The 57,671-nt window shown below is 40.4% G+C and carries 47 protein-coding genes (2 of these 47 cut by a window edge); 27 read left to right on the forward strand and 20 right to left on the reverse strand.

Features of this window, described 5'->3' with window-relative positions:
* Nucleotides 1–2,994 carry the 3' portion of a putative type IX secretion system sortase PorU2 gene (gene porU2, locus DUT71_RS09250; protein ID WP_162796003.1) on the forward strand. 1,881 nt of this gene lie to the left of the window's left edge, so the window shows 2,994 of its 4,875 coding nt (coding positions 1,882–4,875); its start codon lies off the left edge, out of view; the stop codon is at nt 2,992–2,994.
* A 9-nt stretch (nt 2,995–3,003) separates the two neighbouring features.
* Nucleotides 3,004–3,807 (forward strand): glycosyltransferase, encoded by an 804-nt coding sequence (locus DUT71_RS09255; protein ID WP_113662257.1) that lies wholly within the window; start codon nt 3,004–3,006, stop codon nt 3,805–3,807.
* Here DUT71_RS09255 and DUT71_RS09260 read toward each other — a convergent pair.
* The 4 genes from DUT71_RS09260 to DUT71_RS09275 form a co-directional block, all read right to left on the reverse strand.
* Nucleotides 3,797–4,972, reverse strand: coding sequence for a glycosyltransferase (locus DUT71_RS09260; protein ID WP_113662258.1), 1,176 nt, complete (start codon nt 4,970–4,972; stop codon nt 3,797–3,799). The two genes, DUT71_RS09255 and DUT71_RS09260, sit on opposite strands and share 11 nt — an antisense overlap.
* Nucleotides 4,969–5,898: a hypothetical protein gene (locus DUT71_RS09265; RefSeq protein WP_113662259.1), complete on the reverse strand. Its 930-nt coding sequence runs from the start codon at nt 5,896–5,898 to the stop codon at nt 4,969–4,971. The genes DUT71_RS09260 and DUT71_RS09265 overlap by 4 nt, the downstream gene beginning before the upstream one ends.
* Nucleotides 5,899–5,902: 4 nt before the next feature.
* Entirely contained in the window at nt 5,903–6,853 is a 951-nt protein-coding gene (locus DUT71_RS09270; RefSeq protein WP_113662260.1) for a hypothetical protein, read from the reverse strand.
* 81 nt (nt 6,854–6,934) lie between these two features.
* Nucleotides 6,935–7,786 (reverse strand): energy transducer TonB, encoded by an 852-nt coding sequence (locus tag DUT71_RS09275; RefSeq protein WP_113662261.1) that lies wholly within the window; start codon nt 7,784–7,786, stop codon nt 6,935–6,937.
* Nucleotides 7,787–8,177: 391 nt separating this feature from the next.
* Here DUT71_RS09275 and DUT71_RS09285 point away from each other — a divergent pair, with 391 nt between their 5' ends.
* Both DUT71_RS09285 and DUT71_RS09295 read left to right on the forward strand, forming a co-directional pair.
* Nucleotides 8,178–10,361, forward strand: a complete 2,184-nt coding sequence (locus DUT71_RS09285; protein ID WP_113662263.1) for a glutamine synthetase III family protein — start codon at nt 8,178–8,180, stop codon at nt 10,359–10,361.
* 605 nt (nt 10,362–10,966) lie between these two features.
* Entirely contained in the window at nt 10,967–12,148 is a 1,182-nt protein-coding gene (locus DUT71_RS09295) for an AIR synthase related protein (RefSeq protein ID WP_113662265.1), read from the forward strand.
* Nucleotides 12,149–12,517: 369 nt separating this feature from the next.
* Here DUT71_RS09295 and DUT71_RS09300 read toward each other — a convergent pair whose 3' ends face one another.
* Both DUT71_RS09300 and DUT71_RS09305 read right to left on the reverse strand, forming a co-directional pair.
* Complete coding sequence (locus DUT71_RS09300; protein WP_113662266.1) at nt 12,518–13,372, reverse strand: dienelactone hydrolase family protein; 855 nt, start codon at nt 13,370–13,372, stop codon at nt 12,518–12,520.
* 205 nt (nt 13,373–13,577) lie between these two features.
* The gene (locus DUT71_RS09305; RefSeq protein ID WP_113662267.1) at nt 13,578–16,841 is read right to left on the reverse strand and encodes a TonB-dependent receptor; all 3,264 of its coding nucleotides are present in this window, start codon (nt 16,839–16,841) and stop codon (nt 13,578–13,580) included.
* 338 nt (nt 16,842–17,179) lie between these two features.
* On the opposite strand from DUT71_RS09305, the gene lpdA reads away from it, so the two are divergent.
* The 7 genes from lpdA to DUT71_RS09340 all read left to right on the forward strand — a co-directional run bounded on the left by lpdA (nt 17,180) and on the right by DUT71_RS09340 (nt 24,739).
* Nucleotides 17,180–18,568 (forward strand): dihydrolipoyl dehydrogenase, encoded by a 1,389-nt coding sequence (gene lpdA / locus DUT71_RS09310; RefSeq protein ID WP_113662268.1) that lies wholly within the window; start codon nt 17,180–17,182, stop codon nt 18,566–18,568.
* A 255-nt stretch (nt 18,569–18,823) separates the two neighbouring features.
* Nucleotides 18,824–19,666, forward strand: a complete 843-nt coding sequence (locus DUT71_RS09315; RefSeq protein ID WP_113662269.1) for an MBL fold metallo-hydrolase — start codon at nt 18,824–18,826, stop codon at nt 19,664–19,666.
* Nucleotides 19,667–19,696: 30 nt separating this feature from the next.
* Entirely contained in the window at nt 19,697–20,500 is an 804-nt protein-coding gene (locus tag DUT71_RS09320; protein ID WP_113662270.1) for a metallophosphoesterase family protein, read from the forward strand.
* Entirely contained in the window at nt 20,466–21,062 is a 597-nt protein-coding gene (locus DUT71_RS09325; RefSeq protein ID WP_113662271.1) for a hypothetical protein, read from the forward strand. Before DUT71_RS09320 ends, DUT71_RS09325 begins: the two co-directional genes overlap by 35 nt.
* 363 nt (nt 21,063–21,425) lie before the next feature.
* A complete protein-coding gene (locus tag DUT71_RS09330) occupies nt 21,426–22,286 on the forward strand; it encodes a sigma-70 family RNA polymerase sigma factor (RefSeq protein ID WP_055130013.1) in 861 nt (286 codons plus the stop codon).
* A 129-nt stretch (nt 22,287–22,415) separates the two neighbouring features.
* Nucleotides 22,416–23,864: a glyceraldehyde-3-phosphate dehydrogenase gene (locus DUT71_RS09335; RefSeq protein ID WP_113662272.1), complete on the forward strand. Its 1,449-nt coding sequence runs from the start codon at nt 22,416–22,418 to the stop codon at nt 23,862–23,864.
* A gap of 83 nt (nt 23,865–23,947) precedes the next feature.
* Entirely contained in the window at nt 23,948–24,739 is a 792-nt protein-coding gene (locus DUT71_RS09340; protein ID WP_113662273.1) for a PhzF family phenazine biosynthesis protein, read from the forward strand.
* Nucleotides 24,740–24,796: 57 nt separating this feature from the next.
* Here the strand turns inward: DUT71_RS09340 and DUT71_RS09345 are convergent, their stop codons facing one another.
* Nucleotides 24,797–25,780, reverse strand: coding sequence for a potassium channel beta subunit family protein (locus tag DUT71_RS09345; RefSeq protein WP_113662274.1), 984 nt, complete (start codon nt 25,778–25,780; stop codon nt 24,797–24,799).
* 124 nt (nt 25,781–25,904) lie between these two features.
* Here DUT71_RS09345 and DUT71_RS09350 point away from each other — a divergent pair, with 124 nt between their 5' ends.
* The gene (locus DUT71_RS09350; protein WP_113662275.1) at nt 25,905–26,840 is read left to right on the forward strand and encodes a M20/M25/M40 family metallo-hydrolase; all 936 of its coding nucleotides are present in this window, start codon (nt 25,905–25,907) and stop codon (nt 26,838–26,840) included.
* 33 nt (nt 26,841–26,873) lie between these two features.
* On the opposite strand, the gene DUT71_RS09355 is transcribed toward DUT71_RS09350, so the two are convergent.
* The 5 genes from DUT71_RS09355 to DUT71_RS09375 all read right to left on the reverse strand — a co-directional run bounded on the left by DUT71_RS09355 (nt 26,874) and on the right by DUT71_RS09375 (nt 30,769).
* A complete protein-coding gene (locus tag DUT71_RS09355) occupies nt 26,874–27,140 on the reverse strand; it encodes a hypothetical protein (RefSeq protein ID WP_113662276.1) in 267 nt (88 codons plus the stop codon).
* A gap of 145 nt (nt 27,141–27,285) precedes the next feature.
* On the reverse strand, nt 27,286–28,899 hold the full coding sequence (locus tag DUT71_RS09360; RefSeq protein ID WP_113662277.1) for a S41 family peptidase: 1,614 nt from the start codon (nt 28,897–28,899) through the stop codon (nt 27,286–27,288).
* Nucleotides 28,900–28,940: 41 nt separating this feature from the next.
* Complete coding sequence (locus DUT71_RS09365; protein ID WP_205313898.1) at nt 28,941–29,546, reverse strand: haloacid dehalogenase; 606 nt, start codon at nt 29,544–29,546, stop codon at nt 28,941–28,943.
* A 38-nt stretch (nt 29,547–29,584) separates the two neighbouring features.
* Complete coding sequence (locus DUT71_RS09370; protein WP_113662278.1) at nt 29,585–30,055, reverse strand: ATP-grasp domain-containing protein; 471 nt, start codon at nt 30,053–30,055, stop codon at nt 29,585–29,587.
* Between the two features lie 63 nt (nt 30,056–30,118).
* A complete protein-coding gene (locus DUT71_RS09375) occupies nt 30,119–30,769 on the reverse strand; it encodes an ABC transporter ATP-binding protein (protein ID WP_113662416.1) in 651 nt (216 codons plus the stop codon).
* Between the two features lie 134 nt (nt 30,770–30,903).
* On the opposite strand from DUT71_RS09375, the gene DUT71_RS09380 reads away from it, so the two are divergent.
* The 9 genes from DUT71_RS09380 (at nt 30,904) to DUT71_RS09425 (ending at nt 38,804) form a co-directional block, all read left to right on the forward strand.
* Nucleotides 30,904–31,536 (forward strand): hypothetical protein, encoded by a 633-nt coding sequence (locus DUT71_RS09380; protein ID WP_113662279.1) that lies wholly within the window; start codon nt 30,904–30,906, stop codon nt 31,534–31,536.
* A gap of 75 nt (nt 31,537–31,611) precedes the next feature.
* Nucleotides 31,612–31,908 carry a winged helix-turn-helix domain-containing protein gene (locus DUT71_RS09385; RefSeq protein ID WP_113662417.1) on the forward strand — a complete coding sequence of 99 codons (297 nt, stop codon included), beginning with the start codon at nt 31,612–31,614 and terminating at the stop codon, nt 31,906–31,908.
* A 58-nt stretch (nt 31,909–31,966) separates the two neighbouring features.
* Nucleotides 31,967–32,278, forward strand: a complete 312-nt coding sequence (locus tag DUT71_RS09390) for a hypothetical protein (RefSeq protein WP_113662280.1) — start codon at nt 31,967–31,969, stop codon at nt 32,276–32,278.
* 65 nt (nt 32,279–32,343) lie between these two features.
* On the forward strand, nt 32,344–32,661 hold the full coding sequence (locus tag DUT71_RS09395; protein ID WP_113662281.1) for a hypothetical protein: 318 nt from the start codon (nt 32,344–32,346) through the stop codon (nt 32,659–32,661).
* The gene (locus tag DUT71_RS09400) at nt 32,658–34,325 is read left to right on the forward strand and encodes a DUF4153 domain-containing protein (protein WP_113662282.1); all 1,668 of its coding nucleotides are present in this window, start codon (nt 32,658–32,660) and stop codon (nt 34,323–34,325) included. The genes DUT71_RS09395 and DUT71_RS09400 overlap by 4 nt, the downstream gene beginning before the upstream one ends.
* 463 nt (nt 34,326–34,788) lie before the next feature.
* Complete coding sequence (sucC, locus tag DUT71_RS09410; RefSeq protein WP_113662284.1) at nt 34,789–35,979, forward strand: ADP-forming succinate--CoA ligase subunit beta; 1,191 nt, start codon at nt 34,789–34,791, stop codon at nt 35,977–35,979.
* A gap of 322 nt (nt 35,980–36,301) precedes the next feature.
* Entirely contained in the window at nt 36,302–36,580 is a 279-nt protein-coding gene (locus tag DUT71_RS09415; protein ID WP_113662285.1) for a hypothetical protein, read from the forward strand.
* On the forward strand, nt 36,580–37,209 hold the full coding sequence (locus tag DUT71_RS09420) for a class I SAM-dependent DNA methyltransferase (RefSeq protein WP_113662286.1): 630 nt from the start codon (nt 36,580–36,582) through the stop codon (nt 37,207–37,209). The genes DUT71_RS09415 and DUT71_RS09420 overlap by 1 nt, the downstream gene beginning before the upstream one ends.
* A 548-nt stretch (nt 37,210–37,757) precedes the next feature.
* On the forward strand, nt 37,758–38,804 hold the full coding sequence (locus DUT71_RS09425; protein ID WP_113662287.1) for a sensor histidine kinase: 1,047 nt from the start codon (nt 37,758–37,760) through the stop codon (nt 38,802–38,804).
* On the opposite strand, the gene DUT71_RS09430 is transcribed toward DUT71_RS09425, so the two are convergent.
* A complete protein-coding gene (locus DUT71_RS09430) occupies nt 38,774–40,126 on the reverse strand; it encodes a sensor histidine kinase (RefSeq protein WP_113662288.1) in 1,353 nt (450 codons plus the stop codon). The two genes, DUT71_RS09425 and DUT71_RS09430, sit on opposite strands and share 31 nt — an antisense overlap.
* Nucleotides 40,127–40,268: 142 nt before the next feature.
* Here DUT71_RS09430 and asnS point away from each other — a divergent pair, with 142 nt between their 5' ends.
* Nucleotides 40,269–41,705, forward strand: coding sequence for an asparagine--tRNA ligase (gene asnS / locus DUT71_RS09435; protein ID WP_113662289.1), 1,437 nt, complete (start codon nt 40,269–40,271; stop codon nt 41,703–41,705).
* A gap of 171 nt (nt 41,706–41,876) precedes the next feature.
* On the opposite strand, the gene DUT71_RS09440 is transcribed toward asnS, so the two are convergent.
* Both DUT71_RS09440 and DUT71_RS09445 read right to left on the reverse strand, forming a co-directional pair.
* Nucleotides 41,877–42,983 (reverse strand): TlpA disulfide reductase family protein, encoded by a 1,107-nt coding sequence (locus DUT71_RS09440; RefSeq protein WP_205313899.1) that lies wholly within the window; start codon nt 42,981–42,983, stop codon nt 41,877–41,879.
* Between the two features lie 41 nt (nt 42,984–43,024).
* Nucleotides 43,025–44,665, reverse strand: a complete 1,641-nt coding sequence (locus tag DUT71_RS09445) for an FMN-binding glutamate synthase family protein (RefSeq protein WP_113662291.1) — start codon at nt 44,663–44,665, stop codon at nt 43,025–43,027.
* Between the two features lie 90 nt (nt 44,666–44,755).
* On the opposite strand from DUT71_RS09445, the gene DUT71_RS09450 reads away from it, so the two are divergent.
* The 5 genes from DUT71_RS09450 (at nt 44,756) to DUT71_RS09470 (ending at nt 51,604) form a co-directional block, all read left to right on the forward strand.
* Nucleotides 44,756–45,376 (forward strand): L-threonylcarbamoyladenylate synthase, encoded by a 621-nt coding sequence (locus tag DUT71_RS09450; RefSeq protein WP_113662292.1) that lies wholly within the window; start codon nt 44,756–44,758, stop codon nt 45,374–45,376.
* Nucleotides 45,377–45,537: 161 nt separating this feature from the next.
* Nucleotides 45,538–48,723 carry a T9SS-dependent choice-of-anchor J family protein gene (locus DUT71_RS09455; protein WP_113662293.1) on the forward strand — a complete coding sequence of 1,062 codons (3,186 nt, stop codon included), beginning with the start codon at nt 45,538–45,540 and terminating at the stop codon, nt 48,721–48,723.
* Nucleotides 48,724–49,076: 353 nt separating this feature from the next.
* The gene (gene nhaA, locus DUT71_RS09460; RefSeq protein ID WP_394341143.1) at nt 49,077–50,288 is read left to right on the forward strand and encodes a Na+/H+ antiporter NhaA; all 1,212 of its coding nucleotides are present in this window, start codon (nt 49,077–49,079) and stop codon (nt 50,286–50,288) included.
* The gene (locus tag DUT71_RS09465) at nt 50,281–50,829 is read left to right on the forward strand and encodes a GNAT family N-acetyltransferase (protein ID WP_113662295.1); all 549 of its coding nucleotides are present in this window, start codon (nt 50,281–50,283) and stop codon (nt 50,827–50,829) included. The genes nhaA and DUT71_RS09465 overlap by 8 nt, the downstream gene beginning before the upstream one ends.
* 19 nt (nt 50,830–50,848) lie before the next feature.
* Entirely contained in the window at nt 50,849–51,604 is a 756-nt protein-coding gene (locus DUT71_RS09470; protein WP_113662296.1) for a HEAT repeat domain-containing protein, read from the forward strand.
* A gap of 104 nt (nt 51,605–51,708) precedes the next feature.
* Here DUT71_RS09470 and trpA read toward each other — a convergent pair whose 3' ends face one another.
* From trpA to DUT71_RS09495, 5 genes are all read right to left on the reverse strand, one after another.
* On the reverse strand, nt 51,709–52,476 hold the full coding sequence (trpA, locus tag DUT71_RS09475; protein ID WP_113662297.1) for a tryptophan synthase subunit alpha: 768 nt from the start codon (nt 52,474–52,476) through the stop codon (nt 51,709–51,711).
* Between the two features lie 52 nt (nt 52,477–52,528).
* On the reverse strand, nt 52,529–53,710 hold the full coding sequence (gene trpB, locus DUT71_RS09480; protein WP_113662298.1) for a tryptophan synthase subunit beta: 1,182 nt from the start codon (nt 53,708–53,710) through the stop codon (nt 52,529–52,531).
* Nucleotides 53,711–53,808: 98 nt separating this feature from the next.
* Entirely contained in the window at nt 53,809–54,432 is a 624-nt protein-coding gene (locus tag DUT71_RS09485; protein WP_113662299.1) for a phosphoribosylanthranilate isomerase, read from the reverse strand.
* A 130-nt stretch (nt 54,433–54,562) separates the two neighbouring features.
* Complete coding sequence (trpD, locus tag DUT71_RS09490; RefSeq protein ID WP_113662300.1) at nt 54,563–55,552, reverse strand: anthranilate phosphoribosyltransferase; 990 nt, start codon at nt 55,550–55,552, stop codon at nt 54,563–54,565.
* Nucleotides 55,553–55,741: 189 nt separating this feature from the next.
* Nucleotides 55,742–57,671 carry the 3' portion of a tetratricopeptide repeat-containing sensor histidine kinase gene (locus DUT71_RS09495; protein ID WP_113662301.1) on the reverse strand. 50 nt of this gene lie beyond the right edge of the window, so 1,930 of the gene's 1,980 nt are visible here — the last part of the coding sequence; the start codon falls outside the window, past its right edge — the gene reads right to left on this strand; the stop codon is at nt 55,742–55,744.

The following is a 57,671-nucleotide window of genomic DNA, read 5'->3' on the forward strand; positions in this document are numbered from 1 at the left end:
TCTTTTTTAAACAACAGCAATAAGTTACTATTGTATATCATTAATGGATGTAGTACGGGCAATGCTTTTGTAAATGGATCATTGGGCGAAGATTATATTTTCCAGAACAACAAAGGCGCTATTGCATGGTTTGGCGCCAGTAGCCAAGGCTTGGCCTCATACCTTTATAACTATACGCGTCTTTTCTACCAAAATGCGTTCAACACTAACTATGGAGGTTCAATTGCGCAAAATATGGCTAGGGCCGCCAGAGCCTACCAGCACCCTAGTGATACTTGGAACTGGGCACATTTAAGGCAGTACGTGCTGCTGGGCGATCCTACGGTTAGCCTTTATTCTCCTTCTTTACCAGACTATGAAATCAAAAATGAAGATATCGGGCTACAAGATCAAAATGTAACGGTTAACTCGCCAAGCATTAAATTATTCACCATCGTTAAAAACATTGGCAAATCTACCTCAAACAATATCCCTGTACTGGTAACCAGAACATTGCCTAACAATACCATTCATCGCTATCCTGTTTTTTCGTATGAAAAAGTGTTAAATACCGACACGGTAATTATAGAGCTGGATAACACACTGCCCAATGTTGCGGGCAACAATAAATTTACCATAGCCATTGATCCTGAAAATACCATTGAAGAACTCAGCAAAGCCAACAATACTGCCGAATTTAGCTACCTCATCAGATCTACGGGAATTACTTTAATATCACCCACGGAATTTGCCATCACCAATGAGGCAGCCCCTAGCCTAAAAATTCAAGCTAACGATATTTTCAGCAAAGAACAGCAGTATGTATTTGAGATTGATACGGTAAAAACCTTCAATAGCAATTGGAAAAAAACATCTCCCAACGTTAATGGCAATGCTTTTATCAGCTGGAAGCCTAGCGCACTTTTTGAAAGTGGAAAAGTTTATTACTGGAGGGCCAAGCAGGCAGACAACCAAAATAGCGATTGGCAAAGCAGCTCGTTCGCTTATATGAGCAATATTTCAAATGGCTGGAACCAGTCGCATTATCAGCAGTATGACGAAATCACTTTAAAAAACATTGTACTGAACAGCAATTCCAAACAACTTGAGTTTACAACCACCGCATTTCCGGTTTTGCTCAGAACCAAGGGCAACAATAGCACAAGCAATATAGAACGCCGCATGAGAATGAGTATTTCGGTAGGTGCAATTGCCTTCCATAATGCTGATTTTGAAGGACTGGGTATCGCAGCCGTGGATCCGGTTACGCCTTTTAACATGTATAGCTATCCTAGCGTGTATAATTTTAAAAACGATGGGGTGAATGGAACCGGACAGTTTTTATTCGACACCAACAATGCGGCAGACGTTGATGCGCTGAACGAATACTTGCAAAATATTCCCGACGGGTATTATGTAATGGGCTTTAGCGGAAGGAACTTTAACCCAAAAAGCTTACCCCAAACCACGCAAAACTTACTTGCTGGCTTAAATTTAAATAAAGCAAACACCATCAATAACGGCGAACCTTATGCCTTTTGGACACAAAAGGGCAACCACAAAAAGATAACCCCCTTAGAGCTCACCGCCGACTATAGCTCATCGGTTCCGGCAGACCAACAATCTATAGATTTCTCCTACGATTTGCGCTATCCTTGGGACAACGGCAGCTTAACGTCGGAAAAAATTGGCCCCGCCTCAAATTGGAGCGAAGCGATATTTGATTTTGACACACAAAGCTCCGACAACCTAACCTACAATGTGATTGGCATTAACCCCAGCGGAGCAGAAACAACGCTAAAATCCAACCTTACCACGCCCACAATTGCCTTAACCGACATTGCGGCTGATAGTTATCCTTTTTTAAGGATCAACGTTAATATTTCCGATACGCAAAACAAATCGGTACCGCACCTAAAAGGCTGGAGAGTGGTATATGATCCGTATGCCGACATTGCCTTTAATCCTGATATACAAAATACTTTCCATAGCAGTACGGTTAACCAGGGAGATTCGGTGAAACTAGCCATCGGCTATGTTAACCTGGAGAAACAAGTCTCGGATTCTGTTGTGGTGAAATACAAACTTACCAAAGCTGACAGGTCTGTGGTCAATGGATTGATCAAAACCAATAAACCACTGGCTTATAATGAAACCGATAAAGTGAATTTTTCGTTGTCCACTAAGGACATACCGGGCGCAAATACGCTTCAGTTATCGGTAAACTCCAAAGACAATAAAGACAAAAATGAACTAAACAACTATGCCATTTATAACTTTAATGTGGTTAAAGATGATAAAGAACCTGTAATTGATGTATTTTTTGACAACAAGCGCATTATCAACGGAGAGGTAGTTTCCCCAAATCCAAAAATCTCGATAAGTATTGCCGATGAGAACAAATTCCTGCTGCTGAACGACACCACCAACATTGAACTATACCTGAAAAAAGACGATGAGCAAGCTTACAGGAGAATTGCATTTAGCGATAACAAAGTAGTTGTACAAAATACAGGCACGGCCAGCAACAATAAAATTGATTTCCTTTACAGTCCCAACACCTTGGCCGATGGCAGGTATAACTTAAAACTACGTGGTAAAGATGCAAGTGGGAATTATAATACTTCAAATGATTATCTGGTAGATTTTGAAGTAATCAACGAACAGACCATTACCAACTTCCTGCCCTATCCAAATCCTTTCACCACTTCAATGAAGTTTGTTTTTCAGGTAACGGGGAAAGTGCCCGATAAAATAAAAGTGCAGATCATGACTGTAACAGGTAAAATTGTACGTGAGGTTTTCAAAAATGAATTGGGTACTATCAATATCGGCAATAACATCTCTGATTTTACCTGGGATGGCACCGATCAGTTTGGCGACAGGCTTGCCAACGGGGTATATTTCTACCATGTGATCCTCGAAAACAATGATCAATCTGATGTTAAGCATAGGGCAAACAGTACCGATGTTTTCTTCAAAAAGAACTTTGGCAAGATTTACTTGATGCGCTAGACCAAAAAAATGCAACACATCCTTTTAACCAGGTTTAATCTAAAAATAAATCCAGATGCAAATAACGAACAAAATATTGGACTAACCGAAGAATGGTTAGCGCACAGGTTTGAAATTTTTTATGAACTATGCCTCCCTTCGGTACTCAATCAGTCCAAAAAAAACTTTCTTTGGATAATTTTTTTCGATACACACACCCCAGAAATATTTAAAGAAAAGGCTCGGGCGTTGCCACAGCTTTCTGCGCAAATAAAAGTCATATTTATCGATGGATTTAAGGAGCTCAACGCATCACTGCCAGAGATCATCCGGCCTTTCATTGCCAGTTCTTTTGTAATTACAACCCGCCTAGATAATGATGATATTATACATCAGGATTTTTTGGAAACCATTGGCCAACTTGCCATCGCTAAAAACGATACCGTAATAGACCTCACCAGCGGGCATCAGCTTGAGCTATCTAGCCAACGAGCCATCATCCGAAAACATCAGGGTAATTTCAATCCGTTCATAAGCCTCGTTGAAACGGATGCCCAAGTTAAAACCGTACTTTCAAGAATGCACAATGATTGGAAAAATGCGGCCCAAATCATTTCTTACAACCAAAAACCACTGTGGATAGTGTATATACACGGAAAAAACTTGGCTAATCATAGCAAATGGTTTCTTTGGCTAAGCAATAGGGTTAATTTTTTGGACTATGGTATAAAAAAGTACGATTTTAAATACAGCCAAACTTTGGTTTACCTTTTTAACATTGCCGTAAGCCCTTTCAATTTGATGTATAAAATTTATAAGGCTTTTAAGAATTAGCCATTGCTTGCAGATAAAATGCCAAAAATTTGGAGCAAACCGATGGATAGGCGAAGTTTTCCTCAGCTGTTTTTCTGATCGACTCACCAGAGTAGTTCCTGGCATTATAGTACATGCTCAGCATTGCCTGCTGTAAAGCCTGTTCATCTCTGGCTTTTACAAGAATACCGATATTCTCGTCAACAATTTCGGCAATACCTCCTACTGAGGAACTGACGATGGGCAGCCCACAGCTCATGGCTTCCAAAATCACGCAGGGCTGGTTCTCAAAATTACTGAACATCACAAAAGCACTCGCTTGCTGATATTCGCTCACCAGGTCTTTCCCATATTTCTTTCCCACAAAAAAAACCTGTTGAGCTAAGCCCAAATCTGCTGCATATTTTTCCAAAATAGGTCTTTCTAAATCATCATCGCCCACTATGGTCAGTCTCAGTACTTTTCCTGGCAGGTTTGAAAGTACTTTTTTAAAAGCCCTTAACAAACCACTAATATTTTTAGCGGTATCGTTTATACCCGAAACGTGCAAAAAAGTAAAATCTTCTGTTGGTTGAGCGTTTGGCCTAAATAAAGCGGTATCTACCACATTTGGTATTACCTTAAAGTTTTGGTGTTTTAAATTGTGGCTTAACAACGCTGATTTCAAATTTTGAGACACCGTGGATATCCCTAAACTATTTTTCACGGCAAGTTTGGTCATCCATTTTCTAAAAACGCCCTTATAGCTGTTCCTTTCGGGCAAATATCGGGTCCAATGCTCGGTTATCACAAAAGGTGTTCGATAAAACAATCTTATAAACAAAGCTACCACCCCCATACGGGTTAATACATGCACGTGGTTTAAATCAGGCTTAAAGCGAGTGTTAACTTTGTAATATCCAATTACCGCCGCTACAGCAAAAAGCAAAAGGCTTATGGGCTTTAACCAGGCTCTAGAAAACTTGCGGTAATAAATGCGATAAACTAAAATTCCATCTTCCAATTCCTCCTCAAACGAATATAGGCTTTTCAAATATGGGTGGGCGCATACATGAAATACGGCCAAATTTACCTGTTGATTAATTGCCCTGGCGTGCTCTTTGACAAAAAGCCCACTTACTTTGCTAAACTTGTTTGGGTACCAAGCCGGAAAAAAAATCACATTTAGTTTTCTCTCCCTGCTCATTTGCCCAAAATATTTTTCAACTGGTTTTTTATTTCCCCAAACAACCGTAAAAATATCGCTCTACGCCTATTATAGTTCACTAAATAATATGGTGTTAACTTGGCATTAAACGAGTATTTAAAATTGGCTACACCTTTATCATTGGCCCCTACCATATCAACAAGCTCTATTTTATTATTGGCGCACCAATTGTACATTTCATAATTTAAAAACGGCAATACCGTGGAATTACTTACATTCATGGAAATTGTAGACAAACTGCTTGCCTCCTTATCTATAAGTGCAATACGTGTAACTTGCCGTTCACCCTGCTTATATATTCGAAATGCTTTTAAATATCCCTTTTTTGATAATTGGGTGAACAGGGTTTTATAGTTTGGATACATGCTTTTTGCGAGCCCATGGGCAAAACAGGTTTCTAAATTTAAATCCACGTCTTCATCATTGGCATCAGCAATCTCTAATGTCAAACCAACTCTCTGCTGTGCTACTTTTTTTAAAATCTTGGCAGAAAATCCATCCGTTGATTTTCTAAAATAGGTGTACCTATTCATTACATGAAAGCCCCCCCAGATAAATGGTCTTAAATCTGTAATTTCAGGAGGAAGCCTTAACCACATTTTCTTGTGCTTAATTTTTAATGTTCTTACCAGATCTCCAAAAATTTCGAGATATACCCTATCGCCAATATTCTTGTCAAAAAAAATAGAATTATAGGTAAAGCCGTAAGGCACTACAATTTTCGCATCCTTTGAGAACAAAGCGGCAGCAAACAGTAAATTATTGCCCTTTAAAAAAACATAGTAGCTTATTTCGTATCCAAAAGATTGTTTGACGATATTAAGATATTTAGGATCAAAATAGATACTGTGATATTTACCGGCAAAAGCTTGCTCCCATTTTGATTCATCTACCAGGTTAATCATACCATTAGCTCCTAACTATTTTCTTGGCCACTTCTTTCAGTTTGCTCTTTAAGCCAACCAAAACGTTTGCGCTATGATTATACTCCACTTCAAAAAAGCGCTCTAATTCAGGTTCAAACTTATGCTTAAACCTGGCAATGGATTTCATATTTGCGCCGTAAAGGTCTACTTGTTTGATCCCCTGCTTTTTTAATTGGGAAAACGCATAATCATACAGATAAGCGGCAGCACCAGATTGGGCCAAATCTATTTTACCGATAAGCGGGAAATAGGCTTTTTGTTCATGTTTATCTATTAAAACAATGATGGATGACAGGAGGCCGCCATCGGCATATATATTATAGGTAGCAACCAGTTCCTTTTGCTGTAGTATTTCAAAGTAGGCAATTGTTTTAGAAATAAAAGAGGCCGAAAAAAGAAAGGCCTTCAAGTCTCCCCGATGTTTTGACCAAACCAATTTGTCATCTGTTTGGGTGCCGAAAGTATAATTGTGCTTTTTAGCTAAAATTCGTTTGAGGTTTTGGTGATAGGGCCTTTCATCCAATGTTTTGATATAGGTATGCTTTAACTGATAAGTAAATCCGGCCCATTCAAAGGGCCTTACATCATGAACAGATAGGGGCAACCTGAAATGTATTTGGGAATATCTTTTTTTCAGTTCGTTCATTAAAAACTCCCATACCATAATTTTACGCCAGGAGGCGGAGCTTTCCTTTTCCCATACAAACTGGAAATAATAATGATTGGGGCAAACAATCCGGCCTTTATCTTCAAAAAAGGTTATCAACAGGTAAGGTTTGCTATCGGCATAAACACCAACCAGTTTCTTGCCAACGCCATAGGCCTGTTCAAAGCTCTCCAAATAACTTAGGTTGCCAAAAACAGACCGATTAGCAATATCAGCAAGCACCTCAGACCATTCATTTGCGGTTAACGCTTTATATTCAAACTCCATATTGTGATAACGAAGATAAAAATATAAAAAAAGCGATGGAAATTACTTCCACCGCCCTACAAATCAATATTAAACTTAAAACTAATTGCTTATGGTATAACTAATCGGCATGTTGTATCTTACCCTAACTGGCAAATTATTCTGCATGCCTGCTTTCCAGCGTGGCGATTTCTTGATTACCCTTATGGCCTCATCATCACAACCGTAACCAATGCCCCTAACCACCTTCACATCGGTAATGGTACCGTCTTTCTCAACTACAAAGCTCAGGAACACTTTTCCTTGTATCCCTTCGTCCTGAGCCATACTTGGATAGCGCAGGTTTTTTTGAATGTATTTAGACCAGCCTTCCATTCCCCCCGGGAATTCAGGATAAACATCTACACCCGAGGCCTCAATAATTTCATTGCCATTGCCTCCCGTACCAGCACCAGAGCCCAAGCCGGCTGGCACTGCCGGCACGTCGGCATTTATTTTCCCTGCCGCACCATCTTGCGTAGTACTGGCAATTACTGCGCTATTAATTTCATCAGAAGTTGGCGGTTGCAGGGTAACCAGATTATCCCGCACGACCTTGATGTTATCAGTGAGCCTTACCGTTTTCACCTTAGGAGCAGCCACCTTTGGCGTTTCTGGAACTGTTTGATGCTCCTCTTGTTTTGGCTGTTCCCGCTGTTGAAGATGATGAATGACCTTATCCACCTCCAAAACCTTATCTACCGGACCAACCACTGCCTTATCTTCCTTAAATGCCGAAGCAATGGAAGGGCCAACAAACGCCGCCACAAACAAAGGTGCGGCAATAAAAAATGCCTTTAACAAAGTGCTGGAAGATTGGCGCCTTAATTCATAAGCGCCGTAATTCTGGTTCCTGTTGGCAAATACGAGAGCAAGCCACTCGCTTCCGTACAAATTTGAAGTTTTATTGAACATCGCTAATCGGTTTTTCAACTATGATGTTAGTTATACCAAAAATCCATACGCAAGTGCAAAAATTATTTTCTTAGGATCTGACCCCGTTTAAATAACCATATCAATGGCAGGTGGTTTTTAGGGGTGCCCAACATTAACCTTGCGGCCAAAATAGCTTTTTGTTTCAAGGCACTTTCCCCGAAGGAAATTTAAACAGTTTGCCGGGCCAAATCTGCAAACAGCAAAAAACATGGCCTGCGAACCAAATGCCAACAAAACACATAAAAAAGACAAAAACGCACACAAAAAATCAATTTTTATCAAAAAAAATATTTTTTTTCACGTTTTTTCATAAAAAATTAACCAAAAACCACAAAATATTTTATTTTTGAATAAAAATTCAAATAAATAAATGAAAAGCTTAAGAACCATAGCACTAAAAGAAGCACAAACCAGAGAAATACCTGAAATAAAAGCACCATCAACCAAAATTTCAGAATTCTACGGCTCGAATGTTTTCGACAAAAAGAAGATGAAAGAATATCTTTCTAAAGATGTTTTTGAAAAACTAATTTCATCGATTAACCAAGGCGAATTAATTAACCATGACGATGCAAACCAGATTGCTACGGCCATGAAAGCTTGGGCAATGAGCAAAGGTGCAACCCATTATACGCACTGGTTCCAACCGCTAACGGGTACAACTGCCGAAAAACATGATTCGTTTTTTGAACCTAGTGGCGATGGCGCCATCGAGAAATTTGCAGGCAGCGCTTTGGTTCAACAAGAGCCTGATGCTTCAAGTTTCCCTAATGGCGGTATCCGTAACACTTTCGAAGCTCGCGGTTATACAGCATGGGATCCTTCTTCACCAGCTTTCATTATGGAAAACTCTGCGGGCAAAACCCTTTGTATTCCAACCGTTTTTGTTGCCTACACCGGCGAAGCGCTAGATTACAAAGCTCCTTTATTGAAAGCCCTATCAGCTATTGATAAAGCAGCCGTTGAAGTTTGCCAATATTTCGATAAAGGCGTATCTAAAGTAAATGCTTCTTTAGGTATCGAGCAAGAATATTTCCTGGTAGATTTAGCTTTGTTCAACGCCCGTCCAGATTTAGTATTAACTGGCCGTGCATTATTTGGGCACATGTCTGCTAAAGGACAACAATTAGAAGACCACTATTTTGGGTCTATCCCTGAGCGTGTATTTGCCTATATGGTCGATTTCGAGAACGAAGCCATCAAATTAGGCATTCCTTTAAAAACCCGCCACAACGAGGTAGCTCCTTCGCAATTTGAGTGCGCTCCTATTTACGAAGAAATTAACCTGGCTATTGACCACAACCAATTGTTGATGGACTTGATGGAGAAAGTTGCCCGTCGCCACAACTTTAAAGTGTTGCTGCACGAAAAACCTTATGCAGGTATCAACGGTTCGGGCAAGCACAACAACTGGTCGTTAATTACCGATACCGGCAAAAACTTATTGGCACCTGGCAAAACACCTAAAAACAACCTGATGTTCTTAACCTTCTTTGTGAACACCATCAGAGCAGTTTATGAGCATGCCGATCTATTGAGAGCTAGCATTGCTTCGGTAAGCAACGACCACCGTTTAGGCGCCAACGAAGCTCCTCCGGCAATCATCTCGATCTTCCTTGGACAGCAGCTGGACGAGATCCTGGACGAAATCGAACACTCACGTTTAAGCAAAAAACTGAAAGAAGACAACTCACTATGGTTAGGCATCCCTAAAATCCCTCAGATTTTATTGGACAACACCGATCGTAACCGTACATCACCGTTTGCGTTCACCGGCAACAAGTTTGAGTTAAGAGCGGTAGGTTCTTCTGCCAACTCCTCTGCGCCTATGACCGTGTTAAATGCCATTGTTGCCGACCAATTAACTAAATTCAAAATAGACGTTGATAAACTGATCAAAAAAGGCGACAAAAAAGACGTTGCCTTGATGACCGTAATCAAACGCTACATCAAGGAATCTAAAGCGATCCGTTTTGAAGGTAACGGCTACAGCGACGAGTGGGCGCAAGAAGCAGAAAAACGTGGCTTATCCAACATCAAAACTACACCTAAGGCGCTTGATGCTTATGTAAGTGAAAAAACCACTGAACTTTTTGCCAAAACCAACGTGTTCAGCAAACGCGAGCTACATGCCCGTCACGAAATTTTGTTAGAGAACTTCTACAAAAAACTTCAAATTGAGGCCCGTGTGTTTGGCGATGTAACCAACAGCCAAGTTATCCCTGCGGTAATCGCCTACCAAAATTCATTGATCGAAAACGCCAAAGGATTAAAGGAACTTGGTTTAAGCAAAGAGGTGATCGCTACGCCGTTGGCCATCATCGACAAAATCTCCAGCCACCTATCTATCGTTAAAACCAGCGTAGACCAAATGTTGGAAGACCGCAAGCAAGTAAACAAAATCGAAGACACCCGCGAAAAGGCAATCGGCTACGATGAGAAAGTAAAATCTCACTTCGATACCATCCGCTACCATGTTGACAAACTTGAGCAGATTGTTGACGACAGCGTATGGCCATTGCCTAAGTTCAGAGAATTATTGTTCTTAAAATAAGCAGCAAATTTTCTTTTTATAATAGAGGTGCAGAGTTCAACTTTGCACCTTTTTTGTTTTGTATCGATCGATTTCTCGCCATGCTGACCACGAAGTAGCTGCGAAGCAAATTTATTTCAGCATCAGTTTAATAAAACATAATTTTAGAAAAGCAAGAACTAGCTTTCAAACAAAGTCAGTCCCGCTTTCCGCTACAATCTTTTTCTCCTAAGCCAAACCTTATGGATTGCCTGCGCTCTTTACCCAAAAAACCCATAAGGTTTTATCCACCAGCTAAAAAAGTATTTCCACTACAATTGGGTTTATTATACAACCAGCTATGCAACTATCCGTGGTTAACCTGCAAAAGCGTTAATCAACTAAACGGGATTGAAGTGGTAATCCTTTTTGTTTTACTTGTCATCCTGAACATTAAAGGATCACTTCATTTGGGTATTCCTAGTTCCTCCGAATGACAAGAAGTCCAAACAAAAAGATTAAAACGTAAAGCCCGACTAACGATAAAAACGAACACTGAAACTGCTTTTCTAAATAAATTTATACCACTATTTCTTTGCGCTTTCAGCTTTATGCTTTCGGCTTAAAAAGCTATCTTTGCAGCAATTATGAGCGACAATAGGTACAACCAGCGTGGCGTATCGGCATCTAAGGAAGATGTACACGCAGCCATCAAGAATATCGATAAAGGCATATTCCCCAAAGCATTCTGCAAAATCATTCCTGACATCCTGGGGAACGACGAAAATTATTGCAACATTATGCATGCCGATGGCGCTGGCACCAAATCGTCCTTGGCTTATACCTACTGGAAAGAAACCGGCGACATTTCTGTTTGGAAAGGCATTGCGCAAGATGCCATCATCATGAACATCGACGATTTGATTTGCGTGGGCGCTACCGACCAGATCCTTTTGTCATCAACCATTGGCCGTAACAAAAACCTGGTACCGGGCGAAGTGATTGCCGCAATTATTAACGGCACCGAAGAAATTTTGGCCGAACTGAGAAATTTAGGCATTTCGATTTACTCCACTGGCGGTGAAACTGCCGATGTAGGCGATCTGGTACGAACCATTATCGTAGATTCTACGGTTACCTGCCGCATGAAACGCGACGAGGTTATCAGCAACGACAACATCAAGGCAGGCAATGTAGTAGTAGGCTTGGCTTCTTACGGCAAAGCTAATTACGAAAGTGAATACAATGGCGGCATGGGTTCCAATGGACTAACTTCTGCCCGTCACGATGTTTTTGAAAAATCTATCGCCACTAAATATCCTGAAAGTTTTGACCCCGGCGTACCTTTTGATTTAGTATTTTCTGGTGGAAAGCAGTTAACCGATTTGGTTCAAATTAGCGATACTGAAAGTGTAACCGCTGGAAAATTGGTGTTATCCCCTACCCGTACCTACGCACCGGTAATCAAACAAATATTAGACAAATATCGCAAGCAAATTGATGGCATTGTGCATTGCAGTGGTGGTGCGCAAACCAAAGTGCTTCATTTTGTGAATGACGATGTGCATGTGATCAAGGACAACCTATTCCCTATTCCGCCGCTTTTTAAATTGATCCAGGAGCAATCTGGCACTGATTGGAAAGAAATGTACAAGGTGTTTAACATGGGGCACCGTATGGAGCTTTATGTACCTGCCGAAATTGCCGACGACATTATTGCCATCTCCAAAAGCTTTAACATTGAGGCACAGGTTATTGGCCGGGTTGAGAGCAGCCAACAAAAACAGGTTACGATCAAAAGCGAATTTGGCGAGTTTGTTTATAACTAGGCCCTTAAACTTGCCATTCAGAGTGTAACGAAGGATCCTTTAATGATTAGATTCTGTGGTATGGTGATAACACCAACCACAGGTTAAATTAGCATTGCTAGCAAAAACCCTACCTGCTTCCGTCATCTCGACCGCAGCGGAGAGATCTTTGAACGATGTTTATACACGCAGCATCTTTTTCTATGGTATGGTGATAACACCAACCACAGGTTAAAACTTTTCGTATTACCGTCATGCTGAATTCATTTCAGCACCTTTTTTTTAACTTTAAAGGCCCTGAAATAAATGACCTTCGGTGAGCTCGTTAAGGCTCGGTTTATCCACAGCTTTCCGCTTCGCTACAGGTCAGGGTGACGCTGTTTACCTAAGCTAACCCAACTTCTTCTTAAATAAATCAATGGTACGTTGCCAAGCCAATTTAGCGGCAGCTTCATTATACCTCGTTGGCGAAGTATCGTTATTAAAGGCGTGGTTTACACCCTGGTAGACATATGACTGGTAATTGATGTTGTTGGTTTTTAATGCCTGCTCATAAGCAGGAATACCTGCATTAATACGCTCATCCAAACCACCATAATGCAACAGCAAATTGGCTTTGATACTTGGCACTTCTTCTGCTTTAACTTGAGAGCCATAATAGGCTACCGCTGCATTTAACAGCGGATCGTTTACCGCTAGCTTATTGGCCATACCACCGCCCCAACAAAAACCTACGCAGCCTGTCTTGCCGTTTCCTAGTGGATGTGCTCTTAAAAAGGCCAAGGCTTTTAAATAATTCTGTAAGTTCTTTTCTGGATCTAGTTTACCAATCAACTCCCTTCCCTTGTTTTCATCTTCGGGTGTACCGCCAAATGCCTTTAGGGCATCAACACCTAGGGCTAAAAACCCAGCTTTTGCAACACGTTTGGTCACGTCTTTAATATGCGGCGTTAAACCTCTGTTTTCGTGAATAACCACCACGGCCCCAAGTTTCTTTTTATTTCCCTTTGGCATGGCAAAAAGCCCGCCCATATCGCCATCGGCACCGGGAAAGGTTATTTCTTCGCTAAACACCTCGTCATCATTCACGGTGGCCGCCGCAGCGTAATTGCTCTCCAGAGATGGCAATATGGCTAAGGCCAAGGCCGTACTGCCTGTTAAAATAGCCAGCTTTTTCATAAATTCTTTACGGCTAATGTGGCTATGGGTGTACGAATCGTACAAATTGATGACCTTCTGATCCATGATACCGGGTTTAAGTAGGATGCAATTTAACCAATCCATCAAATACCACCAAGCTTAACCTATAGATTTCTGCTTTGTACGGTGTATTTTACAAGATAACACTATGCTCTTGTATATCATCGCAACCACCCTAACCGTAATTTTGTAAAACAAAAAAATCCCCAAGCTTTCGCTTGGGGATTTTATCATTCGGGAATAAAATGTTCTAGTTGAATGCGTATCTAGCTCCAATTTGGATTTGATATCTAGAAGCAAAGTTAGTATTATTTCTGAATGTAGAATTACTTAAATTCGTATTCACAGTGTATTTAGGCTTGTTAGTAGCCGCATCTCTTCCTTGGTACACCAACGGAGTATTTAAAGAAGGAATTTTAGTTATACCCCAGTTTTTATTTAATAAGTTACCGAAGTTAATAATATCCATGCTTAATTGGAATCTGTTACCATTTTCTTTTCCAAAGATGGTTCTGATTTCCTGCATAATTCTAACATCAAAACGGTTAGCCCAAGGATATTCAGCACCGTTCCTCTCTGCGTATTGACCTCTTCTAGTTCTTAAATACTCATCTTGGTTGATGTAACTGTTCAACTTATCCCATTGTGCCTGTATACTTTGAGGATTAGAGCCTGTAATAGCCTGCAATTGAATATCATTGATATCCTTTGGCACATACATCAGGTCATTTGAGTTACCATCAGCATTTACGTCACCAGACACTTGATAAGAAAATCTCGTATTACCAAAACCGTCACCATAAGGAGCACCTTCGTATACTACACCAATTGAAGTTGGAGAGTTAGGAATTAGTTTAACATTGAAATTAACTGAGGCGATAATTCTATTCCTTACCACAAAACTGCTGTAAGCTAAAAATGGCTTATTAGGATCACCAATTACTGGGTTTCCAGAAAAGGCAGAGTTAGCTTGAGAACCCGGATTTGAGGTAATATCCCTTGCATCACTTCTTGTATATGCCACCATTACATTAGCGATATCTCCAAAACGTTTTTGAAGCTGAGCTGTAACGTTGTAAGCATATCCCAATGAAGTGTTATCCAACACAATTGCATTAGTTATATTCGCATTAACTCTATTAGGTCCCGCATTTGAATTTGGACCAGTACTCACACCGGGAAAATAAGGACGAGTGTCACCTGTGCCTGAATAATTACCAGCAGGATTAACCAAGTTGGCATTTCTGTGGTATATCTCATTAATCGAATTGGTGTACATTCCCTCTACCGTAGCTAAGATACCACCTGGAAGTTTGTAATCAATAGCTAAGCTCGATCTCCAAATTTGAGGTAATTTAAAATCAGGAGAAGTAAGGTTAATGGCAAATGTTGAAGGCACGTTTACATTCGATGGAATGTATGCCGAAGGATTAGGATTAAATGGACGATTGGTTGGATTTGTCAAGAAATCTTGTCCGAACATTAACCCTGTGTTACCCGCTTGGTTGGTAAGCCAAACCCCTGTAGAAGCGCCAGTGAAAATACCTGTACCACCTCGTACTATAAAGTTGCCATTTTTCAACACATCCCAGTTAACTCCGATACGCGGCGAGAACAATAATTGAGATTTGGGCAATTTACCTACATCTAGTTTCTCCCCATCTCTAAAGCTCATTGCAGTAACCAGTGGATTTGAAGGGATATCGCCCGTGTAAATTGGCACATCCATCCTTACACCATAAGACAATTTGAAGTTTGGCTTCACATACCATTCATCTTGAGCATAAAAAGCTAAAGGCATTTGGCTGAAAGTTGCGTATGGTGTAGGATCGTTAGGATTTGCCGAATAAGTAAGCTGATATTGCAAAGGAATAATTGAAGTATTACCGTTAGCAGCAGCTATAAAATCTGAAAGACTTCTGTACCTGAACTGGCCACTAAAGAACTGCGCAAACGCATTGGCAAATTTTTGGTAGCCAACAGAACCACCTAATGTAATGGTGTGGTTACCTGCAAAAATATTGAAGTTCTCGTTTAAGGTATAAATATCTTGATTTAACCTATTTAAACCACTGAAAGGTTCAGAACCTAAGGAAATATAGTTCCCATTCGCACCATCCTCAATATCTACTAACGGGAATGCACCACCGTTTTGCTCTCTGTAATCTCTAAATCCTGAGTACACCAATTGAAGGTTGTTTGCAAATTTGTTTCCAAATCTCGAGTTTAACTCAGCAGTAATAGAGTTTAAGTTATTGTATTGTTTATAACGCAGGTTAGAGAAAATCATCGAGGTTGGGCTCGGTCCCCTGCCGCTTCTAGAACCTGAACCACTAGGAGCTTTGTCTTCAAATGAGTTAAGATAGTTATATCTTATCGTCAGCTTTTGAGAGTTACTAATATTCCAGTCTAATCTCGCAGTTAAGTTATCAGCCTCTCTTAAATTGCTGTAGTTATCAATTTCTCCAGCATCGTAACCAAATCTAGAAGCAACTAAATTCTTTACGGTTAACATATCACTATAGGTTACTCTTGAAACACCACTACCAGTAGTTCCTCTATTTACCTGAATAGTAGAGAAAGGTGATGCTCTTCTGCTCAACTCTCCATTTACAAAAAAGAATAATTTATTTTTAATGATCGGGCCGCCTAACCTAAAGCCATATTGTTTGTTTGTGAAAGACGAACCTGCATCTTTAGGCACGGTAAAATCACCTACTTCGTAACCTTGCATGTTTTGGTTTTTGTAGTAAGTATATATTGCACCGGAAAACTTATTAGTTCCCGACTTTGTTACAGCATTCACGCCGGCTCCGGTGAAACCACTCTGCTTTACGTCATAAGGGGCTAAGTTAATTTGCAATTCATCCAACGCTTCTAAGGTAAACGGTTGGGCTCCTGTTTGTCCTCCAGGTAATGCCGATAAACCAAAAACGTTATTCATTTGAGCCCCGTCTAATGTCAAAGAATTAAACAATGCATTTCTACCTGCAAATGAGAAACCATCACCAGCTGAGCTAGATTGCGGTGTCAATCTGGTCAAATCAGTTAAACTTCTTGATATAGCTGGAAGTTCTTCAATTTGTTTTCTAGAAATTGAAGTTGCCGAGCCCATTTTCGACTTGTTTCCAGAAACAGAACCGGTAATCACTACATCCTTAAGTGTGTTAACATTATCATCTAATTGAACATTTAGCACTGTAGCATCACCTAATTTCAAATAAATCCCTTCAATAGTTTTAGTTTGGAAGCCAACAAAGCTAATTTCTACTTTATAAGGACCTCCTACTCTAGCATTCGGGATATTAAACCTACCGTCATTATTGGTAGTAGTTGTATAAACCGTACCAGTTGGAGTATGCGTTGCTTTAATTCCCGCACCTGGTAGTGATTCTTTCGAATCCCTAATTGTACCGGTCATTGATGAAGTAGTTACCTGTGCGTTCACTGAACCCACAAAACCAACCACCACAAGAATAATCGCTACAACTTTTAATAGTAAAGATTTTTTCATGCTCTTTCTAATGAATTTTTAATTGTTTTGTTAAGATATGTTAAAAATACCGCTACAAATCTAGGGAATAATATTCTGTATAGATGTATTCCTAATATGAATAAATTGTTAAGTCTGCCAAAACTTTTCCACACTTAACATAGCTTAGGTACTACGTAAAGTGGTATCCCATAACAGATTAAATGATAAATTAATAATATTTTAAAGCCAAGTTTGCCAATCTTTCATTAAGGCTATTCATTTATTACAATAACCTTACGGCTGCATGGCATGGTTTAATCAACATTTTTTTTAATTTTGGCAGCAAATTATTACGTTAATTTCCTTTTAAAAAGAATATGAACTACGATTTAATTGTTATAGGTAGCGGTCCGGGCGGATATGTTACTGCCATCAGAGCTTCTCAATTAGGTTTCAAAACCGCCATTGTAGAACGCGAATCATTGGGTGGAATTTGCCTTAACTGGGGCTGTATCCCAACCAAAGCCTTATTAAAAAGTGCACAAGTTTTCGAATATATCAACCACGCCGCTGATTACGGCATTACCACCGCTGAGGCCAAGGCTGATTTCGAAGCAGTGGTGAAACGTAGCCGTGGCGTTGCCGATGGCATGAGCAAAGGCGTTCAGTTCTTGATGAAAAAGAACAAGATTGACGTAATTATGGGCACTGGAAAAGTAAAGCCAGGCAACAAAGTAGAAGTTAAAGGCGCTGATGGTTCGCAAAAAGAACTTAGCGCTAAAAATATCGTGATTGCTACAGGCGCACGCTCAAGAGAGTTACCTAACTTAAAGCAAGACGGCAAAAAGATAATCGGCTACCGTCAGGCAATGGTATTGCCGCAACTACCAAAATCAATGGTAGTAGTAGGCTCTGGTGCCATCGGCGTGGAGTTTGCTTATTTCTATGCAACCATGGGCACTAAAGTAACCATCGTTGAATTTATGGAAAACATTGTGCCGGTAGAAGACGAGGACGTATCCAAACAATTGTTGCGCAGCTTAAAGAAAACAGGCATCGAGATCATGACCTCTTCAAGTGTTGAATCGGTTGACACTAGCGGCGAAGGCTGTAAAGTACAGGTTAAAACGGCCAACGGTATGCAAACCATCGAGTGTGATATCGTACTTTCGGCAGCAGGCGTAGTGGCCAACATCGAAAACATCGGTTTGGAAGAAGTAGGCATCAAAACCGATAAAGGTAAAATTGTAGTTGACGAGTATTACAACACTTCCGTAAAAGGATATTACGCCATTGGCGATGTGGTACCAGGCCAAGCCTTGGCCCACGTAGCTTCTGCAGAAGGTATCCTTTGCGTGGAGAAACTAGCTGGAATGCACGTTGAACCATTGGATTACAACAATATCCCAGGTTGTACTTACTGCTCACCTGAAATTGCTTCAGTAGGTTATACTGAAAAAGCAGCTAAAGCGGCTGGATATGAATTGAAAATTGGTAAATTCCCTTTCTCGGCTTCAGGCAAGGCAAGTGCTGCGGGTGCAAAAGACGGTTTCGTTAAGTTAATTTTTGATGCTAAATATGGTGAATTGTTAGGTGCTCACATGATTGGCGCTAACGTAACCGAAATGATTGCCGAAATTGTAGTGGCTCGTAAATTGGAAACTACCGGGCACGAAATGATCAAATCTGTTCACCCGCACCCTACCATGAGCGAGGCCATTATGGAAGCTGCTGCAGATGCTTACGGAGAAGTAATCCACTTGTAAGAGCTGAGTTCGATTATTATATAGTTAATTTACACTCGTTTAGATACATCGCTGATGCTGAAATAAATTTATTTCAGCATCAGCGATCAAAGCCTGATTGCCAGTGAGTTTTCAATATAACTTGAGCTTGTAAGCTAAAGGCATTCCAATAAAACATAGCCCTATCGACTAAAATCGATAGGGCTTTTTGTTTATTTTAGGTCAGTTTGTTTGCAAACATTAACCTCCAAACCATAAACCTTATACCTTTACGTCATGAAACTCTACACTATAAATACAGGAAATTTTAAATTGGATGGCGGTGCTATGTTTGGCGTAGTCCCAAAATCTATTTGGCAAAAAACCAATCCGGCCGACCAGAACAATATGTGCTCATGGGCCATGAGATGCTTGCTGATTGAAGATGGCGGCAGGTTGATCTTGGTTGACAATGGCCTGGGCAATAAACAGGATGAAAAATTTTTTGGGCACTACTATTTGCATGGTGATGATACGTTAGACAAATCTTTAGCGGCCCATGGCTTTCATAGAAATGATATCACTGATGTTTTTTTAACGCACCTACATTTCGACCACTGCGGCGGCTCTATCGAAAGGGAAGGTGAAAAGCTGGTTCCCGCTTTTAAAAACGCAATATACTGGAGCAACCAACAACACTGGGATTGGGCGGTAAATCCTAATGCCAGGGAAAAAGCTTCTTTCCTAAAAGAAAACATTTTACCCATTCAGGACAGTGGACAATTAAATTTCATCCCTACACAGAACAACGTCCATTTCCACGACGGAATCAATATCCGCTTTGCATACGGCCATACTGATGCCATGATGCTACCGCAGCTACAGTACAAAGACAAGACAATTGTTTACATGGCCGATCTTTTGCCTTCTACCGGACATATCCCACTGCCCTACGTGATGTCGTACGATATGTTCCCACTGCAAACTTTGAAGGAAAAACAGGCATTTTTAGAAGAAGCCGCCGCCAACAACTACATTCTGTATCTGGAGCACGACCCTATTAGCGAATGCTGCACGGTACAACAAACGGAAAAAGGAGTGCGGCTAAAGGAAACCTTCCCACTGAAAGATATTTTATAAACAATAGCCAAACGCTCTTGTTAACTTTTCATGAAAAAACTTTTCGTTTATCTCACTGCTGCAACCATACTTGCCTTTGGCTGCAATGGGGTAGAATTTAGCCCTAACCAGAAATTTAGGGATGGCACACCGCAAAATGTCAACAATACCGAAATAGCCAAACTACAGCAGCAAACGCCTGGACCAAGAATCAGGGTTGCCATATCGAGCGATACGCAACGCATGTACAAAGAGGCCCAACTATTTGTAGACCAAATAAACGCCAGGAACGACATCGATTTTGTGATTTTAAATGGCGACATTTCTGACTTTGGGCAATTGCTGGAGTTTGAAGGTATATACAGCATCTATTCAAAATTAAAAGTACCATTCATATCCATTGTAGGCAACCATGATTTGGTAGCTAACGGCCCCCACATTTTCAGGAGGATGTTTGGCGAGTTTAATTTTACTTTTAACTATGGCACCATAAAGTTCGTGTGCTTCGATTCAAACAGCCGTGAATATAATTTCAATGGTGCTGTTCCCGACATCGCATGGCTAAAGGCCAATTTTAAGCTTGATCCTGGCACTTCAAACATCATTGCTTTTTCACATGTCCCGCCCAATGATGCCGATTTTGATCCTAACCTTAGGCCTATATACGAACAACTGGCCAATAGTACCCCGGGCTTTTTAGCTTCGTTTCATGCCCACCAACATCAGCCTGACAAAACATACAAACCTTACAACAACAGTGTACCTTTTATCATTACCAACGCCGTACTTAAAAGAGCCTACACGATCCTAGATATTTCCAATGGACAAATTGAGACCACTCCTGTTAATTTTTAGCATTTTTCTTGCACCATCTTTAAGCTTAGGCCAAAGCAAAATACTGAAAGCGCTAACCCCCGATTATATTAATTTACAATACGGCGGCAGCATAGGATATGCAAGTGGTGGCGTAGGCTATCATTTTTTTGGGGAAAAGACTTCCTTAAGCTTTAATTATGGTTTTGTTCCTGCCAGCAAGGGCGGGCCACTGAATATCCTAACCCCTAAATTTGATTATAAACCTTTTAACGTACGGTTTGGGGAAAACGTGGAGTGGAAACCCCTTAATCCCGGATTGTTTATTTCTTATACTTTAGGCCGTAATTTTGATAAAAAATTTGATCCTGACCAATACCCAGATGGCTATTATTGGTGGTCTACGGCCTTAAAAGTGCATTTAGGCTTTAGTACCGAAGTGAAAATTTTGGGCAGCCAGAAATCTGCCATCAAAGCGGTAAGCCTTTATGCCGAAACAAATACGAATGATCTTTACCTCATCAGTTGGTACGAAAATCGTACGACTACTCCCATTAGCAGGATATTTTTTATGGGATACGGTGTCCGGCTGTATCTCAAATAACCCATCGCTAACAATGGTGTAGCGATTTTTGCACAGGCCTGTCATGAACTATTTGGCCAGCAGTCCTAGCAACTGCCATCTCAATGTCCATTTATCAAATTAAAATTGAAAAATTCAAAATCAAAATAGCTATATAATAATTAAATAACAATACATTTTAATTGATATTCGATAAAAATATACCATAAATTAATAAACTATTAAAACTGACATAAACTCAACTTGGAATGATTTTTGTAGTAAAGAATTCGTTCAAAAATACATGACAAAACATAACATTTTCAGTAATTTAACTTTCAGATATGCTTAAAAAAACACTATTTTTGCAGCACTGAAAAACAAAACGAGGATCAATACACATAGATGAGACAACTCAAAATAACCCAATCCATTACCAACCGCGAAAGTCAATCGTTAGATAAATACTTGCATGAGATTGGAAAAGTAGATTTAATTACCGCAGAAGAAGAAGTAATTTTAGCCCGTAAGATTCGTGAGGGAGATCAAGCCGCTCTTGAAAGACTAACCAAAACCAACCTTCGTTTTGTGGTTTCGGTAGCCAAACAATATCAAAATCAAGGTTTAACACTTGGCGACCTAATCAACGAAGGAAACCTAGGTTTAATTAAGGCTGCAAAACGCTTTGACGAAACCAAAGGCTTTAAGTTCATTTCCTATGCCGTTTGGTGGATTCGTCAGTCAATTTTGCAAGCCATTGCTGAGCAAAGCCGTATTGTACGTTTGCCTTTAAACCAAGTAGGTTCATTAAGCAAAATTAGCAAGGCTTTTTCTAAACTAGAGCAGGAATATGAGCGTGAGCCTTCTCCAGAAGAACTGGCAGATATTTTAGAAACTACAGTTGATAAGATTTCAGATACTTTAAGCAACTCTGGCCGCCACGTTTCCATGGATGCGCCATTTGTACAAGGTGAAGAAAATACCCTACTTGACGTACTGGAAAACCATGAGCCTAATACCGACAGCAATCTGATCAACGAGTCGCTTTCGGAAGAGATTAAACGTTCCCTCTCTACACTTACCGAAAGAGAACGCGAAATTATCGTATTATTCTTCGGTTTAAGTACTAATCACCCACTTTCGCTAGAAGAAATTGGAGAGAAATTTAACTTAACCCGTGAGCGTGTACGTCAAATCAAAGACAAGGCTCTACAACGTTTACGCCACACTTCAAGAAGCAAAATCTTGAAATCGTACCTGGGTTAAAAAGCCCACATAGTGTACTTTTAACACACTAAAAAGCAGTATTTTACAAGAAAATAATAACAGAAAAGATTGGGAGAGTACCCAATCTTTTTTACTTTTGCGGCATTTCTAACCAAAATAATTTCTTGTATGTCTAATAAATATCAATCGGAGTTTCAAAACTGGATTGAAAAAGAAAAAAAAGCACTTGAATTAATTAAGTGCGTAGGCCACCTATGGTTTGATAGATCTATCGAACTGGTACTTTTCCGCAAGCCTTTGTTTGATGTTGGCAGTAGCGAAATCCTTGCCTACCATCAGTACGCCAAAGAAATTAGCGGGAAAGATATTTCTATTTACGAAACCCTGGAACTTGCCAATACCATCGCAAAATCTAGCATTGCCCCTTCACGTATTGATATTGGCAGATTAGCTTCTGAATGGCTTGATGAAAGCAATACACAATCGTCTATGCATGACTTTATCATCAGCAAATTGGGCAACCATATTGGCAAAGACAAAATCAGCTTAAAACCAAAAGATGTTATTTTATATGGTTTTGGACGTATCGGGCGTATTGCGGCCAGAGAGCTCATTGTGCAGGCCGGCAAAGGTGAACAACTGCGTTTAAGAGCCATTGTTACCCGTAGTTACAGTGATGAGGAGCTTACTAAACGTGCAGAACTGCTGCGTACCGACTCAATACACGGCCCATTTAGTGGAACTATTGTAGAAGACCACGAAAACAAAGCTTTGATTGTAAACGGACAAACCATTTACCTTATTGAAGTAAAAAACCCAGAGGATGCCGATTACACGCCATATGATATCAACGATGCTTTGGTGATTGATAATACAGGCGTATACCGCGACAGAGAAGGCTTAGGTAGGCACTTAAAAGCTAAGGGCGTAAGCAAGGTTTTACTGACGGCTCCGGCCAAAGGCGATATTCCCAATATCGTAACCGGTATCAACGATGCTGATTTTAATTTTAACGAAGAAACGATTTTCTCCAATGCCTCTTGTACCACCAACGCCATTATCCCGGTTTTGAAAATAGTAGCCGATAGTTTTGGAATAGAAAAAGGTCATATTGAAACGGTTCACTCGTACACCAACGACCAAAACCTGCTAGATAATTACCATAAAAAATACCGTAGGGGCCGCTCAGCAGCCTTAAACCTGGTAATTACGGAAACTGGCGCAGATAAAGCAGTGGCCAAAGTGCTTCCTGAGCTTGCTGGAAAACTGACTGGAAATGCCGTTCGTGTTCCCACTCCCAACGTTTCATTGGCCATTTTAAATCTTTCGTTAAACCAAGAAGTAAGTAAAAACGACGTGGAACAGGTACTGAAACAGGCTTCCCTTTTTGGAGACCTTTCTGAGCAACTGGAATATTCCGTTTCCAATGAACTGGTGAGCACTGATTTGATTGGCAACAGCCATGCCTCTATTGTGGACGGTCCGGCTACGATCATTTCAAAAGATGGTAAATCAATAGTCCTTTACGCATGGTATGATAACGAATACGGTTATACCCGGCAAGTAATCCGCTTGGCCAAAAAAATTGCTGGCGTAGTTAGGCTTACTTATTATTAGTCACTAACCAAACAAACTACTATATTGTGGCGCATTCCCAATCGGGTGCGCCCTTTTTATTTTTGGAAAATTAAAGCCAACACATGACGACTAAACTTCCCATTTATCAGGTAGATGCTTTCACCGATCAACTATTTGGAGGTAACCCCGCAGCGGTAGTACCTTTATCACAATGGATATCCGCTAGTGAAATGCAAAAAATCGCTGCTGAAAACAACGTGTCCGAAACAGCTTTCTTTATTCCACTAGGTGATCATTTTGAACTACGTTGGTTTACGCCAACCTTTGAAATAGACTTGTGTGGACATGCAACCTTGGCTACGGCCCATATTTTATTTACAGAACTAAATTACCCCAAAGATGAAATCCACTTTCACACCTTAAAAGCCGGAACCTTAACCGTTACCAGAAAGGGCAAGTTATATACCCTAGATTTTCCCGCTCGTCCTGTGGAGAAACATGAAGTTTCAGATGCGTTAATTAAAGCCCTGGGTGGGAAAAAACCAATTGACGTGTTTAGGGCTAGAGACATCATGTTGGTTTATGAAAGTGAGAAAGACGTTCAGAATTTACAGCCAGATTTTTCTGCCCTGGCAAAAATTGATCAAGATGGGGTGCTGGTAACCGCAAAAGGTGACCATTGCGATTTTGTATCACGATTTTTCATTCCTGCAGCGGGCATTAACGAAGACCCGGTAACAGGTTCAACCCATTGCAACCTGATCCCCTACTGGGCCGAGAAACTGGGCAAAACTCAACTGCACGCTTGTCAAATCTCTGAAAGAAAAGGAGAATTATGGTGCGAGCTAAAAGCTGACCGAGTGCTCATGAGCGGCAATGCGGTGACCTATCTTAAAGGCGAGATATATCTTTAAAAACACCTCAAGGCCGCTAAGAAAATTCAGCGGCCTTGAGGTGTACAAGCTTCCAAATTAAAAATCAGGGCGCTTAGGCTTGTTTTCAACAATGCCTTCAATTTCTGCCATCACATCTTCGGTCAATAATGGCAACACTTCCAGCACCTGAAGATTCTCCTGCAATTGCGACACTTTGGAAGCGCCTAAAATTACCGTACTCACATTTGGATTTTTCAGGCACCAGGCAATAGATAATTTTGCCAAAGAAACATCCATTTTATTGGCCAATTGCTGCAATTTGCTTGCTTTTTCCATTCTATCCGCGGCCAAGGTTCTGTCCTTTAGCCACTCTAGGCCGGCCATCCCCAACCTGGTTCCTTCTACCCCACTATTGGTGTATTTCCCAGATAAGATACCCGAAGCTAGCGGCGACCAAATGGTGGTTCCCAAACCATGGTTCTTAAACAGGTGCAGATATTCGTTTTCCACTTTGTTACGCTCAAATAAATTATACTGGGGCTGTTCCATGGTTGGCCCTATTAAGTTGTATTGCTTTGCAACGGCAACGGCTTCCATAATTTCGGCAGCGCTCCACTCCGAAGTTCCCCAATATAAGATTTTACCTTGTTGCAAAAGCGTGTTCATGGCCAAAACGGTTTCCTCAATAGGCGTATTCTTATCAGGACGATGACAGAAATATAGATCCAGATAATCTACCTGCAAACGCTTTAATGCTGCATTGCAAGCTTCTATAACATGTTTGCGGGACAAACCTACCTGGTTAGGCCCTTTGTTCTCTGTACCGAAAAAAACCTTGCTCGAAACCACAAACGATTCACGGTTCCAACCTTGTTTTTTTAGGATATTACCCATCACAATTTCCGATTTCCCTTCGGCGTAGCCTTCTGCATTGTCAAAAAAATTGACTCCTGCATCATAGGCAAGCCCCATCAGTTCATCAGCTACTTTATCACTAATTTGGTTGCCAAAAGTTAACCAGCTACCAAACGAAAGGGCGCTTACCTGCAACCCTGATTTTCCTAGTCTTCTATATTCCATGATATGAAAATTTGATTGGGCAATTTAGAAAGTTATTGGCAGAGGATAGTACCTTTTGGAATGATTTTACAAAAACAAAACTTTTTAAATAGATATTTATAACTTTAAGTTTCAAAGAAAATTTATGAAAAGATTATTATTGATTATACCCTTGGCGCTGCAATTGGGCTGTGGTTCGGTAAAGGAGGCAAAAACGGTAAACAGTCAGTTGTTAAAGGATGTTGAAATTTTATCCTCTGATGAATATGAGGGCCGCAAATCGGGTACCAAGGGCAGTGAGTTATCCAGGGCTTATCTTACCAAGCGCTTAAAGGAAATTGGCGTGGCACCGCTTCCTTCGATGGGATCTTATGAACAGAATTTCGAGATCAAAGGCCGAAACAGCATCACTAAGGGAATTAATCTGGTTTCCTACGTAAAAGGTAAAACAGATGAGGTGATTGTAATCTCGGCACACTATGATCATATTGGGATCATTAAAAATGAGGTTTACAACGGTGCCGATGATAACGCTTCCGGAGTTGCCGCATTATTGAGCTTTGCCAAGTATTTTAAGGAGCACCAGCCCAACTACACCCTTATTTTTGCGCTATTTGATGCCGAAGAAGCAGGTTTGCAAGGTGCAAAAGCATTTGTAGCTAATCCTCCGGTGGGCTTGGACAAGATTAAACTGAACATTAACATGGATATGATTAGCCATAACGATAAAGGCGAACTCTATGCCGCAGGAACTTTTAAATATCCCGAATTGAAAAAGTACTTAGTGACCAACAATCCAAATATCAAATTATTATTGGGACATGATGATCCTAAACTGGGCCATGATGATTGGACCAATCAAAGTGACCAAGGCGCATTTAACGCCAAAAACATCCCATTTATTTATTTTGGGGTAGAAGACCATCCTGACTACCATAAAGCTACCGACGAGTTTAAAAACATCAACAAAGAGTTTTATGTGAATGCCGTAAGCGTGATCCAAGAGGTTATTGTCAATATAGATAAGCAAAAAGCACTACAGATGGTATATCGAGAAAACTTAAAAATGAATAAGCAATAAAAAAATCCCAACCTCAAAAGGTTGGGATTTTTGCTAAAAGTCTATATCAACAATTGATTTAATTGGCACGTGAACGTTGTTTTTCAACTGTAGATATTTTTCGGTGACTGACCAAACCGTTGTACTCACCTTTTTTATACCATGCTTAGTATTAAAAGCGATGTAGGCTTTGGACTTGAATTCATTCCCCAGCCTTTGCGCATAGGAAAGCTTGGATAGCATCTCTTCAGATAATTGTACATCTGCAGGCAAAAATTCGGTCACGTCGATCTCTTCCTTTTCAATTAATTCCCCTATCATAAGTATTCAAATTTATGTGTAAACAAGCTTAATGATTTTTTGTAAGAAAGACAATTTTGCATCTTAATTTTTAAACAATATTTTGTAAAAATTTTGCATACAAAAAAGGCCGCTATTGCGGCCTTTCGTTTATTTTAACTGTATTTTATTTTTTCAGTTTAAATCTGTTTTCGATCATACCGTTAAATTTTCGGGTTAATTCCGGACTTATGACGTTGGATGATGATACTGTGTTAAACATCCTTACGCTGGACATTGTACCATTATGGTTGCTGGATTTGGCCGAACTAGCTAAAACACCAATTGCTTTGGCAAGATACGCATCATTTGGGTCCCCAAAATCGAACATTGCCGTGTTAGCAGGAACTTCAGACAGGTCATAGTCAGGACTCATCCCATCATAATAACCTCCCTGATTTAACGAATTTTTGCTCTCAAACAAAGAATAATAAACATCATATTTATTCTCTATAGTTATCGGGAAAAAACCAACGGGCTTTCCATAAGTCTTTTTTCCCACCAAAGTAACATTCACATGGGGCTTTAGGTTATTGATCAGCAACTCACTTGCCGAAGCCGTTCCTGCTGCAACGATGAATACCACATCTTTTACACCTGTTAATGGACCTCTTTTTGAAAAACTAACGGTATTAGCCGCAACAGAATAGTTTACATCGGCATAAGTATCTATTTTACCATCTCCATTTTGATCTTGAGTTTTATTATTCGCATCTAGCAAGGGCTGATTAGCCAAGATTTTGGCATTGCCCGCTTGCATAAGCGGATTAAAATGTTCGCTAAACATCACCCCGCTAACCGTAGAAGGTGCGATTAAATTTGTAAGATACTCTGCTGTAGACACATAACCACCACCATTATATCTCAGGTCGATAATCAAAGCCGTTACGCCTTCAGTTGCAAAGTTCTGGAATATAGGATCAAATCTCGTGTCAGAAGGAGGTGTTGTACGTGTGCCGGGGTTAGTTAGTTTTGCAAACCTGGCATAAGATATGTAACCAATCTTTTTACCATCCGCATTAATCACACGCGATTTATAAATTGGACTACTACTATAAACTGTCTTAGTCAAATTAGCAGTAAAAGTAGTACCATCAGCTCCTTTTACGCCCTCTAAGCTAACAGAATTTTCAAGTGCATTAAGTATTGCCGACCCTTTGGCATCGGTATAATTGAGGCCATAAGACACTCCGTTAATTTTGGTCAATTTGTCACCTCTTACAAAGCCTGCCTGGGCTGCCGGAGAGCCCGGATATACCGCCCTCACATAAACGGTATAGTTTTGTACATTTCCATAAAAACCAACATCCAAACCTACGTCATTTCCATTACCTTCTAAATCAACAGATGATGTTGGAGCTATTACCGCTACAGGATTTTTATTTGCCTTATCGAAAATATAAGAAAACTTAGACCTGGTATCGCCATTATTCCACTCAAAAGGGATAGAATATTTAGTTATTTCAAAAAGTGCTTGCGCATAATTTTTAGCATCAGTTGACTGGTTTATATATTGCCTTGGATTAAAAGCCTCATAAGTTGGGAGTTTATCATTCCATAAATAAACTTGCTTTGCGTAAAGGAAGATAGAATCTAAAGTCAGTTGTGTCCTGGTTCCGGTAGCAGTTGTAGGCGGGGTAACCACGGGAGGTGTTGGTGTTGGGGTAACCTTGCTCTTTTTACAGCTTTCCAAAGCCAATAATGATACTACAGAGAGCATCAAGAAATATTTTTTGTTCATGTTTAATAATTAATAAGCACCCCTAATTAACGAAATATTTCTTACAATATTTCTGTTACAGAGAAACATTCTAAACCAAAACCAGCTAAACCACTTTTAAATTGGCTTTCAGAAACAAACATCACAACCACATCTTTTTCAACAACTTGTTCAATTAGCATCCCCTGTAAAGCATTATTTATCGAATGGCCATATTCTGCCGTAAAATATATCTTTAGGTATTCCTGCAATCCATGCCATTCTACCTGTTTGATTTTATTGATCGCTTCTGCCGGATTTCCCTCTGCCAAGAGGAAAATCTGGATACGATTGACCACCGCTTCCTGCAACAAGCACAGTACATTTTGGAATAATAGCAATTTTAAGGGCAGCCTGGCAGTTTCATGAAGTAGCTCAAAATTATGCCTGTATTTTTCTGGAATGGCAAACTGTTCAGCTGTTTTATCGAAAATATTTTCGCTGCCTTCAGCTGCATAGGTTTTGCTCATAAAATCAATCATGGCTTTTGAATCATGCTGCTCCGTGTAGGCCATAAATTCTGAAAACAAGTAATAAACCTGGAGCAAATAATCTTTTTTGGGGAATAAGGCATCATCCAACGTAAGGATGAGCGCTTTTTTATCGGTTAAATATTTTTCGAAAGACATGCTAAAAATGAAAAATGAAAAATAAAAAGTCAAAAGACCTATTGAGGATCAGCAACTGAAGTTAATGCAAAGTTCCCTGTTTCAGCATCAAAAGAATATGCGCCATTTAAGCCGCTGCCATTCTCTACTTGAATGGCCACAGAAGTATAAATCAATTTGCCTTCCGCAAAAACACACCAATCTTTAAATTTAGTTGAACTCAATTGAGGATTTTCGGGCAACAAAACCTTTAATCCAAATTCTTCAAACAAAATGATTGATTTTGAAACAGCGCTGATCTCTGCTTCATACAACGGCAACAAAACATCGACACTATAATCCAAGCACTTAGTCAGTAAGTTATGCGCTAAAACTTCAACATTCCATGGTCCCAAGCTGGCAAAATCATAAGCATTAACTTTGATAGAGGGCACGTCGCCATAATCGCCTAAAATTATTGATGCATCCCCGAAAGCCTTTGTCAGTTTTAAAGAGGTAGCCGTTTTACCCCCGGTTATTAGAATCTTCAATTTTGAATGATTTTTATTTTGAATGAGTGAATTTTGTTTAGCAAAGCGATGATAAACAACCTATTAAACGATTAAACCATCTTTCATGGTCACTACCCTATCGCTAATTTGTGCCAGATCAGCATTGTGTGTTACAATTACGAAGGTTTGTTTAAAGTTGTCGCGGAGGCTGATGAAAAGTTGATGCAGGGCATCTGCGTTAGCTGAATCCAAGTTCCCGGAAGGTTCATCAGCAAGTACAATGGAGGGTTGGTTAATCAAAGCCCGCGCTACCGAAACCCTTTGTTGTTCGCCACCGGAAAGTTCTGCTGGTTTATGATAGGCTCTCTCTTTAAGATCAAACAAATCCAAAAGCTCCATTGCTCTTTTTTCTGCTTCTCTTTTACTCTTTTTTGCAATAAACGCCGGAATACAAATATTCTCCAAAGCATTAAACTCTGGCAGCAGGTGGTGGAACTGGAATACAAATCCGATATTAAGATTTCTGAACACGCTCAACATCCCGCCCGACAACTTACTGATAGCGGTTCCTTTTAGGCTAACCTCACCTTCATCAGGCTGATCAAGTGTGCCAAGAATATGCAACAGCGTGCTTTTTCCGGCACCAGAAGCTCCGATGATACTTACAATCTCACCTTGTGCCACTTCAAAATCTACTCCTTTAAGGATCTGGAGGTTTCCGTATGCTTTTTTTATCCCTTTGGCTTGCAACATAAGGCAAATGTACTGATTTACCACAAAAGCAAGCATAAATAAGTAGTGTTGGCCATGAAACCGCCAAAAAAAATTCCACAAAAATTTGCAAATCAAAAATCCATCATTAACTTTGAAACACAAAGCACTTTAAAATGAATCAAAAAGAGCAGTTAGATACGCTGAATGATATTAGAAATATCATGAACCGTTCTTCAAAGTTTATCTCCTTAAGCGGATTATCTGGTATTTTTGCCGGAATAACGGCGCTTGTAGGAGCCTATTTTGCGCATCAAGCTTTAAAGAGATACGTTGCTGGCAATTATGGCTATGGCATGGATGCCGATTCTGACATTGAAATCGAATTACTGAAAATTGGTGTATTGGTACTTGTTACAGCAGTTTTGGGAGGTGTTTTTTTTACCTACAGGCAAAGCAGAAAGAAAAAGCTCCCTATTTGGGACAATACCAGCAAAAATTTGCTCATCAATTTATTGATCCCACTTCTTACCGGTGGTGCTTTTGTAATAGCGCTTTTGCTTAACCATAGCAATGCTGTTGGCTTGGTTGCCCCCAGCACTTTAGTTTTTTACGGCTTGGCACTCATTAATGCCAGTAAATATACTTATTCAGACATTCGCTTTCTGGGCATCTGCGAAGTTATATTAGGTGTTATTGCCATGTTCAATATCGGATTGGGCTTATATTTTTGGGCTGTTGGCTTTGGTGTACTGCATATTTTGTATGGCAGCGTCATGTATTTCAAATATGAGCGAGGTGAGAAGTAAAAAGTTTTTAGGCAAATGTTTGCGCAAAAGCACCGCCAAACAGTTAGGGCCAAACAACTAAAAAACCACAATAAAATGAAAAATCCGATAGGCGCACTAAATAAAATTTTCGATAGCAGGATAAGGCTAGGCGTAATGTCGGTGCTTATGGTGAATGATCGTGTGAGCTTTAACGACCTCAAACAGTTGCTGGAGCTTACCGATGGCAACCTTGCTTCGCACTTAAATACCTTGGAGCAGGCGGAATTTATCAAGATGCACAAGGCATTCATCGGTCGAAAAACAAATACCACCTATAACGCTACCGAACTAGGGAAACAAACTTTCAAAGCTCATTTAGACGGCTTGGAAAAAATGATCAAAGGCATTTAATTTTTTTTAAACTTAAACTTTGAAAAACAAAGTACTTTAAATAAAAACCATAAAAATCATGAAAACAGAAACAAATTTAAAAACAAACGTTAAACAAAGACTGGCCATAATGTTTGCCACTGTAGGGTTAATTTTGGCCATTCCGCTGGTAGCCATGCAATTTACCAACCAGGTAGACTGGAAACTATTCGATTTTGTAGTGATGGGTGCATTGCTCAGTATCACCGGACTTGCCATTGAACTGGTGACACGTAAGGTCAGATCTGCCAATTGGAGAATCATCATCACGCTGGTAATACTCCTAATTCTCTTCTTAGTATGGGCTGAATTGGCGGTAGGCATTTTCGGGACACCTTTTGCTGGGAGCTAATGCCAGCAAGATCTTTTTTTGAATTTAAACTTTGAAATACAAAGTACTTTAAATAACTAAAGGACATGAATAATGAATTGATCATTGTTACCACGGCTAAACAATGTGCCAGAATATCGTTACTTGCTGGCACCAGCATTTTCTTACTATTTGCCATGAGTGGTGTTGGAGAAATTATGATTTTGGGCGCTTTCTTTATTGCATTGGCTGTTTTTACTAACGGGTTGGTCTTGTTCGCCTTATTACTTCACCTCATTAACCATCGTGCTGCTTGGAGAAAAATCCTTTTAGCGGCACTTCTCATGCTCAGCAATATTCCCATAGCCATATTATTTGCTTGGCTATCTATCCAGATCTCTGAATTAAACCATATCAAATTATGAAACCACAAATTGATTATCGACTAATCCTTGCCGCTATTGGTGGATTGATTTTCAATCTGCTTTTTTGGAACGAAACCATTGGCTGCAATTTCGCCATATTCTCCGTGCTAGTAATGATCGCGACCTTTACAGACCGCGAGATCCCCTATCACAAAAATCAGCTGATTACCGCCATAGGTCATTTAGCCATTGCTTTTTATCTAATCTACAACAATTCAGTGCTGGCCATTATTACCTGGTTTATTACCATGCTGGTTTATTTGGGAAATACACATTTTGAATTGCTAAAATCTAAGGGAACAGCACTTTTACTGGGCATGCTCCAAGTAATCAGCGGGCCCTACGGTATTATCAAAAAGTTACCAGGCACCAAGCTTGGGAAAGTGGATATCAAACCCATCATCAGACCTGCGAAGTACATTGTGTTACCCTTCGTGATATTGGCCGTTTTCTGCTTTCTGTACAGCATAGCCAACCCCATTTTTGCAAAGTACACCAATGCCATTGCCCATAGCATCAGAGATTTTTTCACTAACATATTCAGTTTCTTTTTCATCGATATTAGTGTTGAAAAGCTACTGTTCATTTTATTTGGATGTTGTGTTTCTGGCGGAGTTATCATAGGCTTACGTAGCAAAATATTGGCTGAAGCTGAATTGGCTCAAACCGATGAACTTACGCGTAAACGCAGAGACTTAAAAAAACCTTCCTTTGGCTACGAATTCCGCACCTTATTGGCAGGCAGCTTGATCAAGCGAAAAATGGCTTTAAAGACCGAAAACATCATCGGCATCATTTCTTTTGCTGGTTTAAATGTGTTGTTATTCCTGCTAAATGGTATCGATATTGCCACCTTATGGTTCAACAAAGCTATTGAAACCGGTAAAAACTATTCTGCGGAGCTCCATGATGGCACCTACACCTTAATTTTCAGCATAGTGATCGCCATGCTCATCATTGTTTTCTTTTTCAGTGGGAACCTTAATTTCTACCGAAAAAACAAATGGATTAAGCTATTGGCCTACATCTGGATGGCACAAAATGTGTTTTTGGTTGCTTCTGTTTTCCATAGAGATTACGATTACATTTTTAACCACGGCCTCACCTATAAACGTATTGGCGTGCTGGTTTTTGCCACGCTCAGCTTAATTGGTCTCATTACCGTGAATATCAAGGTAGCCAAACATAAAACTACTTTTTACCTCTACCGTGTAAACTCAAAAATATGGTACGTGCTTTTAATCTTGTTAAGTTTTGTAAACTGGGATGTATGGATGGTAAACTACAATATTAAGCAAATGGATAAAATTGGCGTAGATACCGCGCATCTGATGAGCTTTTCTGACAAAACCCTGCCCCTGCTTAAGAAAAATCGAGAGAAAATAACCAAACATATCACTTACCAAAGCGGCTATGAGGTAGAAGGTGCCAATGCAGCTGTAGCTATTCCCAACACCACTGCCGTGGCGGATAGTTTGGCAGCGGTAAAGCCGCTAAGTGATTTAGAACGCAAAGCGTTGACAACCAAAACCGCCCAAGACAATTTCAATCGCCATCTTGACAACAGAATAAACTGGCTTTTAAAAAAACAACCTATCGGCTCATGGTTATCCTTTAGCTATTTAGAATGGGAAACAGCGAAAATCTTGAAACAGGAACCTTAAAAAGCTAAACCAAAAAATGAAAGGTAACTTTGAAATTCAAGTAGGTTGATAGGTACTTTTTTATTCTTCGCCTATTGCATCAGCTCAAAGTTAATGCAGCACCTTTGTTAACTAAACCCGATGGCGTGGAAATCCTTTTTGTTTTGATCTGTCGTCCTTCTCCCGAAATTTCGGGAGAAGGATCTGTTGATTATCGCATACAAGAAGAAGATTCCCCCTTCCTCGGAATAACAGGAGTACCTAACAAAAAGATTGGAACAAAAGCGGGGCTAAAACTGCCAAGGAACACTGCCTGAGGTTTTCAAAAAACCCAATAGAAACATCATTAAGGGGATCAATCATTTAACAATTCATCTATTTAACCGTTAGCAGAACTCAACATTGCGATTTCTTTACATTTAAATCAATTTTCCTGTTGGCATAAAGCATTTGAAATTGTAGATTTGGGCAAATTTTTAATCAAATGAATATCCACGAATATCAAGGTAAACAAATTCTAAAGAGTTTTGGCGTTGCTATACAAGAAGGCATTGTTGCTGATACAGTTGACCAAGCTGTTGAGGCCGCTAAACAAATGAAAACTGACTTTAACTCTGACTGGGTTGTGATTAAAGCGCAAATCCACGCTGGAGGTAGAGGAAAAGGAGGCGGCGTTAAGTTGGCCAAAAATTTGGATGAAGTAAAGCAAAGAGCTACCGATATTTTGGGAATGCAATTGGTTACGCCACAAACTGGTGCCGAAGGTAAAAGAGTAAACAAAGTGTTAGTAGCACAAGACGTTTACTACCCAGGCCCATCGGAAACTAAAGAGTTCTACATGAGCGTACTTTTAGACCGTGCTGCTGGCCGTAACATTATCATGTACAGTACCGAAGGCGGTATGGACATCGAAGAAGTTGCTGAACACACTCCTCACTTGATTTTCAAAGAACAAATTGACCCTAAAGTTGGCCTACAAGGTTTCCAAGCTCGTAAAATTGCTTTCAACTTAGGCTTAAGCGGTGCTGCACATAAAGAAATGGTAAAATTTGTGGCGGCTTTGTACAAAGCTTACGACGCTACCGACTCGTCAATGTTCGAAATTAACCCGGTATTAAAAACCAGCGACGATAAAATCATAGCTGTTGATGCTAAAGTTGATTTAGACGAAAACGCATTATATCGTCACCCAGATTATGCAGCAATGCGTGACAAACTGGAAGAAGATCCAACAGACGTTGAAGCGAGCGAAAGCAATCTTAACTACGTAAAACTTGACGGTAACGTGGGCTGTATGGTTAACGGTGCCGGTTTGGCTATGGCTACCATGGACATCATTAAACTTGCTGGTGGTGAGCCTGCTAACTTCCTGGATGTTGGTGGTACTGCTAACGCAACTACCGTTAAAGCTGGTTTTAACATCATCTTAAAAGACCCTAACGTAAAAGCAATCTTGATTAACATTTTTGGTGGCATTGTACGTTGCGACAGGGTTGCCCAAGGTGTAATTGATGCCTACAAGGAAATTGGCGACATCAGAGTTCCAATCATTGTTCGTTTACAAGGAACCAACGCTGAAGAAGCTAAAAAACTGATCGATGAGTCGGGCTTAAAAGTTTACTCTGCCATTTTGTTAAAAGAGGCCGCAGATTTAGTAACTAAGGTACTGGCTTAAAAGCCAGTAAAACACATACAAAAAGACCAGTCGTTCATCGAACTGGTCTTTTTTATTTTACACACATGCCTTTATTTTTTTCAGAAAAGCAATTGCAGCAGCACTTCGGCCAACAAAGCCCCGCTTTACGCTGCAATCTTTTCGTAAGTCCCCTCACCCAAACCTCGTAGGTTTCCCCTACCTTACAAAAAGGATTTCCACTTCAATCGGGTTTAGCCAATCAAAACCATTGCACAAAATTTACAGCCCCTATATACGCTAAGCAACGGAAGATTGACAAGTTTTATGTAGCTTTAATGGTAAAAAAAAATTGGGGCAAAAAATGAGAAACAACCTACCGCTTTTCATGATGGCACTTTTCTTTCTTAGCTGCAAGAACGAAAAGTCAGTTAGCGGAAAATGGAAATACCAACAGGGGCACCACCTGGGCGACTGGTTAGATATCGAAAAAAATGTCAGCATTAGCAACAACACCATTTACCAAAAAGACTCGGCAATTGCCAAATTTTCAAAAATAGAGTCTGGATATTTCGGCAACCCTACCAAGCTGCACATTGCAGACTTAAAAACCAACAAAATTGGCATATACATCGCTAAATAATGGACAAATACCAAGAAACTTTCGAAACCTGGAACAAAATTGCAAAGATTTACGAAGACAAGTTCATGGATATGGATTTGTACAACGAAAGCTATGATTTCATTTGCAAAAACATCAATACAGAAAACGCCAGCCTATTAGAAATTGGCTGTGGCCCCGGCAACATTACCAAATACCTGCTAAACAAAAGACCTGATTTTAAAATCCTAGGCATTGATGTAGCCCCAAAAATGATTGAACTGGCACGAAAAAACAATCCCACTGCAAAGTTCGAGGTAATGGATGCCAGAGCAATCGGCCAAATCAATGGCAGTTTTGATGGCGTCATTGCAGGTTTTTACCTGCCCTACCTATCCGTAGCCGAATGTAATGAGTTCATTAGCAATGCAAGCAAACTACTAAGGGCTAAGGGCCTCATCTATTTGAGCTTTGTAGAAGGCGAGCCCGAAGCCTCTGAGTTTAAAACCAATCACGAAGGCGACAGGGTTTACTTCCAATACCATGAATTAGCGGAAGTGGAAACGCAGTTACAAGCCAATGGATTTGGAGACATTCAAGTTTCCAAAGTGGCTTTTAAAAAGCCAGATATACACACGATTGTAATTGCAAGAAAAATTAAATACGATTAGATTTTACTCCATTTCGTTATACGCCAATAGAAATGGCTTGGGAACGGATAGAGAAATAATAATGCAAAAAAACAAAAGCCAATCAAAATGACTGGCTTTTTATAGGTTGTTTAGGTTTAGTTTAAAATCTTTTTGTCATTTCATTTGTTTTATGAAAAAGCTCTGGCCATCCAACCAGAGCTTTAATCAAACCAAATATAAATGTACTTTTTTGTATGAACACAACAAATATAAGGTATAATTTTCATTTTCAAAACAAATTTTTAAGTTTTTTAATATTTTTTTAACTAAAAAAATAAAAAACACGCAAAACACACAAAAAAATTGATCAAAAAAACAATCAAATACAAAACAAATAACTATTTAAATCAAAAAAAGACATAAAAAACCATAAATAACAATCAAAAAAACACTAATTCATTAAAAAAATAAACAAAAACCTATAAAAAACTATAAAAAAATAAAAACACCATAAAAATCACTAAAAATTATTTGCAGTATATTAGCAGATACAAACCAGTGAGATTTCGGGGGGTAATTAAAATACCATGAAAAAGAATAACGATGAAACCTTGAGCAGCCTTGATTTATATGATATTATAGGCCCCCTCAATAACCTAATTGCCAAAAGCATAAACGTAAGTACGGGGCAAATCCTACTGAATAGTGGCGACAGCCTTTCTGTTATTTACCAAAAGCAGATCAAAAGTTTCGAACCTGATCAAGCACCCGCCATATACCACGAAAGCTTAAGCTCATCGAAAACCATTATCCGCAACAACATCACCTTAGAAGGCTCCGAAACCCTCAAATTCTATTGTAGCACGCCCATCCTTTCAAAAAAAGGAGATACCTTGGGGGCAATCATTGCTATCGATAGCCGAAAAGACGATCTCAATGCAACAGAAATTGCCTTGTTTGAAAACATTGCCCAAATAGCAGCTCCTATTTTAGAAAAACACTTCGAAACTCAAAAAATCAAAAAGGTTTTTACAGATTTTCTCCACAAAACGGTACACGATCTCAAAAATCCTTTTACATCTATTGCCCTTACCGCCGAATTGTTAAAAAGAAAAGCTGATGACAGCAAAACGGTAAACACGCTAGCCCAGCGCATCGAGAAAGCTAACGATAGGATTTTCAATAACCTGGAAAGGTTAAAATCAGCTTTCCCCATCCACAATAGCTCATTCAAACTGAATGTACAGGAAATCATTTTATCACAATTATTGGCACAGGTTAAACAGGATTTTACAGAAGGAAATGCCATGGTAAAAAACGAAAAAGAAATAGCAATTTACGGCGACCCACACAGGCTCAGAGCAGCTTTCACCCATCTCTTACAACACCTGTCAAAATTATCAGGCATCAACAATATTCATTTCACCTTAACCGAAAAAGAAACCCATACCGAAATCGCCATCACCAATTATCCTAACGAAAATTTTGAGCTATCGACCAACGAACCACAAAGCAATGCGCTATCCATCGCCAAAACACTAATTGAAATGCACAGGGGAAAAATCAGCACGGCACAAAACCCTCAAACTGGCAGCTATTGCTTTTATATTTCTTTGCCTTTAACCACACCATAAAGATTAAAAGAAACCACAAAAGTACTGCCCTTTTCCTCATTGGCTTCATACCAGATTTTACCATCCTGCAATTCGGTAAACTCCTTACAGAGCAAAAGCCCCAGTCCTACCCCTTTTTCATTATTGGTACCAAAGGTAGAATGCGCCCTCAACTTAAATAAATTATCTTGGTCTTGCGGGCTCACCCCCAAACCATTATCCTTCACTTTCACGAAGCAATTTTCGTGGTTAACTTCCATTAAAACCTTTACGCTACCTCCCTCTGGGGTAAATTTAATGGCATTATTGACCAAATTGCGCACAACAATTAAAAACATGTTCAAATCGGCGGCAACTACCACACCCTCCTTCAAGGCCAATTCAAATGCTATGTTCTTTTTGCCGGCAATACTTTTTTCCAAGTTTAGGCCCTTGGCAAGTTCACGGGCTACATCTACGGCAATAATATCTACCCTGGCCCCGTCCAATTGCGACTTTGACCAGGCCAATACATTAGAGAGCATTTCTGAGGTATCTTTGGTCACCTGCAACAAGCGCTGTTTGATTTTATAATTTTCTTCTTCGGTCATATCTGTTTCGGCCAACACCTCCAAATAACCCAATATAGAACTTAAAGGAGACCGTATATCATGGGCTACAATGGAAAACATTTTTGATTTTTCGGAATTGAGCTTCTCTAGCTCAATATTTTGCGAAACTATCCTCGCATTTTGCTCTTCAATTTCCGCTTTTTTTTGGATACCAATATTCCGCTCTTTATCGTAGTTATTGCGGATAAAGGCAATGCTCAAGCAGATCAACAAAGCCGCCACGGCATAAGTTACTCCAAAATCAACCGTTTTTGCCAGATTATCTACATAAACATTGGGAATGGCTCCCGGATTGAGGTATTCAAAAATCAGCACGCCGAAAACAGTTATCATATTTAACGCCACCCAGCCCAAAAGCTCTTTTTTTGGAACTACCACAATAGTTACCAACAAAATCAAGCAAAAAAGAACCATGTTAGGCCCATAAATACCCGAATTAAAAAAGTAATTGAGCAAAAAAGTAAAATTGGCCACAATGCCCAAGCTTCTTATGGCCAACTTAGTTTTACGTTGAATACGAGAAAGATAGTAAAGTCCAGCAGAGAACAGCGTTCCGAACAAACAGATCAGGGCAACAACCTTTAATTCAATATAATAGTTAAAGAAAATTTCCAAGAAAAGTGCCACAACAGCGATAACACAAAAAGTATTAAAAATTCTTTCTTCGAGTGAAAACTTCTTTGGGTTACCTATGATATAATCAGCACTGAACCAGGAACGTATATTTGCCACCGTTTATTGAAAATAAGACCAAAAACAAACATAACCATATTCATTGAAAGATAGGTAAAGTTGCTTTAAAAATTAACAAGCAATATATCTAAAATTAAAGCGTAAATGCTTATTTTTGCAGCTTTTACAATAAAAAATCAATATGATTAGGAGACAACAAATTAAGGAACTATTAAAATCTACAGATTTTAACACTGAGGTAACGGTTATGGGCTGGGTAAAAACCTTCCGTAATAATCAGTTTATTGCGTTAAACGACGGATCATGCATGGGCAATATCCAAGTAGTAGTTGATTTTAATAATACCGATGATAATTTGTTGAAAAGGATTACCACGGGTGCAGCCATTAAAGCCACTGGGGTTTTGGTTGAATCGTTGGGCAAAGGCCAATCGGTTGAAATTAAGGCTACAGCTGTTGAAATTTTAGGCGACAGCGACCCGGAGAAATTCCCATTGCAACCTAAAAAACACAGCTTAGAATTTTTGCGGGAAATTGCGCACCTGCGTTTCAGAACCAACACTTTTAATGCGGTTTTCAAAGTCCGCCATGCTTTGGCTTTCGCCATTCACCAGTTTTACAACGAGCGTGGTTTTGTATATATGCACACCCCTGTAATTACGGCCAGCGATGCCGAAGGAGCCGGTGAGATGTTTAGGGTAACTACTTTGGATTTTGATAACACCCCGCGTACTGAAGATGGTGCGGTAGATTTTAAAGAAGATTTCTTCGGAAAATCCACCAATTTAACTGTTTCCGGACAGCTTGAAGGTGAGTTAGCGGCCATGGCTTTTGGCCACATTTACACTTTTGGGCCTACCTTTAGAGCCGAAAACTCGAACACAACACGTCACTTGGCTGAGTTTTGGATGATTGAACCAGAAGTTGCGTTTGCAGACCTGGAAAACAACATGCAATTGGCCGAGGATATGATGAAATATGTGATCAGCTATGCTAAAGAAAACTGCAAAGAGGAACTAGAATTTTTGAACACCCGATTAGCCGAAGAAGAAAAACAAAAACCTCAAAACGAGCGCAGCGAGTTTTCTTTATTGGAGAAATTAGATTTTTGTTTGGCCAATGATTTCCAACGCTTAACTTATACCGAGGCCATTGATATTTTAAGGGCATCGAAACCTAACCAGAAAAAACAGTTTAAATATTTGATTGAGGGCTGGGGCGCCGATTTACAAAGTGAACACGAGCGTTATTTGGTAGAAAAACACTTTAAACGTCCGGTAATTTTAACGGACTATCCTAAGGACATTAAATCGTTTTACATGCGTTTAAATGACGACAATAAAACGGTAGCAGCAATGGACATCTTGTTTCCTGGTATCGGCGAAATGATTGGAGGTTCGCAGCGTGAGGAACGTTTAGAGGTATTGAAACAACGTATGGACGAAATGGGTGTACCGCAGGAGGAACTTTGGTGGTATTTAGACACCCGCCGTTTTGGATCTGCCCCGCACGCTGGTTTTGGCTTAGGTTTTGAACGTTTAGTGCTATTCGTAACAGGCATGACTAATATTCGCGACGTCATTGCTTTCCCTCGTTTCCCTAAAAGCGCTGAATTTTAACAAGGAGGAACAAGGAGCAAAGACTATAACAAAGGCCGCTTAAAATTTAAGCGGCCTTTCTGTTATGTAGACTTAGCAAGTTTTGAAATGGCGAAGCCCTCAACTTTAAGAAACAACATATACTAACATCAAGGTAATGGGAAACAAGACAATCCGGGGTTTTGTTGTTTATTATTTGGAGAATATTTCTGCTAGCTTGCTATTCAATTCCTTGCCCCGCAAATCTTTCCCAATAATTCTCCCCGAAGGGTCCAATAAGAAGCTTGAAGGAATAGACTTAATCCCATAAGCTTTTGCCGCTTCATTATCCCAGCCTTTTAAATCTGAAACCTGCGTCCAAACAAGGTTATCCTGTTTTATTGCATCAACCCATCTTGCACGTTCTCCAGGCTGATCTAATGACACCCCTAGAATTTCAAACCCTTTAGCATTAAACTTTTTATAAGCAGACACCAAATTAGGGTTTTCTTCCCTACATGGCCCACACCAACTTGCCCAAAAATCCACCAGCACATATTTACCTTTAAAACTAGACAACTTAACAGGTTTACCTGCAGGAGTATTTTGTTCAAAATCTATAGCAACTGCCCCTATCTTGGTATGAAGATTTGAAGCCATAGACAATAAAATCCCCTTCCCTACAGGACTTTCCTTAAGTGCCATTGGCAATTCCGCATAAATAGTTTTAATTTCACTTGAAAACTCTGGTACGGCAGCTACATGTGCCAAACTATTTAGCCCTACAAATAAGCCCACGTTTTTCTTAGCGAAAGCTAAATGTAATCGATTAGCATTCTGTGTATTTTCATTTTCTCTACCGATAAAACCAGCCAGTATCAAAGAGTCCTTTTGTTTTTCTATTGGCAAGGCTTCGTATTCTTTCCTTAAATTTGCATACTGATTATCGACTGGCTTCAACATCAATTTCAAATCTTTAAAGCCAGCATTTTCGGAAGACCCGCTAATGATTGCGTTTTTTATAGAATCAGAAATTGCCATTTTAATTTGAGCAGGCTCAAGATAGAACATTAAGTAATCTATTTGCTCTCCTTTGTTCAGCTTAACCACGTAAGGGTTTTTATGCAAAAACATCCTAGATATCACTGGATATTTCAATGAGCCTTCAAATTTAAATTTACCACTTTGCACCAATGTAGAGTCCGTAATCCTGCGATCGCCTTCAGTATAAACCAAATACACTTTACTTCCATCTTTTAATTGGCTCTCAGTCGTTGTAATCGAGTAAGGCGTTTGGGAAAATATGGAGACTGGAAACAATATTAGAAAATATGTAAACAAATTCTTTTTATAGCTTCATTTTAATCGTGATAAGGGTTAGCCGTTTGGTAATCTACTTCAGTTACTTTATAATCCGTAGGCAAGAAAGTAGCGGAAGTACTTAAAGTCATCCCCAGCTCAAAGCGAGACGGATATGGGGTTTTCAACAAAGAACCTTCTGGAATATAGGGATAGGTTTCCCTGTAGTTTTGGATCACATTGGGAGTTACCCTTCTATTGATATATGCTCTGGTCAATTGGCCTGGTTCACGCAAACCCGCAGCACCTAAAAGCTCCACCGCACTGGCTACCGTTAAATTATGAAAATTTTTAACCCTTACCTTTTTATCTTCTACCACTAAACCTTTCATTAAACTTGGATCTTGCGTAGCTACGCCAGTTGGACAGGTGTTGCTATTACATTCTAATGCTTGGATACAGCCTAGAGCAAACATCATTCCGCGGGCGGCATTACACATATCCGCTCCCAGTGCGATATTTTTAACAATATCAAAACCAGTAGATACTTTACCAGAAGCAATAATTTTGATGTGCTTTTTCAAATCGAAACCTACCAACACATCATAAACAAAAGCTACGGCATCACGCAAAGGCATCCCTACCGAGTTCGAAAACTCTTGCGGCGCTGCTCCCGTCCCACCTTCTCCCCCATCTACCGTAATAAAATCAGGGTAAATACCTGTCTCTACCATTGCTTTACAAATGGCGAAGAACTCACTTCTGCGGCCAATACATAATTTAAAACCTACCGGCTTTCCACCTGACAAGTCTCTTAGCTTCTTGATAAAAGCCATCAGTTCTAGAGGGGTAGAAAATGCGGAGTGCCCAGGAGGCGACAAAACATCCTGTCCTTCGGGCACTAAACGTATACGGGCAACTTCGGCAGTTACCTTTTTCCCGGGCAGCATCCCGCCGTGGCCAGGCTTGGCACCCTGAGATAGCTTGATTTCGATCATCTTTACTTGTTCCTCATGCGCCCGCTCTCCAAAAGCCTCGTCATTAAAGGTTCCATCAAGGTTCCTGCAACCAAAATAACCCGTACCAATTTGCCAAATGAGGTCTCCTCCCATCTGACGGTGATAGTCACTGATACCACCCTCGCCGGTATTATGCGCAAAACCGCCCAATTTGGCACCGCCGTTTAGGGCCAAAACAGCATTTTGGCTCAACGAGCCAAAGCTCATGGCCGAGATATTATAGATACTGGCAGAATAGGGCTGTTTGCATTCAGGCCCGCCTACCAACACCCTCGGATGTAGGTTCAGGTCGTGATGGCTAATAGCCATAATGCTATGGCTCAGCCATTCGTAGCCATTATCGTAAACGTTTAACTGTGTTCCAAAAGGAATGGTATCCAGTTCTTTTTTTGCTCTTTGGTAGATTAACGAACGGTTTAATCGGTTATAAGGCGTGCCATTGGTATCACTTTCTACAAAGTACTGGTAAACTTTAGGCCGCATGTTTTCCATGAAATACCTTAACCTGCCAAAAACAGGGTAGTTACGCACAATACTGTGCTTGGGCTGTATCATATCGTAAGCGCCTAACAGAACAAATGGACCAGTGAACAGAAAAGTCCACCATAAAAAAGGCTGGTACATCCCTAACATTACCGTAAATGCTACCAAAAAAGCAGCAATTGCTACAAATGCTTTTCTCATCTCAAATCATTTAATGTTCGTTTTTTGCTAATGTAGCAATATAAAATCCGATACTAAAACAAGTACGCCATCAATTTGTTATTTTTACGCATGCTCATTAAAATATATCCTGAAAATCCCAATCCCAAGGCCATCGAACAAGCAGTAGAGGTTTTAAAGAAAGGTGGCCTGATCATTTACCCAACCGATACGGTGTATGGTTTGGGCTGTGATATCACCAATCATCGGGCAATCGAAAAAATAGGCAAGATAAGAGGTATTAAGCCCGAGAAAGCCAATTTCTCGTTCATCTGTTCTGATTTGAGACACATCTCGGACTATATCAAACCCATAGACACCACAGTTTTCAGGGTACTTAAGAAAGCACTCCCGGGGCCATTTACCTTTATTTTCAATGCCAACAACAATGTACCCAAACTCCTGAGCTCCAACAAAAAAACGGTGGGTATACGTGTGCCCGACAACAATATTGCCCGCCAAATTGTGGCAGCATTGGGAAATCCCATTATTTCTACCTCTATTAAGGATGATGATGAGGTAATCGAATATTCAACCGATCCGGAACTTATCCACGAAAAATACGAAAACACGGTTGATCTGGTCATTGACGGGGGCTATGGTGATAACGAAGCCTCAACCGTAGTAGACTGCACCAGTGGTGATTTTGAGGTGATTAGGGAGGGCAAAGGAAACATTGAAGATTACTTATAAACGCCTAGCAACTTTCCAGCCTGTCATGAGGCATTTAATAACAACCTAGGGTTGTTAAATATTTGTTATCCTTTCTATCTTAATATCTGATTAACACCACCGTAACAAGTGCCGGATAGCTTTGTTGCGTCCAAAATAGTTTGGATAGCAAAACTTGTTATATGAAAAAAATTTTACGCAAAATCATTGTCTTAGTGATGTTGGTTTTTCCTGTTTTCGCCTTTGCGCAAAAAACCTACCTCTTACAGGAAACATTTGCTGGAATTACCTCTGGCGACAACACGACGTCTACCGGCGCCAATAGCACCTGGTCGGGAAACACCAATTTCCCTATCGTAGACAGAGCCTACCAAGCCGGAGGGATGGTTAAATTGGGCACCAGCAGTGCCACAGGTTCCATTACCAGTAAAACATTAAACCTGAGTGCTAATGGGGGCAACTTTAAAGTCGATTTTAAAGTAAAGGGTTGGACTGCTGTAGAAGGTTCCATTAAAGTTACGGTAACCGGAATTGCTGCCCCACAAACCGTTAGTTATACCGCTGTAATGGGCAGCAGTAACACCGAAACCAAAGCACTATCGTTTACCGGAGGTACTAACAATGCTACCATCAAGATAGAGACTACTGCCAAAAGAGCCTATATCGATGAAATTGAAGTGTACTACGAAACGCCAAGCAATGCGCCTTCGATTACTGGAGGCCCATTGTTGTTTGGCAACCAAAACATTAATGTTGTTTCTGCCGAACGCACCCTATCCCTAAACTATACCAACTTAGATGGTAGCGATGTTATCTTAACCACCACAGCACCATATGCTATTTCGACAAGCAGCGGCGGTACTTTCGTAAATACCGTTACGCTTGCGGGAGCCAGTTTAACCGGCAGTAGTAAAAATGTGTTTGTAAAATTTCATCCAACAGCCACAGGCGCAAACAATGGCACTATCAATATTACAGGCGGTGGCTTGGCAGGTGCAGCAAGTGTAGCTCTAAGCGGCACGGGTGTTGATCCTAACACAACGTCTTTTGATTTCGAAACCTGTACTCCTTCTGGAAGTACTACCCTTCCTGCCGGCTTCACCCACCAGAGCATTACTGGCACCCAAACCTGGGCCTGTACCTCTTTTGGCAGGGATGCTTCAGATCCCACAGGCAAAGCCAGCAGCGGTAATGCCGTGCAAATTAATGGCGGCTCTGCTTCTTCGAGTACCGAAAACGAAGACTGGTTAATTTCTCCGGTATTTGATCTTTCGGCAATGGCGTATCCAATGCTATCTTTCTGGAGCAGAACTGCATTTGCCGGCAACACCTTGCAGCTCAAAATATCCACCAATTATACAGGAACCGGCAATCCCAATGCTGCCACCTGGACCAATATCGATGGTAAATTCCCTGTAGCGCAATCAGATACCTGGACCAAATCAGACAATATTGATTTGAGCAACTATAAAACCAGCACCGTTTATATCGCTTTTGTATATACTTCGCCAAATGCAACCCCCTCCAACGGATCTCGTTGGACTTTGGATGATTTCTCTATCCGCAATTCCTCCACCCCAGCTCCAGTGGAACTTAGTCTGCCGGTATCGTCGCTAAACTTTGGTTACCAAGCAGCTGGCAGCACTTCGGCCGTGCGTTCGTTTACGTTTTCGGCCAGCGGCCTTACCAATGATGTTACCATAACCGCTCCTGCCAACTTTAGCATTGCTAAAACCAGCGGCGGCGCTTTCAATACCTCTGCTACTTATACCTTAGCCGAAGCCAATAATGCTTCATCAACTGTTTTTGTGAAATTTGCCCCCTCCACTGCCAACACCAATTACGCGCAACAATTGAGCATTGCCACTGCCGGTACGACAACGCAAACCTTAAACCTTTCAGGCAATACTTTTGACACCAACAACACTTTAGAAGTAGTCAACTGGAACATTGAGTGGTTTGGCGCCAGCGGAAATGGCCCTAGCAACAAAACACAGCAAGCAGCCAACGTTAAAACCATATTTGGCAACCTAAATGCCGATATTTATGGCCTATCGGAAGTGGTGGACACTGCTTTATTCAGAAACAGTTCGCTGCCTGTTGGCTACAACGTAATTTTTAGTGATTTTGGTTCGTATGCCGACGACAAAAACCACTCGGGTTATGCCCAGGCACAAAAACTAGCCTTCATGTACCGTACTGATATTATTAAACCGGTACGCTGGTTTGGGGTACTCAGAGATACCTACTATCCAAGCAACCTTTCGAATAACGGCACTGGATCACCTTACAAAAACTGGTCATCGGGCCGTTTCCCATTTGCCATGGAAGCAAAAGTATTGGTTAATGGCCAGGAAGAAACCGTTTATTTTATAGAGATACACGCCAAGGCCAACACCGGTGATGCAGCCGCCCAAAACGATTCGTACGATAGAAGAAAAAGTGGCGCCCTACAACTCAAACAATATATTGATGCCAATTTAGCAGGTAAAAAAGTAATCATTTTAGGAGATTTTAATGATGTGCTTAATCCGGATAAAACCATTGCCCCTAAACCTGCTGGTACGGGAACTTCGTACAGTGATTTCACTTCAGATCAAACCAATTACTTTCCGGTAACGCTACCTTTAAGTTTAGCTGGAAAAAGATCAACCGCAGGTTATGCTACGGTAATCGACAATGTGATCATCAACAAAAGCCTAAACAACAATTACTTAAGCAACTCGGCCGAGGTATTGGACCAGGTTACCGCTTTAGTAAATAGCTACAGCAGCACTACTACAGACCACTACCCTATTCAAACCAGATATTTCTTCAACGGAACACTGAGCGTAAACTGGGGCTATTTTGTACCTAGTATTAACGGCCATGTGGTTACGCTTAAATGGGAAACCAAATCGGAAACCGATAATAGCCATTTTGTAGTGGAACGTTCATTGGATGGCAAAATTTTCGCTGAAGTGGCCGAGCAGCAAAGTAAGGGCGCACAGGGTGGCATTTATCAAGATATTGACCAAAATCCGGTTCAAGGCTTAAATTACTACAGGATTAAGCAAGTAGATCGTGATGGCCAATACAGCTGGTCGGAAGTAAAATCAGTAAGGTTTTTAGGCGGCAACCAAACTGCTTTCTTGGTTTATCCCAATCCGGTAAAAAACAATATCAGCTTAAACTATTCTAGCAACAGCAATCAACTACAATTATTGGTGAGCGGTATTGATGGGCAAGCTAAGTTACGTACTACCGGCCATATACTTGATTTAAACAATCAACTTAACCAAAAAGTTAAAAACTTGGCTAAGGGCGTTTACATTGTCCAAATTACGGATGGCGGAACAACCTACCAAAGCAAGTTTGTAAAAGAATAAGGCCAACCACCATATACAATCCTGAAGGGGTGCCTTTTTGGCACCCTTTTTTGGTGATCTTTAAAATAAGACGTCCTAAGCACATGTGGTACAACAACTTTGCAATATTCCTACTGGGGTTCATTTCTGCAAACCCTACTTTTTAGGAACTGAAAAGCAGAACTATACAGGACATAAACACATGGCTTTAAATAGGATCAATTAAGCTTCAATTTGCTGCTCTAAATGGCCGTTGTTCCTGTGTAGGGATAGGACTGGCTTAGTATCGCTTTATTCCACAAACAAATGAGTTCATCACGAGCAATCCAATTGGATAGCACTTCTATGTTTACCATAAATATGATCTAATAGCTATGCAAATCTTTCCAATAGCGCTACAATTTTGGTATTTTAGCCAAATGCAAAAATCCAATAGAAACGCTTTTACCAATTTCTTCAATTCCGAAAAAACGGGCGGAATACTTTTGTTGTTTTGTGTATGTTTTTCGCTAATGATTGCAAATTCTGGTGGTAAAGAAGCTTTTCAGCGATTGTTAGATTACACCTTGGGCCTTCAATTGGGCATTGCCCAAATCAATTATAGTGTGGCCGTTTGGATCAACGATGGGTTAATGGCGGTTTTTTTCCTGCTGGTTGGTCTTGAAATCAAAAGGGAGCTGGTTGCCGGCGAACTGTCCAATGCACGAAAAGCTTCTCTCCCTGTGCTGGCCGCTATTGGGGGCATGCTGCTTCCGGCAGGTATTTACTGGGCCATTAACCAAGGAAACCTAACCTCTGGTGGCTGGGGTATTCCCATGGCTACGGATATTGCCTTTGCTTTGGCCATTATAGCCATGTTAGGCAAAAACGTACCACCATCCCTAAAGATTTTTTTAGCTGCCTTGGCCATTGTAGATGATTTGGGAGCCATTTTGGTGATTGCCATTTTTTATACAGAGCAAATCCACTGGCAACAACTTTATCTTGCCGGCGCTATTGTTGCCGCACTGGTTACCCTAAATTATTTCAAAATAAAATCCCTTTGGTTTTATTTAATCCCCGGCATTTTCCTTTGGTATTTCATGCATCATTCAGGTATCCATGCCACTATTGCGGGTGTAATACTGGCCTTTACCATCCCTATGGGAACAAAGGCCATATCGCCTTTAGAAAACTTGGAACACACTTTAACCAAACCGGTTAATTTTTTAATCATGCCTATTTTTGCATTGGCAAATACCAACATTACCTTTGAAAGCGGCATGGTTAAAGGTTTAGCTTCCCCTTTGGGGCTTGGCATTATTTTAGGGCTTTTTGTGGGTAAAGCGCTTGGTGTTAGCTTATTTTCGTACCTGGCCGTAAAACTGAAACTGGCCAATTTACCTTCGGCCGCCAATTGGAAACATATTATTGGTGTTGGCATGCTGGCGGGCATTGGCTTTACCATGTCTATTTTTATTGCGATGCTTTCATTTTCAGACCACCTTCATGTAGTGGAGGCCAAGTTTGCTATTTTATGCGCCTCGATTTTATCGGGCATGGTGGGCTTCATCTTTTTAAAATCCCTAAAAAGCAAATATGCCTAGTACAATTATTGAAACGGAAAGATGTTTGATAAGGCCGTTGGCTTTAACGGATGCCGCAGGAATTTTTGAATTGGATAGCAATTTCGAAGTACACAGATTTTTAGGAAAAAACCCCATCAAAACCATAGAAGAAGCTGAAAATACAATCAAATTTATCTGTAAGCAATATACTGATTTGGGCATTGGCCGATGGGCAATTACCGATAAGGCCACTGCTGATTTTATAGGATGGACAGGTTTTAAATATATTATTGACCCTATTAACAACCGTGTAAACTACCACGATTTTGGCTATAGATTAATAGAAAGATACTGGGGCAAAGGCATTGCTACCGAGACTGGAAAAGCTTGCATTGACCATGCCTTTGAAACCTTGAATTTAGATACCGTGTATGCCATGTGCGAAGCAGGAAACGTCGGTTCTGCAAATGTTTTGCAAAAATGTGGTTTAATCCAGCTAGAGACCTTTGATTTTGACAGCATTCCCCATCGTTTCTTTTCCTTATCCAAAAAAGAATGGCAAAAAGCAAATCGTTTTTAAATTCACAGAATTAGACCATATGGCTTTTTATGATTTAGCAAGACAAGATCGCGATTTATTGGTGAAGCAAATTCAAGAGCTTATCCTAATAGATGTTACTTCCGCAAAAAACGTCCATATATCATTATATTTTGCTGATGAGGACACCTATATTAGAAAAACAGCTTATTTGGCTATTGGGAAAATCTGCAAAACAGACCAAATACTGCTGCCCGCAACAATCAGTTTACTAAACGATCTGCTGAAACACCCCGACTTTAAAGTACGGCAAACCGTTATTAATGCCGCTGGCGAAATTGGCAAATGGAACTTTCCAAAGGTTCAGGCTTTTTTTGATGCGGGACTATTTGACGAGCACCATTCGGTGAGAAATGCGGTGATTGGCTCCGTAAAAAAAATGGGCGAAGTGAACCCTGCTCCAGTGCTGGCTTGGGCGCAAAATTATTTGCAGCATCCCGATAAAGAAGTTAGGCGTGAAATTTGCCACGGGATTGAACTAAGGGGCAGAAAATACCCACAAGACATTTTACCCTTGCTTAAACAGCTTGAACTTGATCCAACCAAAAGAGTAAGCAGTACACTGGTGCATGTAATTGGCCAAATTTCCTATAAAAAGGGGTGTTTAGCCACGGTAATTGCCGATCTAAAAACCTGGCAAAACAAGGATTTGGTAAACCAGGCTATCCTCGAAATCATTGATGTGCATGATCGTTACAAAGATTTTTCGGCCTTAAGCCAACAGGAAGCCATGGATTATATTTCCAAGCACTTTTAAAAGTTACGCAGCCGCTTCTACGTGGTTATCTTGAATGTTGAAACATGATGCAGCAAACAATCATCAATTAGCTTTGACCAACAGGCGGTAAAAAAACTTAAGCTTTACGAAAACTGCTCCATAAATCCCTTAATACTTGCTTTTAGGTTGTTTGCGTCAATATTTTTCACAAAAGCACTGCCTATAATTGCGCCGCTTGCATGCTGACTTGCCGCTAAATAAGTCTCTTTATTGGAAATACCAAAGCCAATTACCACCGGGCTTTTCAGTTTCATGTCTGCAATGCGTTTAAAGTAGTTTGTTGCATTTTCAGAAACGGCCAAATTACTTCCCGTAGTAGCTGATGAAGATACCAGATAGATAAAAGCATTGCTCAAACCATCAATTTTACGAATACGTTCTTCGGAGGTTTGTGGCGTTACCAAAAAGATATTGCTTAAACCATACTTTTCAAAAGTTGCCTGGTAAAGCTCTTCATACTCGTACATGGGCAAATCAGGGATAATGCAGCCATCAACGCCAACTTCTTTACATTTGCTGCAAAAAGCGTCTACACCGTATTGCAAAACTACGTTTACATAGCCCATTAATAAAATAGGAATGGTTACCCTTTGGCGCAAATCCTTCAATTGCTCAAATAGCAAGGCCAAAGTCATCCCATTATCTAGGGCCTGCTTGCTGCTGGCCTGAATAATTGGCCCATCGGCCACTGGGTCTGAATAGGGAAAACCTATTTCCAGAAAATCGGCTCCCGTCTTTTCCAATTCTTCGGCGATTTCCAAAGTATCGTCCAGATGAGGATAGCCTGCGGTATAATAAATAGAGAGCAACTGTTTTTGTTGTTCCTTAAATAATTGTTGAAGTCTGTTCATTTATGTCGAGTGGTTAGTGGTTAGTGATTAGTGGTCAGTTGAGAGAGGCACCTTATAAATTAAAATATTTCATATAAGTTTCCATATCCTTATCGCCTCTGCCCGAAAGGCAAACCACCACATTATCACCTGCTTTGAACTGCATTTTTTCAAGATAAGCTAAGGCATGGGCGCTTTCAATGGCCGGAATAATCCCTTCATATTGGGTTAAAAGCAAACCAGCTTGCAAAGCTTCCTCATCAGTAATCGAAGCGTAAAGTCCGCGGCCGGTTTTAAACAAATGCGCATGTTGCGGCCCAATGCCCGGATAGTCCAATCCGGCCGAAACCGAATGAGGTTCCACGACCTGGCCATCCGCCGTTTGCATTAAGATACTTCTGCTGCCATGTAATACGCCTTCCTTTCCCAACGTGGTAGTTGCTGCAGAGAAACCGCTATCAATTCCCTTTCCTGCCGCTTCCACGGCAATTAGTTTCACCGTTTCATCATCAATAAAATGATAGAACATTCCCATGGCATTGCTACCTCCGCCAACACAGGCCAATACATAATCAGGCAATGATTTTCCAGTTTGCTCTAGCAATTGGTTTTTGGTTTCAAATGAGATGATTGATTGAAATTGGGCTACCATATCTGGGTAAGGATGTGGGCCAACCACCGAACCAATGATATAATGGGTATCTACAGGGTTGCTGATCCAATCACGCATGGCTTCATTGGTTGCATCTTTGAGTGTTTTACTGCCAGAAGTGGCGGCTACTACTTTTGCGCCCAACATTTTCATACGGGCTACATTGGGTGCCTGCCGTTTAATATCTACCTCGCCCATATATACCACACACTCTAAACCACGCAGGGCGCAAACCGTAGCGGTAGCTACCCCATGTTGGCCGGCGCCGGTTTCGGCAATGATTCGTTTTTTGCCTAGTTTTTCGGCGAGTAAAATTTGGCCTATGGTATTGTTAATTTTATGAGCTCCGGTGTGGTTTAGGTCTTCCCGTTTAAGAAAAATATTTGCGCCATATTTATCAGACAAACGCTTGGCTAAATAAAGTGGCGATGGCCTCCCAACATAATCTTTAAGCAGGGCTTTAAATTCCTGGTGAAATTGTTCGTCGTCAATAATTGCTTGGTATTTTTGACGCAGTTCTTCTACGTTTGGATAAAGCATTTCTGGGATGTAAGCACCACCAAAATCACCATAGTATCCTCTTTCATCTACAAAATAATTCATGTTTTATGTTCTTAATAAACAATAACTCTTTAAAAACTGACGCTGAAATAAATTCAGCTTGACGTATTTGTTTGCTAAACTTTACACCATATTTCCCGTCACCGAGATGTTACCTTCCCAAAAAAATCTTTCAATTTCTCCACATCTTTCAGACCTGGTTCAAGCTCAAATTTACTGTTTACATCTATGGCATAAAGCCTAGGATCTGGTATTGCTTTAATTTGTTGAGCATGTTCCAATCCTATTCCGCCGCTTAAGAAATAGGATTTGTCCAGGTGATAGTTTTCAAGTAGTTTCCAATCGAATACTTTACCTGATCCTCCGTGCGCTGGCGTTTGGGTATCAAAAAGGAAGTAATCTACAAGCGGGGCATAAGCTTCTAACTGCTTAAAATCAAAATCAGGATGAACGCCAAATGCCTTTATAATTTCTATTCCCAAATTTTTCAGCTCAGCACAATAATCAGTGCTTTCTGTTCCATGCAGTTGCACCGTCTTTAACTGATGTTTGGCTATTTTTAATTTCAGTTCACCAATTCCCTCGTTTACGAATACTCCTACGGTTTTAATATCAGCAGGAACATATTTAATGAGCTCCGCAGATACTTCACTAATGAACCTTGGAGATTTGGGATAGAAAATGAAGCCCAGGTAATCGGGACGTAAGTTGGCCACGTCGGCAATATTGGCCGCATGTTTCATTCCACAAACTTTGATTTTCATTTTTTAATTCGTTTTTTTATTTGAATCTCCTCATACACCTTAGTACATTTTTACTTTTGGAGCGTTGTTGTCTAACCACCTTAGGCATTTCAGACTTAGCTGTTCCAAAACGTTTAAGGCGGTTAAATGATTATCCTGTGATTAAACCTTTAAAGCTTCCCAAAGCCCTTTTACTCAGCAATGATTCTTCCGCTTCGTAGTAGCAATCTGCAAAGCTCACCTTTTGCTTGATGGTTTGGATGGCAAGTGCCGCATTGCACAACACTACATTGGTTTGAGCATCCGTTGCCTTTCCTTCCAGCACATCCATAAATATTTTAGCGGATGATGCTATGGTGTCTCCGCCCTGTATCTGTGGTTCCCGCAGTTCCTCAAAACCCAAATCGGCAACTTTAACCAGGGCTTCCCCATTTTTACTGAAGGTTTTGAAATCGCAGGTCAACGAAACTTCATCAAAGCCATCCACCGCGTGGATAATGGTATAATTTTTATCAGTTTGCTGGTATAAATAGGCATAAATACGAGCCAGCTCCAAACTAAACACCCCTACCATCTGATTTTTCGGCTTTGCCGGATTACACATTGGCCCCAGCATGTTAAAAAAGGTTTTTACGCCTAATTCCCTCCGAATGGGTGCGACAGTTTTCATGGCAGGATTGAACAAAGGTGCGTGGATGAAACAAATGCCCGCCCTATCCAAGCTGCGTTTCAGTTCACTTTCATCATCGGTAAAACGATAGCCCAAATGCTCCATCACGTTACTGGAACCACAGCCTGAAGAAACGCCATAGTTACCATGTTTTGCAACTTTATGTCCTGCTCCCGCAACCACAAACGACGCCAAAGTGGAAATATTAAAGGTGTCCTTGCCATCGCCACCAGTACCGCAAAGATCTACCAGCTCAAAATCGGAAAAATCCACTTTCAGGCAGAGGTCCAACATGGCGTCACGGAAGCCCTGCAATTCCTCTACGGTGATGTTACGCATGCAATAAGCGGTAATAAAAGCAGCAATTTGAGCGTTATTGAATTCGCCCATGGCAATGGAGGTCAATATTTTTTGAGCCTCGGCGCTGCTAAAAGTTTTGTTCTCGAAAAGGTGGCTTAATATTTTCTTCATGGTTATCAACAAAAAAAGGTTGCCTCATCAGCAACCTTCTAAAATATTTTTATTCAAAAAATAAACGTACAAAAGGTCACATCACGCTATTGCGTTATGCCACCACCAAATTGTATTTACGTTTACTTGTCTCATTCTGTAGGCAAATATGTAATTGTTTTTCTTTAAATGCAAAACGATTTTATTTTTTTAGCTAATATTTTTTAAAAAGCCCTTCATGGTAAAAGAAAAAGTAGTGCCTTTGCCTATCTGGCTCTGTACTTCGAGCCTGCCCTGATTAGCAATTACAAACTCTCGGCAAATAATTAGGCCCAAACTGGTACCTTCTTCTGCCGATGTACCCTTAGTTCCCGTTGCCGATAGCTCAAAAAGCTTTTCTATCCTGGCTTGGCTAATGCCCACGCCATTGTCTTTCACTTCAAATTTAACAGTATTTTTGTCGATGGTCTTGGCCTTTAGCGCCACCTCACCGTTTCTCTCGGTAAATTTAATGGCATTGGCCAGCAAATTTCTTACAATAAAATCAAAATGGTCTGCATCGGCTTTTAAAACCATGCCCTCTTCAATATCTATGTCTATTTCAATTTCCTTTTGCGCCGCCGATTCCTGCAACAAGCCTAAGTTCCGATAGATATTTGGCAGCGGGTTAAACTCGGAAACATTTAATCTCACGCCCTTGATCTGCATCTGCCCCCATTTAAGAAGCTTATCCAATATTTCCAGGCTACTATCGCAATGCGCTACCAATTTGCCCAACATCTTTTCCTGCATGTCCTGATCTAATTCCCTATCGGAAATGAGTTTCAGGATGCTGATGGTTGAAACCAATGGCGACCGAATATCATGAGCGATAATGGAGAAAAATTTGTCTTTGATTTCATTGCTTTCTTCCAGTTCCTTATTGGCCTTAGTGAGCAGCTTGTTCAGGTGTTTGGAACGGAAATAATTGCCCAAAGTAACCATAAGCACCAAAAAAATAGCGATGGCCACACACAGAATGATATTTTTGATCATCTTCTGTTCCTTGCTTTGTGCGGTTAGCTCGGTGAGCAGCGCTTTTGATTTTTCAAGCTCATAAGCACTTTCGAGGCTCGAAACCTGTTTCATCATGTCGGTATAAAACACCTGTTCTGCCAAGCTGTTTCGCTGTTCACGATAGTAAAGTGCTTTAACTAAATTGCCTTTTGCCTTATATAAATCGCCAATTTTATCCAATGCTACAATTTGCTGGCGGTGCATTTTATGCTGTGCCGCAATTTTTAGGGCTTGAGAAAGGTAAAAAAGCGCACTATCGGGCTGGTTTTTAACATACACTTGAGAAAGCTCTACCAAGGTTGATTGTTCCCGCAGCACATTTTTGATTTCCTTGGTAAAGGCCAGCGCTTCTTTGTAAATACCGATAGCCTCGTTACGCCTGCCACTTTTAAAATAAGCAGTTCCCAGTTGTACCATTAAACTTATCCTTAAACCATTAAAATCAGGCCGGTTGCTTTTGGCAAGTCCCTTTTTCAAATACGTTATGGCTTTTTCATAGTTTCCCAATTTGGTATATACATAACCGTAGTTAATGTACATGTTCAGGGATAAGTTAGATAAGGGGATTTGGCGGTCAATTTCTTCGGCGATACGCAGATTGCTCAGTGCATTTTCATACTCGCCCAAGCTATAATAAGCCTCTGCAAAAACAACCCTGCCTTCGAGCATACCTAATTTATGGCCATTTTTTTCACTGATACTGAGTGCATCCATGAAATAAGCGAGGGCCTTATCATAATTTCCCTTACGTTTTTCGACTACTCCCAAACGCACTAATGTTGCCGCCAAACCAGTATCATCGCCTTGTTCCCGGTAAATAGCTTCGGCCTCCAAATATTTTTCCCGGGAATCTCTATACCTGGTGGCATTATCTTCGATCATCCCGTATTGGTTTAACAAGGCAGCCTTACCCAAAACATCACCCTGGGCCGCAGCCAATTTAAGTCCCTGTTTCACATAATAAAGTGCCGAATCGGGGTTTAGGTACCGGTAATGTTTCACCATTTGAACATAGTCTTTACTTGAGTTCAGTGCAAGTGAAGGCCGCTGGGCAAAAATCCCCGAGATGAAAAGGTGATTTAAC

Source organism: Pedobacter nanyangensis (assembly GCF_003313505.1).
In the GTDB taxonomy this organism is placed as follows: domain Bacteria; phylum Bacteroidota; class Bacteroidia; order Sphingobacteriales; family Sphingobacteriaceae; genus Pedobacter; species Pedobacter nanyangensis.

Bases quoted from the DNA above. Each gene is read 5' to 3' on its own strand.
- DUT71_RS09255 (WP_113662257.1), top strand. From the start codon at position 3,004: ATGCAACACATCCTTTTAACCAGGTTTAATCTAAAAATAAATCCAGAT.
- DUT71_RS09260 (WP_113662258.1), bottom strand. From the start codon at position 4,972: ATGAGCAGGGAGAGAAAACTAAATGTGATTTTTTTTCCGGCTTGGTAC.
- DUT71_RS09265 (WP_113662259.1), bottom strand. From the start codon at position 5,898: ATGATTAACCTGGTAGATGAATCAAAATGGGAGCAAGCTTTTGCCGGT.
- DUT71_RS09270 (WP_113662260.1), bottom strand. From the start codon at position 6,853: ATGGAGTTTGAATATAAAGCGTTAACCGCAAATGAATGGTCTGAGGTG.
- DUT71_RS09275 (WP_113662261.1), bottom strand. From the start codon at position 7,786: ATGTTCAATAAAACTTCAAATTTGTACGGAAGCGAGTGGCTTGCTCTC.
- DUT71_RS09285 (WP_113662263.1), top strand. From the start codon at position 8,178: ATGAAAAGCTTAAGAACCATAGCACTAAAAGAAGCACAAACCAGAGAA.
- DUT71_RS09295 (WP_113662265.1), top strand. From the start codon at position 10,967: ATGAGCGACAATAGGTACAACCAGCGTGGCGTATCGGCATCTAAGGAA.
- DUT71_RS09300 (WP_113662266.1), bottom strand. From the start codon at position 13,372: ATGGATCAGAAGGTCATCAATTTGTACGATTCGTACACCCATAGCCAC.
- DUT71_RS09305 (WP_113662267.1), bottom strand. From the start codon at position 16,841: ATGAAAAAATCTTTACTATTAAAAGTTGTAGCGATTATTCTTGTGGTG.
- lpdA (WP_113662268.1), top strand. From the start codon at position 17,180: ATGAACTACGATTTAATTGTTATAGGTAGCGGTCCGGGCGGATATGTT.
- DUT71_RS09315 (WP_113662269.1), top strand. From the start codon at position 18,824: ATGAAACTCTACACTATAAATACAGGAAATTTTAAATTGGATGGCGGT.
- DUT71_RS09320 (WP_113662270.1), top strand. From the start codon at position 19,697: ATGAAAAAACTTTTCGTTTATCTCACTGCTGCAACCATACTTGCCTTT.
- DUT71_RS09325 (WP_113662271.1), top strand. From the start codon at position 20,466: ATGGACAAATTGAGACCACTCCTGTTAATTTTTAGCATTTTTCTTGCA.
- DUT71_RS09330 (WP_055130013.1), top strand. From the start codon at position 21,426: ATGAGACAACTCAAAATAACCCAATCCATTACCAACCGCGAAAGTCAA.
- DUT71_RS09335 (WP_113662272.1), top strand. From the start codon at position 22,416: ATGTCTAATAAATATCAATCGGAGTTTCAAAACTGGATTGAAAAAGAA.
- DUT71_RS09340 (WP_113662273.1), top strand. From the start codon at position 23,948: ATGACGACTAAACTTCCCATTTATCAGGTAGATGCTTTCACCGATCAA.
- DUT71_RS09345 (WP_113662274.1), bottom strand. From the start codon at position 25,780: ATGGAATATAGAAGACTAGGAAAATCAGGGTTGCAGGTAAGCGCCCTT.
- DUT71_RS09350 (WP_113662275.1), top strand. From the start codon at position 25,905: ATGAAAAGATTATTATTGATTATACCCTTGGCGCTGCAATTGGGCTGT.
- DUT71_RS09355 (WP_113662276.1), bottom strand. From the start codon at position 27,140: ATGATAGGGGAATTAATTGAAAAGGAAGAGATCGACGTGACCGAATTT.
- DUT71_RS09360 (WP_113662277.1), bottom strand. From the start codon at position 28,899: ATGAACAAAAAATATTTCTTGATGCTCTCTGTAGTATCATTATTGGCT.
- DUT71_RS09365 (WP_205313898.1), bottom strand. From the start codon at position 29,546: ATGTCTTTCGAAAAATATTTAACCGATAAAAAAGCGCTCATCCTTACG.
- DUT71_RS09375 (WP_113662416.1), bottom strand. From the start codon at position 30,769: ATGTTGCAAGCCAAAGGGATAAAAAAAGCATACGGAAACCTCCAGATC.
- DUT71_RS09380 (WP_113662279.1), top strand. From the start codon at position 30,904: ATGAATCAAAAAGAGCAGTTAGATACGCTGAATGATATTAGAAATATC.
- DUT71_RS09385 (WP_113662417.1), top strand. From the start codon at position 31,612: ATGAAAAATCCGATAGGCGCACTAAATAAAATTTTCGATAGCAGGATA.
- DUT71_RS09390 (WP_113662280.1), top strand. From the start codon at position 31,967: ATGAAAACAGAAACAAATTTAAAAACAAACGTTAAACAAAGACTGGCC.
- DUT71_RS09395 (WP_113662281.1), top strand. From the start codon at position 32,344: ATGAATAATGAATTGATCATTGTTACCACGGCTAAACAATGTGCCAGA.
- DUT71_RS09400 (WP_113662282.1), top strand. From the start codon at position 32,658: ATGAAACCACAAATTGATTATCGACTAATCCTTGCCGCTATTGGTGGA.
- sucC (WP_113662284.1), top strand. From the start codon at position 34,789: ATGAATATCCACGAATATCAAGGTAAACAAATTCTAAAGAGTTTTGGC.
- DUT71_RS09415 (WP_113662285.1), top strand. From the start codon at position 36,302: ATGAGAAACAACCTACCGCTTTTCATGATGGCACTTTTCTTTCTTAGC.
- DUT71_RS09420 (WP_113662286.1), top strand. From the start codon at position 36,580: ATGGACAAATACCAAGAAACTTTCGAAACCTGGAACAAAATTGCAAAG.
- DUT71_RS09425 (WP_113662287.1), top strand. From the start codon at position 37,758: ATGAAAAAGAATAACGATGAAACCTTGAGCAGCCTTGATTTATATGAT.
- asnS (WP_113662289.1), top strand. From the start codon at position 40,269: ATGATTAGGAGACAACAAATTAAGGAACTATTAAAATCTACAGATTTT.
- DUT71_RS09445 (WP_113662291.1), bottom strand. From the start codon at position 44,665: ATGAGAAAAGCATTTGTAGCAATTGCTGCTTTTTTGGTAGCATTTACG.
- DUT71_RS09450 (WP_113662292.1), top strand. From the start codon at position 44,756: ATGCTCATTAAAATATATCCTGAAAATCCCAATCCCAAGGCCATCGAA.
- DUT71_RS09455 (WP_113662293.1), top strand. From the start codon at position 45,538: ATGAAAAAAATTTTACGCAAAATCATTGTCTTAGTGATGTTGGTTTTT.
- nhaA (WP_394341143.1), top strand. From the start codon at position 49,077: ATGCAAATCTTTCCAATAGCGCTACAATTTTGGTATTTTAGCCAAATG.
- DUT71_RS09465 (WP_113662295.1), top strand. From the start codon at position 50,281: ATGCCTAGTACAATTATTGAAACGGAAAGATGTTTGATAAGGCCGTTG.
- DUT71_RS09470 (WP_113662296.1), top strand. From the start codon at position 50,849: ATGGCTTTTTATGATTTAGCAAGACAAGATCGCGATTTATTGGTGAAG.
- trpA (WP_113662297.1), bottom strand. From the start codon at position 52,476: ATGAACAGACTTCAACAATTATTTAAGGAACAACAAAAACAGTTGCTC.
- trpB (WP_113662298.1), bottom strand. From the start codon at position 53,710: ATGAATTATTTTGTAGATGAAAGAGGATACTATGGTGATTTTGGTGGT.
- DUT71_RS09485 (WP_113662299.1), bottom strand. From the start codon at position 54,432: ATGAAAATCAAAGTTTGTGGAATGAAACATGCGGCCAATATTGCCGAC.
- trpD (WP_113662300.1), bottom strand. From the start codon at position 55,552: ATGAAGAAAATATTAAGCCACCTTTTCGAGAACAAAACTTTTAGCAGC.